This window comes from Marinomonas posidonica, from assembly GCF_043643765.1.
GTDB lineage: Bacteria > Pseudomonadota > Gammaproteobacteria > Pseudomonadales > Marinomonadaceae > Marinomonas > Marinomonas posidonica_A.
Window position 1 is genome coordinate 115,344 of sequence record NZ_JBHZSP010000003.1, and the last position, 57,671, is coordinate 173,014.

Genomic DNA, 57,671 nt, shown 5'->3' on the forward strand with positions numbered 1-57,671 from the left:
GGAGCTAGATGTGCTGGTAAATGCGGCTGGTATTCTGCGCATGGCCAGTGTGGAAGAGACAAGCTGGCAAGACTTTTCTGACTGCATAAATGTCAATGCGGGTGGGGCATTTTTAATGATTAAGCACACCATGGCACGTTTTAAGCAGCAAAAACACGGCGCTATTGTCACAGTCAGTTCAAATGCAGCAAAAGTGCCAAGAGTAAATATGATGGCGTATTGTGCTTCAAAGGCCGCTTTGAGTTCGCTGAGTCACACGGCTGGGTTAGAATTGGCGCCTTATGGTGTGCGTTGTAACTTGGTGTGCCCAGGCTCAACGGATACGCCGATGCAACGTCAGCTTTGGCAGGATGATCAAGCTGAAGCCAATACTATTAAGGGGTTTCCTGAGCAGTTTAAGTTAGGCATTCCGTTGGGGAAAATCGCGGCTCCAAGTGATATTGCTCAAGTGGTTGTGTTCTTTGCATCGCCAATGGCAAACCATATAACCATGCAAGATTTGGTGGTTGACGGTGGCGCAACCTTGAATGCTTAATCGGTTTCTTCAGAAACAGATTGAAATGCCCAATATATTTGTTATGTTGGGCATTTTTATTGGCTGTAACTAAGTGAAAAATAATAATCGAACTCGTATTCATTTCAAAGGACTGGGTGATGTTCTCGTTCATCATGTGTGTTTTAAGCAAGGTGATCTCATTGCCAATGAGCATACTTTTAACATCAAAAAGCCCAATGAATATGCTCGCTGGCGGTCAAAGCGAAAAGAAACCTATCTAGCCGGTCGACTTGCTGTTCAACTTGCTCAATCCTCACAAAATTTTCCGTTATTTGATGTTATTCGTGGCAATGATGGTGCGCCAATTTGGCCGACAAATTACATCGGGAGTATCTCTCATACGGATAATGAAGCGGTGGCAATTGTTGTTGAACCTGCTGAGTTGGCGATCAAGGGGATTGGGGTCGATATAGAGAGAGTGCAGAGTGCCGCTCAGTTACAAGATAGAGCGTTGATAGGAGAGCCCAAAGAATATGATCTACTAAGGAAAGCCGGTTTTGATGAGAGTATGGCCATTTTAATCTTGTTCTCTTTAAAGGAAAGTGTCTACAAAGCACTCTATCCATACGTTAAGCGATATTTTGATTTCCTAGACGCTGAATTGGTTGAGCTTGAAGAGCATCATTGTTGTATTCGAACAAAAGCGACGTTAAGTGATTCAGTGCCTGCAGGATTTTTGGTAAAGGCAAGGTATCAAATACAGAATGCCAACTTATTGTCTGTCGCCTATTGGTAGGGCATAGGGAATGATTGGACGTTGATGATTGAACACTACAAATGTCCTGTTGATGGCGGTGGTGTCTAACAATAAAAGGAAGTATAAAAAGACGAATCATGAGTGATTCGTCTTTTTATTTGAGCTAATACCGCTAAGCGAATTACATGCGGTAAGTTGCGCTTAGACCGATCGTGCGAGTTTGGCCAACTGATGCGCGTGTTCCTCGGTTAATCAGGTAAACAACGTCTTCATTGGTCAGATTTTTAATGTAACCATCTATCATGAAGTCACCGATTTCGTATTTAACTCTAGCGTTTGTAATGACATAGTCACCCGCTTTATAGTCTTCGGTATTATCCAAATCTGAGTAATACTCTCCAACGTACGTAGCGTCAGCTCCAAATGACCAGTTATCACCGATATACTGAGTAAAACCCAGTCCTAAATTTAAGTCAGGAGAATAGGTGATTTCGTTGCCATCCCATGAAGATGTGTCTGCATCGGTAGAGTCAACTTTCGTTTGAAGTGTACCGATAGAGCCTCGTATTTCTAAATCTTCATTAATAAATGCGACAGCCTCAAGTTCAGCGCCGTAAGTGTGTGCAGACTTTACATTTACTAAGCGATTTGAAGTATAAGCTTGGTAGTCAGCGTAATCGTTGTAAAAAACGCTTGCATTTAGGGTGATGCTATCAAAATGACTTTTGCTGCTGAACTCGTAGGCAGTCACTTCTTCTTTATCGAATGTATAATAGCTATTGTCACTCCAATCCAGTGCACCACCACCAGAGTTGTAACCTTGACGAATAGAGGCGCCTATTGTTGTTTGACCTGTTAGATCATAAGTCGTACTCAGCTTAGGTAAAAGGATAGTCTCAGTCTGATCTTGATTAAGGTTATGTTCCGTAACGCTTGGCCATGTTGTTGAACGAAGAAGGCTTCTATCTTGGTTGACACTTTCAATACGTCCACCAACTGTGATAACCAGTTTTTCTGTTGCGTTATAGGTTGTCTCACCATATAGCGATAGCGTTGTTTTGGAGCTATCAGCAATAAATGAGTTATCGGGTTGAACATCTAGGGTTCCGTCAGACTTAGAGGCATAAAGACCAATGAGGCCAGAAAACTGGGAGTCTGATGGTGTGATAATGATACGGTTTTCTAAGGAAATAGTTTCTTCTGTTTTTGTGAATAGAGTGCTACCTGGATATTCATCAAAATAGGCTTTTTGGTCGTTATAACTGATTTGTAGTGCGTTCTTTATCCCATCTGTAATTTGGTACTCAATGTCGACTGATAGGGTGTCGACAGTGGAGTCTTGTAGGCGTGTGTTGTTACCATTATTTGAATCGAGTGTGAGTGTTTGAGTCGAAAAGTTATTGTCTTTATCATTTGCCCAAGAAAGGTATTCGCCTTTGTTTTTTCTATGGGTAACACCTAGTTTGACAGTTAACCCATCGATGTTAGAAGGAGCCCAAAGCAGTTTGCCGCGTAAGTTAGTTGATTCTGAATCGTCAATATCAGGTCCATCGTCTAGCTCTGAATTAGCCTGTTTGTAGTTCATCCAGCCTTCGCCTTTTGTTCCATCAAATGCGATACGGTACGCTAGCTCGTCTTCTAATAACGGGCCAGAGTTCATAACAGCAATATTTTTTTGAAGGTTGCCATTATCGTAACGTTCTAGGCCAAGGCGAATAGCACTTTCAGAATCGAAAGAAGGGTCATTAGTCTGAATCACGACAGCCCCGCCAATGGCATTGGTTCCTTGGCTAGTTGACTGTGGCCCACGTAAAACTTCAACTTGCTGCGTGTCCCATAGTTGAGATGGGGTGAAGTTGTATCCGCCCCATGCTTCCGCAACACCATCAACTGTTGTTGATATACGTGGGCTCCCTCCCGTCATAAAGGCGTTACTACCAGTTGATGCTCCAGCTCCATTGACGCCACGGATATTAATCGTTCCAAAACCCGCAGAAGTCACATTAGGAGCAACGGTGACTATGTCATTCACTTCTTTTGATTCACCGCTGTCATACGTTTCTTCGGTAATCACTGTAACGGCCGTCGTCGTCTCCTTAATGTCCTTATCAATTTTTTCCCCTGTCACCACTAATGTTTCTAGTTGAGTCGAGTTTTCAGCAAATGTATTGGCTGAAATTAAAGCTGCATTAATGCTGATAACAGCGATGGCTACAGTAGATAAATGACTTGGAGTGCGAGTGGATGAGTTCTTAGAGAGATACATGATATTCCTTAAAATGTAAAAATCCCAATTGTAGGAATGTAAATTCTATTGATAATGAAAACGATTCGCAATAAGATTTGTGCGTTTTTAATGGATCAATAGAAATTGATTGGAGTGAAATAAATTTATGTTTGCTAAGAAAAAGTTAATTGTCAGTATGTTAGCCACTGCCCCGATGATGACATTTGCAGCAAGTGATCACGCAGGTAATATGTTAGTTGAAGAGGAATCTAATCAACTTGATACATTAGTAGTCACTGCCACTATGGCGGCTAAAAAGATCGAAGACATACCTGCTTTTGCGACCGTTGTAACGAAAGACGATATTGCTCAATCAACTGTTAGCAGTGTATCGGATTTACTTCGTGAAACGGTTGGTGTGAATAATCTTAGTGATTCAACCGGTCGAGATGAAATTCAAATTCGTGGTTTAGATGGTGAATATACCGTTTTATTAGTGAACGGAAAGCGAGTTTCTGCAGGCGGTGCTTTTGACAAAGGTAGTGATACTGATTTGAACAGTGTTCCACTAAATTCCATTGAGCGAATTGAAATTATTCGTGGTCCAATGTCTGTTCTTTATGGTGCAGATGCTATCGGTGGTGTGGTTAATATTATCACTAAAAAACCACAAGAAGGGGCTGGTTGGACAGGAACGGCTAATGCCGAAGTTCGTAAGATAGAGTCAGGTGAGGGTGGTGATCAGTATCGTTTAGGTGTTTCCGGTATGGGGGCTATCAATAACAAGCTTGCATTATCTGTCAGTGTTGAGGATTTAAGCCAAAAAGCTTGGTATGCGGATGATGAATCTGTTGGTCCACTTCGTGAAAAGAAAAATGCTCAGAATTTGTCTTCTACTTTGACTTGGCAAGCTGCTGAAAACCAAGAAGTAGAAGTTGATTTTGGTTATAACCATGATGAGCGTCCATATCAAGCTTATAGTGACACTGCATACCGAGAACAGGAAATAACAAGAACGGATTTAGCTATTACTCACAAAGGTCAATGGGACTGGGCAAACACCACGGCTTCTATTAAACGCGAAGAAAGTGATGTTTATGATTACAACTCGCAATATGATGATCCACAAGCTCATGATGGTCTTGAGGCGAACAATACTTACGTGAAAGGTTATGCGAATAAGTCGATTGGTATCCATACTATGATGGCTGGTGTGGACTATCAAAATGAGCAATTAAAAAACAACTATGTACTTTTAGACACGGGTGAATACAACGTAGATCAGTATGGTATTTTTGCTCAGGATGAAATGTCATTAACAGATAAGCTTGTATTTACCTTGGGTGGGCGTGTAGATAATCACGATATTTATGGTAATAATTTTTCTCCTAAAGCTTACCTTGTCTACAATGCAAGCAATAATTTAACTTTGAAAGGTGGTGTAACTAAAGCCTTTAAAGCTCCTGATGTTAGTAAGCTTAGTGAAGAATATCGAACTGTAAGCTGTGGTGGCGCTTGTACATTAGCCGGTAATCCCGATTTGGAAGCGGAAACCAGTGTTAGTTATGAGTTTGGTGTTGACTATCATGCTAAAGGCCTAAATGCGACAGCGACAGTCTTTCGTAATGATATTGATAACTTGATAGAGCGTGAAGTTGGTTATGATACAAATGAAAATCCAATTTCTGCTAAGTGGATTAATGTTGCGACAGCGATGACTCAAGGTCTTGAATTAAGTGCATCGACTTCATTAACGGAAGATCTTCTATTAAAGGCAAATTATACTTATTTAGATACAGAAGCAGAAGATTCAAATGGTGTGAAAACTGTTCTAACTGGTCGTCCAGAGCATCAAGCTAGTGTGTCTTTTGATTACCAAGCTACTGATATTATCTCTACCTTCTTAAGTGTTAATTACTTATCAGGCATGCAGTATTCTTCTTGGGTTTCAGGTGTAGGTGATGTTTATTCTGAATTGCCATCATACTACCGTACTGATATTGGTCTGACAGCTGACGTGACTGACAATCTGGTTTTACGGGCAGGTATCAAGAATATTGGTGATGTGCGTCTAGATGAAGAAGATACGGGGTATACAACGTACGAATTGGGTCGTAACTATTATGTGAGTGCAGCCTATAATTTCTAATTAGAACTAGGCAAAAGCACGCATGTCCCTTTACATGCGTGCTTTTTATTACTGTATCCCTATCATTATTCTCCTGCTAATCTCTCTAGAATCTATATCGATACTCCCTTTTTAAATCGGCTTACTGAAAGATCAGTTTTACTTGATCACTTCAGTTTATGCTCTCTTTTTATGATTTAGCGACAATGGGAAAGAAATGCTTTCACATTTTTCCTATGTCGTTTTATCAGGCATAGTTTCGATCCTTACCTTTAGACTAATAATTTGATTTGACATGCTTTTTAGGTAAGAAAAAGCCGCCATATAGGAGGCTATTATCAATTGAGTGACTCGTTCTAAAATTTATTAGGAAGTGTAATGGCTTATTCTTCTGCGACTAATTTAGGGTCATTTAGGGGACTATTTCTTAATGTTCTTAAACAAGCTAATAGGGTTAGTCCTATGCTCATGGCAATGGCACCAAAAACAAAGATACTTGCCAAAGAAGAAAGTAGTTTGCCTAGAAGGCCTATTGAAAGTGTTCCTAGCGAATCTCCTGAAGCATCTTGCGCTGTCCATATGCCGTTAATACGCCCCAAATAATGGTCAGGGGTATGGCCTTGTACGAAGCTGTATTGAAGCAATGACGCGATAGAAACAAGGTAACCAAATCCTACTAGAAGAATAAGAGCCATTGGGAAAATAGTTGTTGATCCAATCCCCATTAAACAGAGAAATGCCGCAAGGCTAGTTAACATCATCACCAAGCCAGGCTTTTCAACATGATTTGCCCAACCGCTAATGATCGCTCCCAATGTCGCTCCTAAAGGGACAGCGGAGTACATCAGTCCCACTACCCAAGCTCCTCCACCATATGCTGTATCAGCAAGAGCAGGAAATAAGACACGGATGGCTGTCGTTAAGGTGACTAAGGTACCCATAATGACAACACTTGCTACAATTTTATTAGTGAAAATATACGTAAATCCATCCCATAGTGAGGATAGAGGGTTATGGACTTTTGCTTCTTTCGGTCGCATGGTTGGCAAAGAGAGCAAAGCAAGCAAGGTGATGCCAGTTCCAACGGCTGCAATTAAGTAATTCCAAGCGACATCGGAGGCGGCAATAATAATACCTCCGATGGCAGGTGAGATGACAGTTGCTAAGCGCACACTTACCATACTGATTGCTCGGGCTTGCATGAGATTTTCCCGGCCAACTAGAAAGGGCATACAAGCCATTAAGGCTGTTACACCAAGGGCGCCAAAAAAACCATCCCAGATGGATAGTAAATAGATAGCCCATAAAGAGGGATCAGGTAGCCAAGCGTTAATCGCCATGGCCAGAAAACCTAGCCCGCAGGTGGATCGAGCAAAGAGAATAATGCGCTTTCGCTCGTACATATCCGCTAGAACACCTCCTAGCAGAAGGCCAATAAATAGGCCTATCCCTTCTAATGCCATGACAATACCAACTTGTAAGCTATCGTTGGTTAAAGCATAGACCTGAACCGGTATCGATACAGATAGCATTCCTAGACCAAGTATTGATATGGTGCGCGCAATAAAGATATTGCGAAAATTTTTGTGTGTTGCTAATAAGCTGAAATCCACAAATATGGATTTTTTCTTGGTATTGCTCACGTTTTACTCTCTTTTTATCTGTAAAGGGTTAGACCATTTCTGACGGAATATTTGATTCTTTTCTAGAATTCGACTCTTGTGATGCCTCATCAATAAGCCGATCTAATAAAGGCCCTAATGTTTTTAAGTTATCCGTTGATAGAATGTCTTCATGACTGCAATGATCCAGAGAATGGAAATGAGCTTTACTAGCATATGGCAGCCATTGCTTAGTTGGACTGATGTAGTCTGGTAAAGACTGTTGGGCAATAAAAACATGAATTTTTGCGTTGTAAGTGGGAGTTGAGGCTTTTTTCAGTAGGCGAACAGCATCTTTATAGTTAGCAAAGATTTGTTCTAGCATTTTATCCTGTTCTTGTTTTACTAACAGAGCGACGTCATCTGAATCATTGTCTTTGTCTGAAATCGCATTGGTTAGCAGTTGTGTCTGCTCACGTTCTGCTCCCATTGCAGCTTCTTCTCCCTGAGGGTCATTCCAATCATGTACCTCAGCAGGGTAGGTGTCTAACAGGCCAAGAAAGTTAACAGTTTCCCTCATTTCTCTTAATTTCGCAGCAACGCCATAGGCGACGGTTCCGCCAAGCGAGTATCCTAATAGATAGTAAGGGCCTTGTGGCTGTTCCCGAAGAATGACCTCAAGCTGTTTACTGACTAGTTCTTCAAGTGTATCGCTGCTGGCGATCAGTCCACTTGGTCTAGGTGATTGAAGGCCAATAATAGGGTGTTGTCCTTTTAAGTAACGAGATAGCACGCTGTATTGCCACGCAAAGCCTGATCCTGGATAGAAACAAAACAAAGGGGTACCTTGTCCTTCACGTAAGTAAATCAAATCATCAAAACCGCTATTTGTTTTTTTATCTGTCAATTGGTCATTACTCAGCATCGCTGCCAATTTCTCTCGGCCATGTTGTTCAGTATCTTTATTAAGTAACTGAGCAAGTTTGGCAATGGTTGAGGTCACCATTATTTGGCCAACGGTAATGGGTTGTTTTATCTCTTTACGAATATCGGCCGCTAGTCTCATAGCAAGTAACGAGTGACCACCTAAAGCAAAGAAATCATCCTCGGCCTTAATCTCTTCGATTCCTAGAATGTTACTAAAGAGACTAGCCAGTTGGCTCTCTAGTCCAATTGCGGGCGATCTGGATGTGTTATTGCTCTGATCGTGTTTTACCAGATTTGGCTTTGGTAGTGCGTTTCGGTCTAACTTTCCGTTCGCGCTAAGGGGTAAACTATCTAATACCACATAAGCTATTGGCAGCATGTGGTTGGGGAGCTCTTTACTCAGTTCAAGTCGGATCTTGGATTCCTCATATTCACCAAGTTTGGATGTGTCTAATGTAAGATATGCGACTAGTTGACGGTTATCTTGTCCTGTTTGATCGACTTGCGTATTTAGTGTTTGAGCCACGACAACAGCCTGTTCAACACTGTTTTGTTTTAGCAGAGCGGTTTCTATTTCTCCTAATTCAATACGTTGACCACGAATTTTTATTTGATTATCTGCTCTGCCTAAGTATTCAACATCGCCATTTTCCAACCAACGCACAATATCGCCTGTGCGATACATTCTGTCGCCCGGCATTCCATAAGGGTCGGCAATAAAGCGAACGCAGTTTAGTTCGGGGCGATCTAGGTATCCTATGGCTAATTGAGTTCCACAAAGATATAGCTCTCCGGTGACACCAATTGGTACTGGACGCAGATACTGATCTAGAACACGCAGTTCTGTATTCCAAACCGGTTTTCCTATTGCAATGCCTTGACCTTTGGATAATAGATCATCAAAAGCGGGTTTATAAGTGACGTCGACTGCGGCTTCTGTCGGACCATAAAGGTTATGAAGTTGTGCATTTGAACAGTTTTTAAAGGCCTGTGCCTGCGCCTTTAATAAGGCTTCGCCACTGCAAAAGATTTGTTTTAACGAAGTGCAAGTTGAATGATGAATCACTTTAATTTGCAAGGTCGCAGTGAAAATCGCCAGCATAGATGGAACAAAATGCAGGGCCGTTACGTTAAATTGATCTATGGTCTGCATCAGTAATTCTGGGTCACGATGAGCATCGGGTTCAGCCATGACTAATGAAGCGCCGACCATAGGAGCCCAAAAAAACTCCCAAACTGAAACATCGAAACTGCTTGGTGTTTTTTGCAGTACAACATCCTCGGGAGTAAGTTGATACTCGTGTTGCATCCATAAAATACGGTTGACGATTGCCTTGTGAGAAACTAATACACCTTTCGGGCGCCCCGTCGTACCTGAGGTGTATATTAAATACGCAGGATGGTCTCCCGTGATGTCAGGGTGATGAATTGTTTTGACTGCATTCTCAATAAAGGTATGGTCATAAAAATGATCAAACGGTAGCTGTTTTACATCTGCATGTATTTCACTAAAGCGATTTTGTTGAGCGCTTTGAGTGATGAGCAGAACAGGTTTTGCATCCTCTAACATGTAGCCAAGACGGTCATCAGGATAACTAAGATCAAGTGGGAGGTAAGCAGCGCCAACTTCAATAATGGCCCAAATAGCCAGACTTAAGTAGCTGCTTCTTGGAATGGCAACAGCAACAATATCACCTGAGTTGACGCCCTGAATGCGAAGAAAATGCGCGAGAGCTTGAACTTGTTGGCGTGCTTCATGGTAGTTTAATCGATGCTGCGAGTCAGAAAGACACAAAGCATTAGGGGTTAGCTGCGCTTGTTTGGTCAGAGCTGACTGCAGTGTTAAATTTTCTACCGATTGCTTAGTACTGTTAATGCTAGCGATAAAATCGGTTTCTTGACGGCTCGTACTTTGGTACTGACAAAGAGGGCGTTCGGGTGAGCTTAGGCTGGTTTTAATTGTTTGTTCTATTCTTTGAGACAGTGCCTCTACTTCTCTTATCGTCATCGCCCCACGATTTTCGATCAAAAAGGTGATTTCGTCACCAGGAATGATCAATAATGCAAGTGGGTAGTGGCTGTAACCCCGATTTTGTATATCTCTTATGGTTAAAATGTTGCCATTCTTCCCTTTCAATTCTACATCTAGATAGTCATTATCAGGGTAATTTTCCACAACCAGTAAGGTATCGAATAGAGGCTGGTTGCCGACCGATTTATGGATGTCCGTTAAGCCAATAGCATCATGTTCAAGCAAAGAAATATGGCGCTCTTGTAATGCGGGTAATTGATCCCAGAGAGATTTTGTTGGTTCTAGTTTAATGCGAATGGGTAGAGTGTTTAGGAATAAACCAACCTGATCTTCAATGCCAATAATATGGCTGCTTCGGCCTGAAACTGGTGAGCCAAAAACAATGTCCTCCTTGCCTGACAGTAGGTTTAACATCTGAGCCCATAGTGCTTGCATAAAGACGTTCAGTGTTATTCCTTGTTCTTTTAGCAGAGAAGTGAGTTGGAGACTTAAATTTTGTTCTAACTTGAAACAATGCTCACTTACTTGTTCATGATGTTGTTCAAATAGTTGGCAGGGTTGTGCTTGATGCATGACTTCTTGCCATTTATTAATACTGGCTTGTTGGTCACGACTGTAAAGCTGCTTAATGACGTTTGTGTAGCTGCTCGCAAGAGGCTTGAGTGGACGTTGCTGATACGCACTGAGTAAGTCTCGAATCAGAAGTGGGGTCGACCAACCATCAATAACAAGATGATGAACGATCAAGATGAGAGCGGATTGTTGTAACCCAGATATTTTGTCTTGGCCTATGTTGACATAGGCGGCGTGAATCATACCAGTGAAAGATCCGACTTGATGAGGTGTTTCTAGTAGTTTTTGTTCGAGCTTTGCCAGTGCTGCGTCTTTTTGAGCATCAGCGTACATGCTGATGTTATGGCTGCTTAATGGCCACTGCCATGCTTTTTCCTTGGTATTGGGGATCACTAGAACAGGTTCTTCTAAACTCTCGCTGTCAAAGGCTCCTGCTAACTGAGGGTAGTGCTTTAATAATGTATTCAGCGCATCTTGTAACCGAGAGAGGTTCAGTTCTCCAGTGAAGTTAAGTCGAGTATAAGCATTGTAATTGCCTGATGCGGAATCTATTATGGTTTCAAAAAGCATGCCTTTTTGAAGTGGTAACAACGGCGCGACATCGGCAATCGGATGATATCGAGTAGACAGAATGTCCCATTGATTTTGCTTAAGTTCCCACTGATTGATGTTTTCCGATAATGTGCCCTGAGAAATAGAGCGAATTTCTTTTGCTAACGCCTGTGGTGAGCGCAGTTTAAATACCTGACTAGGGCGTAAGGCATAACCTTTTTTTCGTAATTCAGTGCATAACATAATGGCACTGATGCTATCACCGCCTAAAGCAAAGAAATCATCAGTGGCGCTGATCGAATCTAATTTTAGGACGGTTGAGAAGCAAAGGCATAAGCGTTCTTCATCTTCATTTATAGGTTGAATAAAGGAAGAAGATGAACTTTCGAGCGCGATTTCGGGTAAAGATTTTTTATCTATTTTACCACTGACATTACGGGGTAGAGAGGACATGACGCAAATAGCAGACGGCACCATATAGTCTGGTAAATGTTGTTTTAATAGTGTCATTAAAGTATGACCATATGGCTTGTGCTTTTCTTCGGGTAAGTTTGGTACGGCGCAATAGCCTAGCAGGCGATGGCTGCCATTTATCTCTTCAGTAATTACTACGGCGCTCTCAACATTTTCAAGTTGTGATAGCGCATTTTCGACTTCTCCTATTTCGACACGATAGCCTCGAACTTTTACCTGATCATCACCTCTGCCGACAAATTCGACAACACCCTCTGCGTTCCATCGTACGATATCGCCAGTACGGTACATTCTCTCCCCCACTTTGGGGCTGAAAGGGTCTGCAATAAAACGACTAGCACTTAGCTCGGCACGAGCTAAGTAACCCTGCGCTAAGCCAGATCCTGAAATATAAAGTTCTCCTAATACGCCAATGGGGACGGGGTGTAGTTGAGTATCCAGAATATAAATCTGTGTGTTCGCGATAGGTTGACCGATCACAGGTAATTCATATTTTGCTAGGTTTGCGCGAAGCGTGTCTACTGTGTATTCAGTTGGACCATAAAGGTTATGAGATATTAGTTTAGGGAAACTTCTTAATTGTTGCCATAGTGCTGAAGGGCAGGCTTCTCCACCAATGAGGATAAGGCTCGGTTGATGATTAGAGTGACTGCGTTCATCCATTAATCCATTGTTCAGCAGTTGTGCAAGCAGAGAAGGGGGAAGGTCCATAGCATCGATTTTAATATTATGAACTTCCTCGACAATGGCGAAAGCATCGCGTCGAGTTTCTTCATCAAATACATACAGCTCTTCTCCTTGAATAAGCCAAAAAAATTGTAACCAAGAAGAATCAAATGAAAAGGAATGTGTGTGTGCTGCTCTAAGCGCGCGGTTTGGGTAGCGGTCTTGAATGACTTTTTTAGCTGGTCGGTAAATAGAATCTTGATGAGAAAGTAATAAGTTTAACATCGCACTATGGGTATTCATCACACCTTTAGGTCGACCAGTGCTTCCGGAAGTAAAAATAACATAAGCAATATCGCTGCCACTTGGTGTTGATCTTTCTGACTCAGTTAATTTCGTGTTTGAGAATGTTGCTAAGGAAGCAGTGATGGCATCATCATCAAGATTTAAGGTAGGTATATCGAGTCCCACTGAAACACTTGAGTGACTTAATAGCAGAGTGGGAGAGGTGTCCTCACACATCATTTCCATGCGTTCTTTAGGATAATCCATGTCTAATGGTAAGAATGTTGCGCCAGTGTTAAGGATCGACATCATAGCGATGATGGATTGAGCACTTCGAGGCATAGCACAGGCAATTACCGCATTATCCGTTACATCGTTCACCGCGAGCTCGTTCAGTAAATAACGACTCAACTGATTGACTTGATTACCGAGCTCATAAAAAGTGTAACGTGTTTCCTGTTCTTCATTTGGAATACGACATACTAGGGCTGTTGCTTCTGGCTTTTGCTCTACTTGCTGCCAGAATACATCCAATATGTTGTTTAAATCATGCGGTTCAAATGTTCGTCCTGTTCCCCATTTCATAACAGTTTTGTATTCTTCCACTGGAAGAATGGAAAGTTGATTTAATGGGGTGGCTTCATTAAGCAACCAGTTTTTGAGCATGGTCGTAATTCTGTTGCCATGTGCTTTTAACGCTTCGTTATTATGTTTTTGAGAATTGGCTCTTAACTCGAAGTAGGTTCTGTCCTTTTCTACAATAATGCTAACTTCTAAATCATCAACTGGACCCGTTGCTAAATGGTGTGTTATGCCAGCAATATCTGAAAAATTCAGATCATAATCAAATTGTTTGAAGTTTATAAGGGTGCTGTAAAGTGTAGAAGAGTTAACTGTTTTTAAGTCTCGTTGAATTTGCTCTGCACTATAATGTTGATGTCTACGAATGGTTTTTAAGGCACCTTTAAAATGTTTTGCGACATGTGCCCAAGTCATATTGCCGTCAAGGTCTACTTTCATTGGTAAGACATTGACCATAGGGGCAACTGAGGTTACTGAGATAGATCCTAGGCGTCTCATGAATGGTACACCGATCACTTGATTTGCTTGTCCGCTCATACGGAAAAGGTAAGCACAAATAAGGCTCATCAATAATTCAGCACGGTTACTTTTAATCGATTTTGAGACGGTTTCTAGTGCTATTAAATGATGATCTGAAATAGTGACGGAATGTTTAATTAAGTCAGATGTACTTTGGCTAATTGTTGTAGCTGAATTTGAAAGACTGATGGCTGGGGGGAGATCGGCACAATAGTCACGCCAAAAAACTTGATCGGACAAATAACGCTCTGATGTTTTATAAGAGAGTTCCTCTTCAATTACCTGGGCGACTGAGGTGAAGGGTGACGTTGTAACAGGGCGCTGATTATTTAGGCTGGTGTATATGTCGGCGACACGTTTTGTAAGGGCGGTGAAACTGAATCCATCCAACATGATATGATGATAGCGTTGATACCAGAGCCAAATGACATGACCATTCTCTTCAATTAAGAAAAGTATTTGTTTTTGCAACGCTGTTAGTCGCTGATTTGTTAGAGGTAGGTCTTTATTTGTATCTTCTTGCATAATGGCAAATGCATTTTTTCTACCATTCTCCAATTTCCGATAGTCAACCGTTTCAACTTGAAAATCATCCATGGAGTTGTCTATGAAATGTTGTTTTCCATTTTCATACTGAGCAATGACTGTATCGGCTTCTCCTAATGCTAGTCTTATTGCTTGCTGTAACTGTTGGCCCTGAATATTGCCTTTTAGTTCGACACAATGAGAGATGGTGTAAAGATTTTTATCATCTGATACCTGATCGGCTAGCCATATGCCTTCTTGGGTACGGGTAAGGGGAAGTGTCTTTAGTTCCATAAAAAACTCCTTATTAGCACTCGGTTACAGTCTTAGTGAAAGGGTTAATCTCTTTCCAATGGTGTTCCACATAAGATAAACACTCGCTTCTGGAAGCAGGGCCAAGAACTTGTCGCCAGCCTTGTGGGCAGGTAGCAAATTCAGGCCATAAACTGTATTGACCTTGATCGTTTTTAAGTACTAAAAAGCTATGTGATTCATTATCAAATGGATTTAAATATTGAGAGTTATCCATGCCATATGGTCCTTATATTGTCTAAGATAGAGTAAATTCAGTATTAAATGCTTTGATCAGGCTTCGAATAAGACTTTGTTGCCAGCACAACCAATCATGCCCCCCTCTAAATTCATTGAATTGAATTTGATGTCCGTTGGCTTGTAGTGTTCTGGCCATGATTTGACTCACTTCCAGCATGTCTTTTTCATAGCAGCCTGCTTCCATTACAAGATTTAATGGTGTTGAAGTAGTAGGAGCATGTTTTATGTTTTGAATGAATTTACTTTCACCTGGAGCTGACTCCACATCAGGCCACCAAAAAGAGCCGGATAAACTGATGGCGGTCGCAAAATATTCAGGCCAGTTTAAGGCACTATAAATGGCACTAAGGCCACCTAAGCTTTGCCCAGCCACAATGTTTTGATAAGGAGGCGTCAGAGCATATTGTTCTCGAATTCTAGGGATTAACTCTTGTTGTATGGCATTCCAAAAATCAGGATTGCAGGCGAGCTCAGTATTGCGATGTGAGGCATCGATGGAGTCAATAAAAACGTATAGGGCTTCAGGCAAATGCCCTGCTAACGTTAGTTCATCTAATTGATGGTAAATAGGAAGATTGTTTGCCCAATGCTGTCCATCCAATAACAAGACAATCGGTTGTATTTTGGTGGTGTTTTTTCCTGTCTGATACAGCCAAATAGAACGTTTATTATTCAGTTTTTCACTAAGCCATGTTGTGGTTTGTAATTGCCCTTGTTGGTGTGTATTTTGATCTTTGAATATAAAAAGGTTGCTTCCATCAAGGCACACTCGGGACAGTTTGATGCCGCTGCCATTATTGTGTGGGGCAACGGGGTTGAGTGGGTCATGTTGCGCATTGCTTTGCATCAGTTGGATCCACCAGCGACGCATGGCAGCTCGATCGTTTTGAACGGGTGGCTGTTGTTTATTTGTTGCAGGCATCAGAAAGTAACTACCAAGCCAATCATTAGGTAATTCCGTCTCCCAGAACCAAACGTCAGTGTTATCAATGCAGGTTAATTGGGTGAGTTTCTGTGTTGGATGAGGTGTTTTGGAATACAGGTCAATATAAACTGTTTCTATATCTGCACTTGCTTTTTTTTCATCTTGCCATATAAAGCTAACGAGAGTGTTATCCGCACCAAGATCCATTGTTAGAGGAGTGCCTATGGTTTTAATCTGCTCCCACCAAGCACTGGAGCCGACATTCTGCCGACATAATTCAGGATGAATTGGAGCTACTTTTGTCATGTTATTTCCCAAATAAATTTTTCGTTACTATTTTGGTTGTTTTAAGACTTAGTTGTTTGTACTCATCTTAAATGCGTTGAACCATGTATTTGGCTTAGATTAATTCATTGGTTACTGCTTAGTTTGTGGGAGATGGTTTCTTGAATAGGTTTTCAAGCCTTTTGATCATGTTGCTAGAGCTAAAGTAATCGAGTCGAAATGTGTCATTCCCAACACTATAGATGGAGTTGTTTACTACTGCTGGTATGGCGGATAGATATGAATTTGCTTTTACTGCTTCTTCTTGCGGCGATTCTGTTGCAAATAAGAGCAGAGTATTTCCTGTTAATGCATCTGGGAAACGTTCTCCGCTGGCGATGACAATGTCATTGCGCTTCCCCATACTTAAGTCGCCGCGAACTGAATCTGGGATATGGGATAGCGTAAAACCAAGTTGGGTGAGTAGTTGTCCTTGCGCTGATTCAGCTGTCCAGATATTACCGCCAGTGCCGTCTTGATAATAGACCAAGGCTGTCGTTGGTTGCGGAGGGAGTATGGTGGTATTTTTGAATTCAGTTATTTGCTGATTGAATGAGTCAATTAGATTGGCGGCATTGTTTTCTAAACCAAGAAATTCTCCTAAGACCTGAGCAAGTTGCATCCAGCTTTTGTTGCTGTAATTAATCACAACTGTGGGAGCAATATCTTTTAATTGGTCGTATAGCTTAAGAGCAGAGTCACCGCCAGTTTGAGATATGATAATTAGGTCTGGGCTGGCTTTAACAACCGCTTCTGCATTGTGTTCTGTCTGATACAAAACTTTGAGTTTCTTTTCCGTTGCGAGTTCGCTCCATTGGGTGAAAAAACCACGGTCATCTGAAATGTTGGTGTTCGGGATCGTGGCGCCAGAACCGATAATTGGAGCGTCTATGGCCAGCAAGGTGCCTGTTATTGTGATGCTGGTTGAGACAATGCGTTTTGGGGGGTGGGTTAGTGTCACCTCGCCATAACTGGTCATAATGGTTCTTGGCCAACCGGAGTTGTCTTTTAGTACCTGATCTATTTTAAGGTCAGAGGAAGTATGCTCGGAAGTGTCTTGGCAGGCGGTTATGAGTAAACATAATATGCTTGATAAAACGAATTGAGAGATTAATTTTGCCTTTACCATTACGTCGTACTTCCATTTAATTTCAAATTATATAGAAACAATAACACATATGATAATCATTATCATATGTGTTATTGTTAAATTTACATCTGATTTACATTGTTAATTTGGATGGTGTTTTAGTTGTATTGGACTGAGTGTGAGCTAAGGAAACGGGTTTGATTAGTGTAATGGATTTGAATGTTAGGCTGGTTTTTTTGAGGGGGGGTGAAGGTGTTGGTACTGATCATTGGTGGGAGCGCCTTAAAACAGAAGGAAGTCCTTTTTTAAAAACTCAGGACAGAGTTCAGTTTCTATGGCGAGACCCTCAAGGCGATGAGCATTCATCTGATACTGTCTGTGTAATATTGGACGTCAACTCGATAACGGATCACCATACTTGGACTCCTAAGTGCTTACAGCGAGTAGCCGGCACAGATGTTTGGTTTGCAGAGTTAGACATCAATCCGCAATGGCGAGGCAGTTATTCCTTTATCCCACTAAAAGCACATCAGTTACCTGAGGTTGTTAAGCAACAAGGTGATGATTCCGTGCAAGCGCAGAGAGATTGGTGGGTTTCTGTTGCAGCTCAGCAAATTTTCGATCCTTTAAATTCTCTTCCTGTACTGCGTTCTGGCTGGGGAGTATCGTCAGCTTTGCATATGCCTAATGCCCCGAAAGAAGTTGGGTGGGAGGCATGGGATAAAGGGGATTTGCCTAGAGTTTCACGCGATGCCATCAAGACATTTCACTGGGTGTCGGAAAGCCTGATCAATCATCGAGATTGTCAGTTGTTTTCAACAGCAAAGGGTAAGGCGCCTTTAGTTATTTTGCTCGATGGGCAGAAGTGGGGGGCAGGAAGTGGTTGTTTGTCTGTGTTGGATTTTTTGACTGATCAAAAACAATTACCACCTGCTCATTACCTTTTAGTGCCATCTATTGATTCGAAAACCCGTTGGCAAGAATTGAGTTGTTATCGTCCTTTTTGGGACGCAATACACAGTGAATTATTGCCAGACGTGGCACAGTATCTTAATCATACGGCTTGCTCTACATCAGAGTATCTTGTTGCCGGACAAAGTTTGGGTGGTCTGTCCTCTTTGTATGCTGGTTTAACTTTTCCAAAGCGATATCGCAAAGTCATTAGCTTATCTGGCTCATATTGGTGGCCTGAAGTAAATCGTATGCATGCTTCTCATCTTGAAGAGGCGTTGTCTAATAGCCCTCCCAAAGGGGGCTTAGCGGAAAGGTTAGAAAGCAAAACATTGGATGCCGCACACCTATCCGTTTATCAAACTGTTGGATCCGGCGAAGCTGACATGTGTTTTTATAATGACCAAATGCTGAATGCTTTAAACAATAGTGGAGCGGATGTGTGTTATCACGTTTTTTGTGGTGGGCATGATTGGTTATCATGGCGGTCAGGTTTGGTGGAGGGGTTAAGGTATTTGTTGTCAAATGAAGTCGATTAGCTGGGAAAAATGATGTTTAAGTCTTCAGTATTGTTGGACTTTAGCTTGCTTAAAACCAACGCCAATTTTCGCGCTATTTTCATTGCTCGTTTGATGTCTGTATTGGGCATTGGCATGTTAAATGTTGCGGTGCCAGTGCAAATATACGAATTAACTGGGTCCAGTTTACAAGTTGGTTTTGCTGTGGCGTTAGATGGCATAGGTATGTTTATTGGTCTGATGTTGGGTGGGGTGTTAGCCGATAGAATGGATCGTAAGTGGTTAATATTGTTTTCCCGTTCCATTTGTGGGGTGGGCTTTGTTCTGCTTGCGGCGAATGCCTATTTGTCTGAACCAAGTCTTTGGGCGGTGTATGCGATTTCCCTTTGGGATGGCTTTTTCAGTGCGATCGGTATGACGGCATTAATGGCGTCGATACCGCATTTGGTCGGACGAGAAAATCTGCCCACCGCAGGCGCCCTGAGTATGTTAATTGTGCGTATCGGTTCGGTGATTTCACCTGCGCTGGCCGGTATTGTGATTGTGTCGTTTGGGGTGACATGGAACTACACCTTAGCGGCCATTGGGACCTTATGTACCTTGATTACTCTGGTTACTTTGCCAAACATGAAGCCGCAACAAGGCAGCCCTCAAGAGCATCCGATGAGGTCCTTAGTGGATGGTTTTCGGTTTGTATTTACGCACAAAATCATTCGCGCTGTGGTGGCATTAGGCACATTGGAAGCGGTCACGAAATCCATTCGCATCTTATTTCCTGCTTTGGCGGCCACGGCATTTGGTGGTGGTGCGTTTGAAGTGGGTCTTATGTATGCGGCGGTGCCCGTCGGATCGACATTAGGTGCGCTGACCAGTGGTTGGGTTCGTCATACAGCACGACCGGGAGTGGTGATGCTGGTCACGGCATTCTTATCATTTCTCTGTGTTGCTGCCTTGGGCTTTATGGGTCATCTGATGTGGATGTTGTTGGCGTTAGCGGTATTCGGTTACCTCGGTTCGATCGGAGGCTTATTGCAATATACAATTGTCCAAGGCCATACCCCAGATCATATGCTAGGTCGCATTGGCAGTTTCTGGACGGCACAAGATGTGGTGGGTGATTCCGCTGGTGCACTCGGCATTGGTGTTATGGTAAAAGTACTCTCGCCCGTCATGGGGTTGGTGGCGCTTGGCTTTGGGTGCGCGGCGGCAACCCTATTGCTAGGGGCTGGTGTGCGCTCGTTGCGGGACACCAAGTTGATTGATGCAAACTTATTTCCTGCAGAAGAGGATCCAAGTGCGGACTCGGCAAAGGGCGTGACAGCCTAATCCGTATTGGATCAAGGTAGACGTAGAAATGGCGAGGTCTTGTGACCGCGTCATTTCTATTCAAGTGTTAACACTGGCGGCTTTTCGGTATGACCAAGGGGGTACCAGAAATAGGGTCTTCTATAATCAGACAAGGTAAACCAAATACCGATTCAATTAAGTCCTCAGTGACGATCTCGTTTGGCTTGCCCGTGGCGACAATATGGCCATCCTTCATGGCTATGAGATTATCGGCATAGCGACAGGCGTGGTTCAGATCATGTAATACAGCTACCATGGTATGGCCATTCTTTTGGTTTAAATCTTGAAATAAATCCAGTAATTCAATTTGGTGAGCAATGTCTAAGTAGGTGGTCGGCTCGTCTAACAAAAGTACAGGCGTCTGCTGCGCTAAAGCCATGGCCACCCATACCCGTTGTCTCTGTCCGCCAGAAAGCTGATCTACATGATGTTGAGCAAAGTCGGTAATGTGTGTCGCCGCCATGGCCGCGTCGACGGCGTTTTGGTCTTCTTCACGCCAAGGTTGGAACCATTTTTGATGAGGGAAGCGGCCCCGTGAAACCAAATCCATTACCTTAATACCGTCTGGGGCAATGGCGCTTTGCGGCAACAGTCCTAGCTGTTTGGCGACGTCTTTTGTGGTCTGTTCGTGGATGTTGCGACCATTCAGCAGTACCTTGCCAGATTCTGGAACTAATAAGCGACTCATGGCGCGCAATAAGGTCGATTTACCACAGCCATTTGGGCCGACAATCACGCTGAATTTGCCTTCCGGAATCTGTACGGATAAATCTTTTGCAATAATGGTTTGATCGTAGCTAAGAGTGACGGACTCAGCCGCTAATAAAGTGGATGAATTCGGGCTCATAGTCTTCCTTCTCGTACAATTAAATAAACCAAATAGAGGCCGCCTAAACTGATGGTGACGAGACCAACAGGAAGGGTGATGCCTTGCCAAGCATGTTGCGCTAAGAAGTCTGCAGCCAGTAATAGCATGGCACCAACCAATGCGGATGCGGTAAGTGAAATGGATGCGTTATTCTCCAAACGACGAGCGATTTGAGGTGCGGCCAGAGAGATAAAAGCAATGGGGCCGGTAATGGCGGTCGCCACAGCGGTCAGTGATACACCGACAAACATGAGTGCTAAGCGACTCTTGTTCACGGAAACCCCAAGAGCGGCGGCGGTGTCGTCTCCCATTTCCAGTAATTTCATACGGCTGTTCATCGCCAGAGCAACAGACATCAGCAATATCAATAATATGGCGGCGGGTAAAATCCTAGACCAGGTCATACCGTTCAGCGAGCCCGCACTCCAAAGTGCGGCGGTCATGGCGGTTTCAAGGGACACGGATAAGGATAACCACTGATTAAAAGCGGTTAGAGTCGCGCTGATAGCAATACCAACAATAATCAGACGAAAGCCGGAATGACCGTCTCGATAAGCAAACAAATAGACTAAAAGGGCGGCGCAGAGTCCCCCCAAAATGGCTCCTAAAACGCTCATCCAATAGACATTACCAAACCAAGCAATAGAGAGTAGAACGCCAGTAAAGGCACCGACATTAAAGCCCGTAATGTCAGGGCTACCTAATGGATTGCGAACCAAGGATTGGAAGACCGCGCCACTGACGCCCAAGCCTGCCCCAATAATTAAAGCCCCTAAGGCCCGAGACGCTCGCCATTGCCAGACGACAATGGATTGGTATGGGCTGGCTTCTCCGGTGAGCAATTGCCAGATGCCTGTCATACCTTGAGCGACTTGTTGGCCTGCAAACAGGGTCGCCACTAGAACCACCAGTGTCAAAATAAATGCGACAGGGACGAGAGAAGGCTTGTACTGACGTGACATCATAATGAAGATGCTCCCTTTCGTCTGACAAGATAGATGATAATCGGCGCGCCAATAAAGGCGGTGACAATGGAAACCCTGAGTTCACCGACAATCAAGACTCGTCCAACAATGTCGGCGAAGAGCAGTAAGCAAGGAGTCAAAATGATACAGAATGGCATGACCCAGCGTTGATCGGGGCCCACCATCCAGCGGGCAATGTGAGGAATCATTAGACTGACAAAGCCAATGGGTCCGGCCGCCGCCGTTGCCGCCCCGCATAATAAGGTAATGGCAATGAGAGCGAGAATTTGTGCGCGGGCTGGCTGACTACCAAGCGCGGTGGCGAGTGAATCCCCTAATCCAAATGCATTCAGGGCTGGGGTAATGGCCAAAGCAATAAGGCAGCCAATGATCACCACAGGCGCAATGAAGAAGGGGATGGCAAGATTGCGAATGTCTAAACTGCCAACCGACCAAAAGCGAATTTGATCAAAGGCGCTAGGATTAAACAGTGTGAGTGCAGAACTTAAACCGCCAAATACGGCACCAATGGCCACACCAGCAAGGGTGAGTTTTAATGGGTCAACGCGACCACCACCTAAGCGGCCGACATAGTAAACCAGTAAACTGGCTAGCAAAGCGCCAATGGCGGCATAGATAAAAAACTCACTGAGTTGTGTCGCACCGAGAAAGACAATGCTGATGGCGATGGCCAAACTGGCGCCTAGATTGACGCCCAAAATACCAGGATCGGCTAACGGATTGCGGGTAATGGCTTGGATCAAGGCACCAGAAGTGCCTAACGCCATCCCCACAAACAAACCATTGAGCGTTCTAGGCAGTCGTCCTTCAAAAATGATGGTTTTTGCTAGGCCAGTGTCATCACCAGAGGCGATGTTCCAAAGTTGCTGAAGCGGTATAGCTTTGGCACCAAAACACAGACTAGCAAGCATAATAATGCACAGACAAATCAAGGCGAAGATTAGCCAAATGAGTCTTTGTTTAGTTTGCATGCTTGGACTGTCCAAAAAGCGTTTGTAGGCGGTGTAATAGGTTGGTGGCGCTGTAGTAATCTAGCCGAAACGTGTCATTGCCCACGGCATAAACCTGATGGTTTTTGACCGCTTGAGTGGCTTGTAGATAAGGGGTGTGAATGAAACCCTTTACTCTTTCTTTGGCGGCCGCAAAAAGCAACACACTTTGGCCCGTAATGGCATCTGGAAAGCGCTCTCCTGTGGCAATGATGATGTCATTGCGTTGTCCCATACTGTTGTCGCCTTTAACGGAGTCTGGGACTTCAGCGAGTTGAAAGCCTAACTCCGTCAGCAGTTGACCTTGGGCCGATTCATGTGTCCAGATATTGCCGCCGGTATTGTCTTGGTAATACACCATTGCAGTCGTCGGTTGTGGTGGTAGTTGAATCATGTCTTTGGTTTTTTGAACGTCTTGTTCAAACTGGCTAATAACAGTTTGGGCTTGTTTTTCTAGTCCAAGGAATTGGCCAAAAATACTTGCCAATTGCATCCAGCTTTTATCGTCGTAGCCAATAATCAGGGTGGGGGCGATGTCTTTTAATTGCGCATACAATTTTCGCGCGGAATCACCGCCAGTCGCAGAGATAATAATAAGATCTGGTCTGGCTTCAACAATGGCTTCGGCGTTGGCTTCGGTCTGGTACAGAGGGATAAGTTTTCGCTGTTTGGCAACGCTTTCCCATTGGCGCATAAAGCCGTATTCACCGGCGACGTCAGTATTTGCCATGGTGCCACCGGTGGCGATAACTGGCGCATTAATGGCGAGAAGGGTGCCGGTCAGCGTGACGCTGGTGGAAACGATTCGCTTAGGAGGTTGTGTTAATGTCAGTCGGCCTTGTTCGGTCTGAATGCTTCGTGGCCAGCCAGTTTCAGCTTGAGAGACTTGCCAAAGAGCGAGGTCTGATTCAGCGTCATGTTCTTGTTCACAGCCTATTAAGACAACCAAGCAGACAACAGACAACAGCATATAACGAACCACCCCAGTCATGCCGACCATGATACACCTCTTCCATTAAGATAAAGGCGGCATTATAGCGAGGTAGATTGAAATTTTACAGTATTGATAATTGTTTTTATTTGCATTTGTGATTTATACCGTAAAACACCAAAAATTAATGCTGTGTGGACTGATCAGGTTGAGCTTGGATAGTTTGGGAAAATCACTGAGCTTCACCTTACCGTTGCGGAATTTGGGTCGTATGCCATTGATGCGAACTTTTTTGGCGGTTAAGGAATCGGCTGTAATTTCAAAGCGTTTCTTTTTCAAGCCAAAGTGGTGGCAGTGAATCATTCGAAATTGTGATGTCATATTGATGATGAGGAGTGTGCATTTGCCCGCTTTTTTGGCGTTATGGCAATACACTAAAATAGACGAATCACTGCTTTGTACTTGATAGACTTCATTGCCCATAAGTTTTTCCCATAACCAGCTGACCCAGAAATCTGGATTGGGTTTGAGCGTTTGTCGGTTAATCAGAGCGTAATCGCCCCCAATCAGACTCTGTCTAATCATCACTTGTTGACCAAGCTTTGCGCCTCGCCCTAGTTGGTCGGCCCACCAAAAAGAGGAAATGAAGCGATCAGACAGTTTGGCTTGACCACCACATTGTGCTGAGCCGCTTTCACCTGTCCACACTTGCGCTTGGGTCTGGTATTGGCGGCGATAGTCATCCAGTTTTATAGCGTATTTTTCAAAGCTATCCAGTGCGTTTAATGACAGTAAGTTACGAGGTGTGGCGGCACGGGTTTTGACTGGTGAACGGCTGCTCTGGAACGGGTAATAGTGCCAGTCGACTATATCTAATGGCTCCGTTAAATTCTCTAAAAATGGCACAGTAATGTTGCTAAAGGGTTTAACCGCTTCACCTATCCTTGGCCAAAAGGCGCTGCCTGGCCCGGCAACTAAACTGGTTGGACTGTGTTGTCTGACGCAGCGAGTGAATTGGTCATAATCTTTAGCCAATTTTTTGGCACTGGGCTGAGCCGTTATGCCATGAAAGGCCCAGTAAGCATTGAGTTCATTGCCCAGTTCACAAACGGCGATGTTTTGATTGTTTTGTTGGCTGTAGGTGAGTAAGTCGACGACTTCGTTTGCTTGCCATTGACCTTGTAGACGGCGTTCAAATAAGCCGTATTTAAAGGTGAACATAAGCCATAGATCATTGCGTTGGCAAAAATTATGTAGCTGGTGCCAGATGACTTGAGTTAATGGCAGTGCGTCTTGGTTGGGAGCCTTGTGGCTAGTGAAATAGTGGAGTTTATCCGCTTCTGATCCGCCCACGCGGACATAGGAAGGCCCAAGAGATTGGACCAGTTTGTCGAGTTTCTCTTGTTGTAAATCCAGAGGCGGTGTCTTTTCTGTGCCTAAGCCTTGTTGAGTGCCTTTGCTGCCTTCCCACCAAAATCCCCCCGCGAGAACGGAGATATCAATTGAAAAGGATAAATACCTAGGGCTGATGGAATGCATGGGGGTTGGTGAGGTGAGGCTGATCGACACCTGTTTGTTGAGTCGCTTGTTATTCGTATGGCGGCTCATTGAGCGCTTTAAATTGATGGCAAGCAAGGCTTTGTTCCGATCTTTGGTTACCTATAGATTGCCGGATAAATATGACAGTTTCGTGATCCGGCCAAACTTGTGAATCTAAAGGAAAGAGCAGGTTTGGGTTTGTTTTAACGCTTCGTTATGACAGACGGCCGAATAAGCCTCGGGATTTTGAATAAACGTATAGTGCTGATTGGAATTACGGCAACGCATTTGGAAGCGAGCGAGCTTTTGTTCATAGTCATCGCGAATCAGTTCATAGGAATAAAGACTGACACTTTCTTCTTCATTGATTAAGGCTTGTTTGGTTTCTCGGATCAGTTGGTTTAATTGTTGATGTTGGTCTCGTACCTTATGGCAGTATGAAGTGTTTTTACTAGTCTGTTGGCATTCTTCTAGGCTGGTTTCGAGTCTGGCCTGCTGTGTTTCATAGTGTTGAATTTGCTGTTTAATACCTTGGCTCACTTGCTGAGCTTGTTGATGGTTTTGCTGACGTTGGTTAACTTGCATGGCCACTTCGTTTAATTGTTGTTCTGCGATTAAGCAGCGTTTGCCAAATTCAATCAGAGGATTACCAAAGGTGTGCGTTGACCACATAATTGTAAGGGCGGCACCCATTATTTTTCGTTTTATTGACCACATAGTTCCATTCTTTCTGTTTTTTTAAAACGTGCTAGAAGATTTGTTGATCTAGAGCATGGCTTCCAAATTCACTTTGGTTGAATCCACAAACTGAGTATACACTCAGATCCATCAAATGGATAAAAGGATGAATTTGATATGTCTAAGGATTACAAAATGGGATTTTCTGTACCACTTTATCGTGGACCTTTCCAAAACAATGGAGCGTCTCCTTGGTTCGCTCGAGTTGGCCTTGGCACGCCTGCGCAATCTCTGAAGATCTGTTTTGATACAGGCAGTGACTTTAATTGGGTGACTTCCAGTTTGTGTGCCAGCGACACCTGTCATCATTATGGTGGTGAGCAATTTAACTTTCAGGCATCAAGTACGTTTCGTTGGTTAAGTCAGGAACCACAGTCGGTTAGCTTTGGACCTTGGGGCACCATGGAAGTAGAAGCCGGGCAAGATATCGTTAGGTTGCAGCCTTTGTTACCTGCCTCAGAGATTGATCTCATCAGCGATCTCTATTTGGCTCAATCGTACAGCAGTCGGCATTTTGCTGAGCTTGATTGGGATGGTGGCATCGGCTTGCCCAGCGTGGTGCCTTATTCCGCAGAAGTGGGGGACTCGACAGATCAAGCCGCATCCTTTCACTTTTTTGAAAGTCTTATTCAACAAGGCAAAGTGAATCCAGATTCACCTTTTGTCGGTTTTTTGTCAGACATTCCAGAACGACAAGGACGATTAGAGTTTGGTTTGCTTAATCAAGCTTATCGTGACAGTCTCGAATATTTGTTTTTGCCTTGGCAAGAATATCAAGCTAATTATCTTTGGACTACGCCATTGCGGTCTCTCTCAATGGGGGGGAAGCACTTATTAGAGGCCAAAGACGGTTTCTTTTTTGCTCTCGACTCTGGTTCTTCTCAGTTTAAAGGCGATGAAAATTTGATGAATTCATTGCTGTCGTTGGCAATGGATAAAGAGATTTTGTCGATTCAAATTGGGGAAACGGATAAGGGTGAGCCGGGAGAAATAACCGTAGATTCGACGCTATACGATGTGCTCATCGAAGAAGGGCAAGATAAGGGGCAAGTGATTAGTCAATTTGATCCTATGGAAGGCGCTGATGACATTGCTTTAGTTGGTTCCATCATCATGGATCACCTCTATACCCTTTATCAATATAAAGCTGAGCTGGTGGATAAAGTTTGGCAATTAAAGCCCCTTGGCGTGTGGATTTTTAACAAACCGGATGGGCCAAAAATTATTACCAGCCGACAAAGTAAACGGGCAAGTCTGTTTGATGCATAAGCTTTACAGAAGTGCTTTATCTTAAGGAGTAAAGAATGGCGTTCATTTTACATGGTGTTTGGCAAAACGAGTACGGTTCTAGAATGACCTTAGATGTCAGTGAAACGGGACAAATTGTCGGTGAATATCAGTCCACCACAGGCGCGTCGGGTACCTATTTTCTCGTTGGACATTGCCGTCCACAAGATCCTGACCCTCAACAAGGTCAGCCGTTGGTCTTATCCATTTTCTGGCGACCATTTGATGTTGAAGCTGAGGACGATGGTATTCATTGGGTGTCGACTTATTGCGGGCAATTAAACGCGAATGGGGAGATGACGGTGATCAATACTTTGCTAACAACCACGCCTTATCAAGCCTTTGAACCAGGGGATTACATTGATAACTTGGTCTTTAAAAAGTCAGACAGTGTCACTGTTTTAGCAGATTCGACGGCGTGGCGAGAAACCTCTCAACAGAATGACAACCCCATTAATGGTGTTTGGTCGTCCGATGATAAGACCATCCAGTTAGCGCTGGCGGTGCAGAATCAAAAGTATGGTGTGTTGGCTGGGGAATTGTCTTATCAAGGTGAAAAAATTCAGCTCATTGGTTTTACTGACACCTATGCCAATAACAATATATTACAGAGTCTAACGCTAAGTGGATATATGCTGACGTCATTACAACCTATTTCGTTAGTTGGTAGGATGAATTCGACTAGAGATGGTTTATTTTTGTCTCGATGGCTGGCCAATGGGACAAATAAAAATAATGCTTATTTTCAAGCGAATTCAATGAACTGGCAATTTGTGAAGTAATCAATTGATTGACGTGATGGACTGTGAGGGATAACACATGAAGTTGAGCCATACCTATGATAAACATGAGCACGATCAAACCATCTTAGATTGTTTTCGACAACTTTGGCGTTATTCTGCAGATTTAATGTTCATTATGTCGGTTGAAGCGGACGGTGAGTTTGCTCTTTATGATAATAATCCGGCTTCCAAAAAAGTCATGGGGCTGGAGCAAGATTCAACCATTCATCGATTAAATTTGCGTGAGCAGTTTGGTGATGAAATGGCTGAGCAAGTGTATGCCACATATCATGAAGTGATTGCGGCAGGCACCCCTATTTCTGTCGAGCAAAATGGTGTGCGAGGGGATGGCTCTAAGATTTATTTTGATACCCTTTTTGTGCCCATCTATGATGCTTCTAATGCGCCTATTTTTGTGTGCGGTGTGAGTCGTGATATTACCAAAATCAAAGACGCTGAAAAAGTTGCCCTTCAAGCCAATGAAAAGCTGACTGAGTACAGCCTTGCTTTAGAGTCGGTTAATCATGATCTAGATCAGAAAGTACGAGAACGAACAGCGGAACTTGAACGTGCTAAGTTGATCGCTGAAGAAGCTTTAGAAGCTAAGTCCTCTTTTGTGGCACGGATGAGTCATGAAATTCGAACCCCAATCAATGCGGTGATTGGACTCAGTTATTTATGTCTAAAAACGCCTTTAAATAAAGAGCAAACCGACTCTCTTTCAAAAATACTATCGGCTGGTGAATCTCTACTGGGAATCGTTAATGATGTCTTGGATTTTTCGAAAGCAGAAGCGGGTAAAATGACCCTTGAAGAGAGTCCTTTCCATATTCATAGTCTGCTAGAGCATGCCATTAATATTAATGCGGTTCAGGCAAAAGCAAAGCAAATCAGCCTCAGTAGTGATGTATCGCCCTATATTCCAGCGAGTCTATTGGGTGATCCGTTAAAAATTCAGCAACTATTGGTGAATTTGATCACCAATGCCGTCAAGTTTACTGAGCGTGGTGGCATTACGGTTCGCCTGTCCTGTTCACCCATATCAGAACAAGAAATCCTGTTAACCGGAGAAGTAATTGATACCGGCATTGGTATTTCAGTAACGGATCAAGCCCGCTTATTTCAGTCTTTTCAGCAAGCCGATGACAGTATTACGAGAGTGTTTGGTGGCACTGGATTAGGGTTGGCTATCTGCCAACAAATATGTCATTTAATGAATGGTTCCATCTCAGTTGAAAGTGATATAGGTAAAGGCGCGACATTTCGCTTTAATATACCGTTGAAAATACATCAAGAAACCTTGGCTCAATCGAAACAGTCAATGAAAACGAGTGTCATGATTCCAAATTGTCAGGATTGTAAAATACTTTTGGTGGAAGATAACCTAATTAATCAAAAGGTCATGTTGGGTTATTTAAATGAAACGAAAGCACATGTAATGATTGCGAATAATGGGCAAGAAGCGATCGATAAAGTATTGCACGAACATTTTGATTTGATCTTGATGGATATTCAAATGCCTGTGATGGACGGGTTAACGGCTACTCAGAAACTACGAGAGTTGGAGGCCAGTAAACATATTCCTATTTTTGCTATGACAGCCCATGTTTCCGATGATGCAAAATATAAATCCGCTCAGGCTGGCATGAATGGACATCTGGATAAACCGATTGACAAGAATGAATTGTACAAAATTTTACAAATTCACTTGCAAAAGGTTAAGCAATATAAATCATTGGAATGTAAGAAAAAAATATTATCCGATCAGTTTTCTCATGAGCAGGAAGTATTGTCTAATATTTCGGCTATCGATACATTAGATGTTTGGCACGCTATTGAAAAACTTGATGGTAAATACGAACTTTATTTAGATTTACTTGTATCATTTTATGAAAGGTATAAGCACTTTTCATTTAGTGGTGTGTCTCAATCTGACACCTTACTTAATATTCATTCACTTAAATCCAGTTTGGCCTATATTGGAGAGATTAAGCTTTCTAATGATTGTGCTGAGTTAGAACAAAGTGCAGCGACGAAGAGCATTTCTTCTCAACAGTTAGAAAAAATTGAGTCCAGTATTAATGCCTTAATTACGGCATTAAGTGAAAAATTATCGCCACTTTTAAAAGATGGAGAATTGAGCGTTAACTTTGATCAACAGCAAATAGTGATTGAGAAGCTTGAGTACATTCACAGCTTATTAATACAGTCCGATTTCGCTGTAGAAGATCAGTTGCAAGATATCCAGAAAATGTTAGTGGGGACCAAATACGCTTTATCAATCGAAAATATACTTTACTCTGTTTCAAACATTGAATTTGAGTATGCTGCCTCTCAAGTGGCCGAACTCATGTTTGATTTGCAAGGTGATAAATAATGGCAATGACAAGTCAACAACGTGTTTTAGTCATTGATGACGAAAAAATTAATTTGAAAGTTATCAGCGATATTTTAAGAGAAGATGTAGAGATTATTCTTGCTATTAATGGTGAACAAGGCATCCGTAAAGCGATTGAGTTTCAGCCAGATCTTATTTTGCTCGATGTGCTTATGCCTGGTATGGATGGTTATGACACTATGACACGTCTTCGTCACGATGTTAGAACCAGTGCCATTCCGGTGATTTTTATCACCGCCTTGAATGATTCGAGTCATGAAGAAAAAGCCCTCTTGATGGGCGCTTGTGACTACATACAAAAACCGCTTTATACCAATATTGTCCAAGCTCGAGTGCGTTTGCATTTACAGCTGACCAAGCAGAGAAAAATGTTAGAAGAGTTGGCTAACATTGATCCGTTAACGTCGTTGGCCAATCGTCGTAAATACGAAGACGTTATTTCATCTGAATGGCAGTCGGCGATAGAGCATCAAGAGTGCTTGTCTTTATTGGTGATTGATATTGATAACTTCAAACACTACAACGATTGTTATGGTCATGCGACCGGAGATAAAGTACTGAAACAGGTGGCGTCTGTTCTGGCTATGCAGGTTGGTCCAGGTGAAGGCTTAGTCGCACGTTATGGTGGCGAAGAATTTGTCGTGTTACTGCCGCGCTTTTCTCAGCAAGAGGCAACGAAGGTGGCGCACCAATGTATGTTGGAAATTGAGCGTCTTAATCTCAGTTATCATCATGGTGGTGAAACGGGTCAAGTGACTGTTAGTGTCGGGGGAGCGACTTGCTATCCGCAAAGTTCGGATTTACTCTGCGAATTTTTTGATCGTGCTGATAATAAGCTTGTTCAGGCAAAAAATACCGGAAAGAACAAGATATTATGGGATGTGTCTGATAAATTAGACGTCCCAATGAAGTGATAGACTTCGTTACACTTGCCACGATTAAATGATTAATTAGTCAACATGAATTTGAATAATACTAGCCAGTTACACGGTTTAGACGTGCACCCGTTGCGGGACTCTCTCTATGACGAGTTGCACTCTCGACCTTTTCAGGTGATTTCCAGCCCAGCTCGCATCAGTTATTTGGCGATTATGCTCGACAGTCAGCAAAAGCAGACGGAGTTTGAGCATTTTTGTCTACTGCACCAAACCTTCGACCTTACACCACCACAGCATGACAGTGCTTGTATTGAAGTGGACTTTGGTCCCTTCAAGATTCGCCGCGATAAGCACCTTGAATTTACCTCTTACATGATTAGCACACACCAGATAACAGAAGCGTTTGGGGTCTTTGATCAGGATGCCTTGTCCAGCTTGCCGAGTGCTTGGTTGTCTGAATTACCTGGTAAGGTGATGGTCGCATTTCATGTGGCGGTTGAAGATGCAATCACCAAGGCTGAACCTGATCTAGTCGAGGTGAAACGTCATTTTGAAGGCATGCGAATGGTGGGTAGTCGACCGCAAAATGGCGATGTTCAAGTCTGGACCAGTTTTAAATTGCACAGTGATGGTTGTGGTCGCTTTCTGATTTATAATAAAAAAATGAGTGACAGCCAGCTAGGTCGCTTAGTACAGAGATTAGTCGAGATTGAAACCTATCGCTTGATGGCGTTATTGGCCTTGCCTATGGCTCGTCAATACAATGCTGAGTTGGTGAATATGGATAATCAGTTAGCGCAAACCACAGCTAGATTATCGGATGACAATGCGCAACTGGATGAAACCTCTTTGCTGGCTGAGCTGATTGATATGGCAGCATGGGTAGAGGCGACCAGAGCCAAAGTGGCGTTTCGCTTTAGTGCAGCAAAAGCCTACCATGAGCTGGTGTTAAACCGTCTAGAAGAGTTAAAAGAAGATGAGGTGTCGGGTCATTTGACCATCACCGAGTTTATGACTCGACGTTTAACCCCAGCAGTAAGAACGTGTGTGACCACCAGTGATCATTTAGAAAGTTTGTCTACGCGAATAGATCGGGTCTCAGATATGATGCGAACCCGAGTGGATATGTCGATTCAGTCGCAAAACCAAGAGTTACTTTCCTCAATGGATCGACGTTCAAAAATACAATTGGCGATGCAGCACACAGTAGAAGGTTTGTCTGTGGCCGCCATTAGCTACTACAGTGTGGGCTTGCTGAAATTTTTAATAGAAGCAGCGTACGAAAAAGGCTTTCAATTTGATAAAAGCCTTGTAATAGGCTTGACTGTGCCGCTTGTTGTGGCTGGAGTTTGGTTAGCAACACGAAAAATTCATAAGCGCTTTTTGCGGTTAGCGAAAGAGGAATAAGGCTTTTAGGCTTATTTCCCCTGAGTCATCACTGCTCCTCAGCTCGTAATGTGAGGACTTCATAACCTGTCTTGGTGACGAGAACGGTGTGTTCCCATTGTGCAGACAGTTTCTTGTCAGCGGTGACCACCGTCCAGCCGTCTTTGCGAGTCTTGGTTTTTGCTTTGCCTTGGTTGATCATGGGCTCAATGGTGAAGGTCATTCCTTCTTTTAATACCAAGCCTGTACCAGGTTTGCCGTAATGAAGGACATTGGGTTCTTCGTGCATTTCCCTTCCAATACCGTGACCACAATATTCTTTTACAATAGAGTAGCCTTTGCTTTCGGCTAGCCTTTGAATAGCGAAACCAATGTCGCCTAAGGTAGCGCCTGGTTTGACGGTTTTAATACCGGCCCACATAGCATCATAGGTCGTTTTAACAAGTCGTTTGGCCATTAAACTGGCATTGCTCATTACATACATTTTACTGGAGTCTGCAATAAAGCCGTTCTTTTCAAGGGTAATATCGAAATTAACAATGTCACTGCCTTTGAGGATTTTATTGGCATTGGGGACGCCGTGACACACCACCTCATTCATGGAAGAATTCAATACAAACTGATAGCCGTATTGACCTAAGCTGGCCGGTCTAGCATTGAGTTCATCACGAATATAATGTTCGACCTTATCATTGATCTCTAACGTCGAAATGCCTTCTTTGACAATGCCATCTAGCATTGTAAATACTTTGGCTAATAAAGCACCTGATTCGCGCATAAACGCAATTTCTTCTGCGTTCTTAATCTTTACTTGCATGTCATTTCACGCCTATGTAGGGGATATCTTGATCTATCGTGCTGGCAAGCTCCTGAGCAATGAGCTCAGCAAACGTGAAGGTTGGATTGAGCTCTGCCAAGCGGCCCATTTTTATCCAGAATTCGGCTTGCGCGTTAATAGATCGCGACATCACTTGACTGCTTTTGCGAATGTCATCGTGAAGTTGATCAGAGATTTTAATAATACCCATAATATATGATCCGTATATGATTTATATATGGATCGTATATTATGAGAGAGGGATTTACAAGAGAGGTTGTTGGTAAGAGGAACGGAGCAACTAATGAAATAATTCCTTGATTAGTTCGATGCCCGCTTTTTGACCGCCTTGGTTGTAGGCATCGAGCAGTGCCGAACCTAATATCGCGATGTCCGCTTTACCGATTAGTTGCTCTATTTGCGAACGTTTACGCAAGCCAAAACCAACCCCAATGGGAGCACTGGCGTGTTGTTTGATTAGAGCTAAATAATCATTCAAAGAGGTGTCTTTCGCCTTACTTTCGTGACTGGAGTGACCGGTTACCCCAGACCTTGCGACACAGTATAAGAAACCACTGGCTTGACTGGCTAACATAGTCAGTCGTTCAGTTGGTGTCACTGGTGTCACCAACCAAACCGGATCAATGTTATATTGATGGCAAGCTTGTTGGTATTGTGAGGCGGCTTCAATCGGTAAGTCTGGTAAAATTAGGCCTTGAATATTTTCTTCAGAGGCACGTTTAGCAAGCTTTTCCAAGCCGAAGCGATACATTGGATTAAGGTAGCTCATGAGGACGATACGGCTTTCTGGGAAATCCCGTGCCAGCTCTCCTAACTGAGATAAGCAGGTGTCAACGTCCAGTGTTTGTTCCAGTGCTTTATGACAAGCGGCGACAATACTCGGGCCGTCCGCAACCGGGTCTGAGAACGGGAATTGTACTTCAATGAAGTCAACGCCTTCTTCTAATAATCGTCTCATCCAAGATAAGCTTTCCGTGACGCTTGGGTAACCATATACCACATGGGTCATGGCCAAAATGGGTTTACGGATGAGTTTTTGCTGGGTAAATTCGGCTAATTGGCTCATCAGTTTTGCTCCTGGTTATCAAGGTGACGAGTAGGGTAAGACGCAAGGTAATCGTTTAAGAACTCAGGAAAGGTTTCATCTTGTACGGCTTTTGCAACATTAAAAATATCTTTGTCACCACGGCCCGATAAGTTAATGACAATCTTTGAATCTTTCGGCAAATTTGGTGCGTCTTTAAAGGCACCCGCGAGGGCATGAGAGGACTCAAGCGCAGGAATGATGCCTTCTTTTTTCAACAACAGAGTACAAGCGGCAATGACTTCATCGTCCATAGCATAGGTCATTTTCACACGACCGGTTTCCGCCAAATGGGCGATAATAGGTGAAACCCCAACATAATCTAGACCCGCCGCGATGGAGTGCGTTTCTTGCAGTTGTCCGGCATTATCTTGTAAAAACATGGTGGCAAAACCTTGCGCGATACCAGGTTGGCCAAGGTTGTGAGATAAGCGAATCGAGTGTTCGCCTAATGCTAAGCCTTTTCCGCCCGCTTCAACGCCAACCATTTCTACTTCTTTGTCGTCAAGGAAAGGTAGGAACAAGCCACATGCATTGGATCCACCACCAACACAAGCGTAAAGGCGGTCTGGGAATTGGTCGAATTGGGCGACACTTTGCTGACGTACTTCATTGCCTATGACGGATTGGAAAAAAGCCACCATTTCAGGGAAGGGCGCACAACCACAGGACGTACCGATTAGATAATGGCTGTCTTCATGGCTGGAAGACCAATCCCGTAATGCTTCATCTAGCGCATCGCGCAGAGTTTGTGCGCCAGTGGTAACAGGCACTACTTCGGCACCGAGTTGTTTCATCCAAAATACATTTGGGTACTGGCGCTCGATGTCTTTTGCGCCCATATAAATGGTGCACTCTAGGCCCAAACGAGCCGCAACCAGTGCCGTCGCAATGCCATGTTGACCCGCTCCAGTTTCGGCGATAACACGTCTTTTGCCCATGCGTTTAACCAGCAAACCTTGGCCAATAACGTTATTCATTTTGTGCGCACCACTGTGATTTAAATCTTCACGCTTAAGATAGATCTGCGCACCACCAAAATGCTCGGTGAGATTGGCGCAAAACGTGAGCGGTGTCGGACGGCCTGAGAATTGTTGCCATTGTTTATTCAATTCTGCTAGGAAGCTTTCATCCTGCTTCGCTTCTTCAAATGCGGTTAAGATTTGCTGCTGACTGGCAAACAGAATTTCTGGAATATAGCTGCCGCCATATTGGCCGTAGAAACCATTTTCGCTTTGCATGGCTTGCTCCTAATAATTTATTAACTAAACGGTATGGTAAATAAATTAATTCATGCGAAGACCAAGGTCAAGCCATTAACGTTAATAATATGGTTTTTTGACGGCGCATTAATTGGGTGGGAATAGGTTTAAATTACCACATCGTGACGTGAATCGTTTTGAAACAGGAACTTAGCTTAGGGAAGGTTGAGCATTGCTCAGATAAGATAGATGTTCAGAAGAGGTATTAGTATTCCCTAGATACGCAGATGTGTCTAAAGGGTAAGCAAAATGAATAGAAAACGAATGGAAAAAAGAAAAGCCGAAGTTCGTAACGGACTTGGCTTTATCGTCTTTTAAAAGAAATCGATGATTTTTCTAGACTGCATCGCTGCTAATCAAGGTCACTTTTTCATCTAGGTCTAGTGCTTCTTGTTGGGCGACGTTCTTTTCTGCAGGATTAGTAATACCGGTAAATTTACCACCAGGTTCGATGCTTAAATTGTCGCTATAAACGGTGCCGCTCACACGTCCGCAACTTAAAATTTCGATATAAGTTGCATAACAAATGCCTTCAAAGTGTCCGTTTATGATCAATTTCTCTGTGTTGATTTCACCCAACACCTTGCCTGATTCGCTAATTTTTATCTGTTTAATTGCGTCAATTTGCCCTTCAACGTGACCATCGATTTGCAACTGGCTCGCTACTTGGATGTGTCCATTAATAGTGCAACCTTCTGCGATGAGAGTTGTAGCTGACGACTGACTCTTAACTGTACTTGACCCACCAAAGATTCCCATCCTATACCTCTTACACTTTCAAATATTGTATCGAAATTATCCACATTCCAACTTATAAAGGGTTTCGGGTTTAGAGCTCGGCCGACAAATCTAACTTCATAGTGAAGATGGGGGCCAGAAGATAAACCACTGTTTCCTGAGTAGGCGATCAAATCCCCTTTTTTCACAAAGTCACCACGTTTGACGGCAAATTTGCTCAAATGAGAGTAGGAACTCGAAAAACCATAAGCATGAAATATTCTTAAATAGTTACCAGAGCCTTTGTTACTTGGGCGTATTACTTCGACCGCACCATCTGCTGGAGCATAGATTGGTGTTCCAGTATTAACCGCAAAATCTTGGCCCCGATGGAACTTTACAATTCCAGTGACCGGATGTTTTCGCTTGCCATATCCTGATGATGTTCGAGCATTGATGACCGGCGGACCGCTAGGTATTTGCGTTAACATCATGACGCGCATTGATGTGGTTATAGTAGCGGTATCCAAGCGAGATTCCAACTCGGCCCCATTTTGGTCACTCATACCGAGCACGTTTTCTAAATCATTCAGCCTGTCTGAGACGAGTTGCATGCGTTCTTCACGTTCTGACAAATCGTGCTCAAGAGTAGACTTTAACGCCGTTAGGGCTGTGAGTTCACGATTAACCGATGAATATTTTGTTTCCAGTTCTTTCTGTTTGAGTTTAGCAAACTCGGCCTCATGGACGAGATAATAAATAACAATGCCTGTGACGATCACACCAACAAACAGTATGTAACTCAACACTTTCATTGTGTGTCGAAACTTCTTTCCAAAGCTAAAATGCTTACTTCCATGAATAGAAGAGACTGATATTGTTACATTATCTTTCATTGCTTATTTGTATCCCAACAACATGACCGCTTAACCGAAAGAAGATTTGAATAGCAAGCATACGATTTACATCATATTGTTAATCTTTGTATACGGCTTCCTTGTTTTAGGCAGTTTTCATACCTAAAGTACCTTTTCTTTCTTACATAAATGTTTCATTTTGTAAGTGAGGTTTTTGATTGTAACAACTCGAAGCTAAGTCGGATAGTGTTTGCGTTCATAATTGTCTACCTTCAACAGAGACATGTTAGCAATGTGATCTAGATATCAGGGGGGGAATACGTCGTCGTTTCAGCTTGTTATTCATGAGCTATCTTGTCCGTTTTGTTATGTTAAAAGTGGGGTTGCCCTTTGGTTTGAATGATTCCAGAGAGCGTAATAGATGGCGTAAGTTATTGATCAAATGGTTAAGTTTTTGTTCTATTGAATTGCTCGGTAATACATACTATCCAATATAATTCATATCTACATTGCTGAGCCAAACATTGTCGATTAATTGGTTTTGAGCTTTTGACTTCTTTATAAAGCATTATTTATTGCTTTTAGTTTGACGGTTGCAAGGGGTATTCTATCGTTTGTCGTGTATGAAGTGATGGTTAAACCCTTGACCAATATCTGGTTTTTATGAATTGGCTGCGACCTAGAGGCCGTGGTTTAAAGGAGTGGCTTATGAGTAATGCAAAATATCCCATTCGTGGTGCGTGTCAGTGTGGCGGCGTTCAATATCAACTGTTATCAGCGCCTACAATGATCGTGGCGTGCCATTGTAAAGAGTGTCAAAAGCTTTCTACCAGTGCGTTTAGTATTACCGCTATGGTGGATAAAGAGCAGCTGCTAATTGAAGGTGAGATGGCTGATTGGCGACGAGGTTCGGACAGTGGCAATGTTTCTGCGGCTAAATTCTGTGTGACATGCGGTAATCGGATTTATCATTTTGATCCGGCTAAACCTGATTTGCTTAAGTTAAAACCCAGTACCTTAGAGGACACATCCATTATCCAACCAACCGCTCACATTTGGGTGTCGGAAAAGCAAGACTGGTATGACATCCCAGAAGGCATGACGGTTTTTCAAGGGCAGCCATAGTATTTTTACTTGGGTGTCATTATCTTGGATGAAGGCATATTTGACGGCTTATTAACATCAATGAGTTAGAATGAGGCATTAAACGCTTCGACTAAGGTTAGAGGAAATATGGCTAGGGGAAGACCCAGTAAAAAAGCACATATCGTGTCGGCAGCGTGTGAGTTGTTTACCATGCAAGGCTATCAAGGCACGAGTATTGATCAAGTAGTAAATGCCGCCGCCGTTTCTAAACCAACGGTTTACAGTAACTTTCCGACGAAATTGGTTCTGTGGGAGCAGGTGCTAGAAAGCGTATCTGAGGCCGCAGAGCAAAGCTTGTCGGCCACCTTCGAAGTGTGTCAGCAATCCACATCAAAAGAGCCTTTGACAGCTTGGTTGAGCCTCTGGAATACGTGGGTTTCGAAACCTGAGTGGTTGGCTGTGTATCGTATTTTTATTGGTGAACAGCACAAAATGTCGGCCACCTCAATGGCGCTTTTCGCGAAATTTGAAGAGCGACTTGAAAATGTACTGCTGCGCTGGAAAGACCTTTATCAAGTGTCAGATGACACCTATCGCTTGTTGGATGCTGTCACGCGGCGATCTTTGCTGTTGCCCGTCCTACTAAAGCAGCCGGCTATTTCGAAAGCGGATTTGCTGTCCGAGTTACAGCCGATTATTGGCCGCCACTAATGAGAGCAAAAAAACAAAAAGCTCGCAACGATTGCCTATTCATCGTGCGAGCTTTTTGGCTTCATGAGGCACTTCGCGAAGTGCTAGGCCGAGGCGTTTCCGACTTCCGGTAGGTCTTCGATACGACCTTTTTCGGCCCAAAACATAATGACGAGGGCAAGAGAGCCCATTATTACAAAGCCTGCTGAAATAGGAATCAGCGTATTGTCATATAATTGGCCTATCACGGTGCCAATCGACATGGACATGATAGAAGAAACAGAGCCAATGATGGCTGAGGCGATTCCAGCCACGTGTCCCATGGGCTCCATGGCCAGCGCATTGACGTTACCAAACAACAAACCAAAGCAGAAAAATAAGAGGCTTGCGTAGAGCATAAACATCCACAGATTGATGTCCACAAAGGCATGTAAGCTTAAGAAAATCGCTGACGCCACCACGACTAAGAAAATGGCTCGAAAGGCAATGTGTCGTGCGCCAAACTTTTCAACTACTCTAGCGTTGATTAGGGAGGATACACCAAGGACTAAAGCCAGTAAGCCAAAGTAGACTGAAAACATATTACCCGTTTCAAATTGCACCTGAAAAATTTGCTGAGACGAGTTCAAATAGCCAATAAAGCTACCAAAAAATAATCCCATACAAATCGTATAGCTTGCGGTGATTCGGTTGGTGACCACTTCTTTAAAGCCGTCATAAAAGCCTTTTGTTGAAAACGCGATGCGGTGCTCTTTAGGTAGGGTTTCTTTTAAACGAAAGAAGATCCACAGCATCAAAATGATGGCGTAAACGAGATACAGCTCGAAAATACCGCGCCAGTCAGAAATCAGCATAATGCCTTGACCAAGTGTTGGCGCAATGGCCGGTACCAGTACAAAGATCATCATTACTAATGACATGATGCGTGCCATTTGTGCACCGTGAAATAAATCACGAACAAGTGATATCGCGGAAATATACGGTCCAGCAACGCCTAAGCCTTGTATAAAACGTCCGATCATTAGCATTTCGAGGTTATCGGCTTGATAGCAAATTAAAGTGCCAATAAGGTAAAGGGTGAAGCCTGAAAATAAGACTGGACGGCGGCCTAGGGCATCTGAAAGCGGGCCGCAAATCAGTTGTCCTAATGCCATACCTAAAAACAACATGCTGATTAACAACTGTGGTTGGTTAGCCGTGACGGCACCAAGGTCATTGCCGATAATGCCCAAAGCCGGTAAGAGAGCATCAATTGAGATAGCAACAATCGACATAAGAAGGGCAACCAGGGTAGTGAATTCCTTTGCCTGCATGCCAGAAGCCTGAGTATTGTTATGGGCGTTTTCCATAGAGATTCCATTGGAGTGGTTTAAGCTGGTGAACTCACTGGAAATGAGTTCAAATAATTTAATATTATACTTAGGATTTATGAAGTTCCGTTTGCGTTTATGTGTACAAAATAAGGAAGTGTGCAATCGCTTCATGTCGTATTTAGGAGGCGTCAATGCAAGACAGTGAGAGAGAGAAAATCGAGCTAGAGCATCAAGCCGCCAAACTCTTTATGCGTTGTTATGAAAAAAACACCGGCAAGCCGATTCGTCACATATGGCACAATGACCCCATGCGCCCAGATGTGTCGTGTGTATTTGAAGGGGAGCGGCTTGATTTAGAAATTGCGCATTTATATGGTTCCGAAGAAGAGGCGATGGAAATTCTTGGACGGCATTTGACACCTCAGACTCATCAGGTACTCGCGCAATTAAAGCAAGAACCAGTGGAAGAGCGGTTATTGAAAGCCCTGAATAAGATTTTAGAAAATAAAGCAGGCAAACGTTATCGGACTGATCGAGTGTGGTTGGTCATACGTAATGCGCACCCGGCTTGGCGGCAGGAAGACATTAAAGCGGTAGAGCATTTGATCTGTATTCCAGAACCTCATGTGTTTGAAAAAGTTTGGATATTGGGGGACTTCGAAGGCAAAACAGGTATTGTGCGGCTGTATCCTTAATGACAAGGTCATCTGCGTTTCTTTATGACCTAATGATTTTTCTGATTATCTGAACTTGCTGCTGTTGGTGTCTTTTTGTTGATATTTTGCTGGCGCATTTTTTTCACTATCACCAAGCAAATGGTTAACGCAATGCCAACAAAAAAAATGGCAAAAGCGCCCAGGGCAATGACAGCTTGAGAGTGCATACTAGCTTGTCTCCTTCATTATATTGAGAGAAAAAGTCGTCATGAATAACACCTTTTGTTTCATCCTATTCATGACGTCTGTGGCATGCTGTTAAGTTCGACGGTGAACGCATTGGCCAGCTGAGAAGGTGGCTTGAATGGCTCTATCATCCCCTATGGTCATGAAGACAAACAAACTTTCTTCTATGTTCTTTGACAAGGCCAAGCGTGAATGAAGCAAAGGCGTAGCTTGTTTGTCTAATAGGATAAAGTCCGCTTCACTTCCCACTGCAAGGTTACCAATTTTATCTTCCAACCTCAGTGCTTTAGCGCCACCTAAAGTGGATAAGTACAATGATTTGATCGGGTTTAAGTTTTCATTCTGCAATTGAATGACTTTGTAGGCTTCGTTCATCGTTTGCAGCATTGAGAAGCTGGTGCCACCGCCCACGTCCGTTCCTAAGCCCACATTGACGTTATGCTGCTCGGCTTTGCTGAGTTTGAATAAACCACTGCCAATAAACAAATTGGAGGTTGGGCAGAAGGCGATGGCCGAGCCGGTTTCGTTCAATCGTTGGTATTCGTGATCACACAAATGAATACCATGAGCAAACACGGAGCGTTCACTGAGCAGTTGATTTTGATCGTAGACATCAAGATAGTGCTGACTGTTTGGAAAGAGTTCTTGTACCCAAGCACACTCGTCTTTGTTCTCAGATAAGTGCGTATGCAGGTAAACATCATCGTATTCGCTGAGTAGTTTGCCAGCTAATGCCAGCTGCTGATCTGAGCTGGTTGGCGCAAACCTAGGCGTGATGGCATAGTGTAAGCGGCCGTTATTATGCCATTTTTCAATCAGTTGTTTGCTTTCTTGATAACTCGTTTCAGGTGTATCGGTCAGGTAATCAGGGGCGTTACGATCCATCATGACCTTGCCACAAATCATACGCAAGTTATGTACTTGGCTGGCTTCAAAAAAAGCATCCACAGACACCTTGTGAACGGTCCCAAAGACTAAAGCCGTGGTGGTGCCATTACGTAATAACTCAGCTAAAAAGCGGTCTGCGACATCACGAGCATGATCTTTATCACTGAATTTGGATTCTTCTGGGAAGGTATAGGTATTGAGCCAAGTCAGCAATTGTTCGCCATAAGAGCCAATCATATCGGTTTGCGGATAGTGAATATGAGTGTCAATAAACCCTGGTGTTATGATGGCGTTCGGATGATGCTCAATATCGAGAGAGTCTGGTAACGTAGACAATAAAGTACTGGCATCACCCAAAGCATGAATCTTATCGCCATCGACCACCAATATGCCATCTTCAAAATACTCGTAAGCCGCTTCTGTAACCACGTCTTTTGGGTCTGCAATACAGTGGACTATGGCCGCGCGCCAAGCTTTTAATTGCGTCATCTTATCTCTCTCTAAAATATTTGACCGAACGGTTATACTTTATCAGTTCTTGTCTTGGCTTTCACTAAGTTGGCGGATTTTGGCGCGATAGAATAGGGTGGCTCGGAAGATGACAGTCAGACACACTCCCAGAGCATCGGCATAGAAATCTAACCATTCGCCGTATCGATTGACACTGGGTTGAATCAATTCAATGGCCCCGCCCCATAGAATAATGAACACAGACAGGTAGAAAAAACGTTTAAAAGGACCAAATGCACACATCAAGGCCCAGCCCCCAAAACCAATGACATGATGCAACTTGTCTGAGCCTGGGACGGCAGGCAATTGTTCCATTGGTGTTAAGGTGGCAAGACTGATGACAATAAAACCGACCAAAAAGCCAACGAGTTGCAACCAAGGGGCTTGAATAATAGCGTACATCCTTGTCATAGTGATTACCTTAAAATACGCGCACGAATATTACGGCCTTTAATCTTTTTGTTTTCTAGTGCCTTCACGACTTTTTTCGCCACTTGGTTATCAACGGCCACGTAAGCATGGAAATCAAAAATATCGATTTTGCCCACTTGCTGTTTGTCTAACCCCAAACCTGCGGTTAACGCCCCTAGAATATCACCTGGACGAAGTTTATTTTTGCGTCCAGCATCAAAGGCGATGGTGGTTTTTTCCGGTACTAAACGATACGTCGGATCCGCTTCCTCTAATTCAATAAAGTTGGCTTTAGTGTCAAAACGACTCTCAATGTCACGCACTTTATAGTCGTCTTTTGAGGTAATCAAATTGACCGCAATACCTGCGGCACCCGCACGGCCAGTTCGCCCAATACGGTGAGTATGAACGTCAGTGTCTCGGGTGGTGTCATAGTTAACGACCAGATCAATCTCTTTCACATCGATGCCACGGGCTGCTACATCGGTTGCCACTAAAATACAGCTGCTTTGGTTACTGAAGCGCACTAACACTTGGTCTCGCTGCTTTTGCTCCAAATCACCGTGAATGGCTTGTGCAGCGACTTTGTGATCATCTAACCAGTCCGCCACGACTTGTGATTCGGCTTTGGTATTACAAAACACAATGGCTTGTCGCGGGGCAAAATGTTGCAAACAACTTAATAGGGTAGTGGTCTTGTTCGCGTTTTCGCTGCGTACGAAGAATTGTTCTATGTTGGGTTTTAAGTCTTCCTGTACTTCGACCTTGATATTGATTGGCTGGCGTTGAAATTCAGCACTGAGTGCTTCAATGTTGTCACCATAGGTGGCAGAGAAGAGTAGGGTTTGCTTTTCTTTTGGGGTGAGCTCGACGACTTCACGAATGCTGTCAACAAAGCCCATGTCTAACATGCGATCCGCTTCGTCTAATACTAAGGTGTTTAATGCGTTTAAACGCAATGTGCCTTTACGCAAATGCTCCATTAAACGGCCGGGCGTGCCGACGACAATGTGAGCGCCATGCTCTAACGAGTTAATTTGCGGGCCGAATGGCATGCCGCCACACAGACTTAATACCTTGATGTTTTCTTGAAAACGGGCCACTTTGCGGATTTCTTTTGATACTTGATCGGCCAGTTCGCGAGTTGGGCACATGACCAAAGCTTGAACGCCAAAAAAACGTGGATTGATTTTAAGCAACACACCGATAGCGAAAGCAAGTGTTTTACCACTGCCTGTTTGAGCCTGAGCCAGAATGTCTTTGCCATCCATAATTGGGGGCAAACTTTGCTCTTGAATTGGCGTGAATCGGGTAAACCCCATGTCTGAAAGCAGACTGGTTAGTTTAGTGGGTAATTGTTGCTTAAGAGTATCTTGGAATTGGGTCACAAAAGGCCTGTCTAATCGAATAAAATTTTGCCAGAGAATAGCAGAAAAATAGTATAAATACCCTTTTCAATGAGATATTCCGTGTTCGGGTTAGGGTTTTTAGGTAGAGTTAATGGAATTTAAGGGAAAGTATTAAGAATGGCATACATAACGGCGGTGGAATGAATAAGGTTGTGAGTAACAAGTCTCCATTTTTTATGTTTGGGTTAGTGTGTTTCTTTGGTTTACTGACGAGCCTGATCATTTATTTTGCGGAAACTCGTCATATCGAGCTGCTTAATTATGTCTTAACGACAACGGCTCATGCATTGCCCCTAGAAAATCAATTAGCAGGCGTAAATTGGTTGTTTGTCATCGCTCCCAGTTTGATCTTTACCTTGTTGGGCATCCTTCTTGGTATCTTTGCTCATCGCTTAAATCGAAATCATCGACAGGCATTGGCTCTTGCTAATAAAGACTTTGAAATTGACCCAATGACAGGTTTATTAAGTCGTTATAAGGTGCAGCAGTTATTAACTGAGCGACTTGTGGTGTGTCAGCAAGAATCAAAATGGCTGGCGACCTTTGTATTGGATCTGGATCATTTTAAAACCATCAATGAAGCGTTTGGTCATGAAGTGGGTGACAAGTTATTAGCCAAAGTCGGTCAGCGTCTTACGTCTGTGTTTCCTGATCAGGCTGTACTTGGCTATTTTGGCGGCGATGCTTTTCTAGTGGCGTTGGAAGCCCAGCGGGATCAGCCAATTTCTCATTTAGAGTCGCTTTCAAAAGACGTCATTCAACAGGTCAGTCAGACGTATTTTATTGACGGCCTGACGTTAAACATTGGTTGTTCAATCGGTGTGGCCTGGTACCCAGATTTTGGCACAGATGCCATGACCTTGATTAAAAATGCTGATTTGGCCGTCTATGAGGCTAAGCGTTCTGGCCGCGGCACATATTATTTCTACGATGGTGAGATGGGGCGTCGTTTTGCGCGTAACGTGCGTATTGAAACCCGTTTGCGTCGTGCCATTGAAAATGAACAGTTAGAGATGCATTTTCAACCTAAAGTGGACCTCGTGACACAACAATGTGTTGGCTTGGAAGCGCTACTGCGTTGGAGTGACGAGGAGTTAGGCAGCGTATCGCCAGCGGAGTTTGTCCCCATCGCAGAGCAATCAGGTATTATTTTACCCTTGGGGGAATGGGTGTTTGAACAAACCTTTCGTCATATTCTTGAATGGCAAAAGCAGGGCTTGAAAGTTCCTCCTATTGCCGTAAATTGTTCGGCCGCTCAACTAAAACGAGCCGATTTCCTGCCTAATTTGCTGACCTTATTAGAGCGTTATCAGGTCAATCCGAAATCCCTTGAAATTGAAGTGACAGAGTCGATTCTAATAGAGGATGCCGTCGGCTGTGCTGAGTTGTTACGAAAAATGAGCCAGCTTGGTTTTAGCCTAGCCATTGATGACTTTGGTACGGGGTACTCAAGTCTCAGTTATTTGAAAGATTTGCCTTTTCATTCGATTAAAATAGATCAGGTCTTTATTCGCGATATTATTGAAGACCAAAGTCATGCGGCGTTGACGAATGCCATTATCAGTCTGAGTCATAAGTTAGGGTTAAAGGTAATTGCAGAAGGGATTACCAATGAAGATCAACTTAACTTATTGTGTCAGTTTGGCTGCGATGTTGGTCAAGGTTACTTATTCAGTAAGGCGTTCGGCGCCAGTTCCATGGGCAGTGACCCGATGATTCTGGCATTAAACGAATCCAACGATGCTTAATCTAATAAGCCATCACGTGCAATGCGTTGTTTCAATGCTTCCCAGAACTGGGTTAAATTCGGGTTTTGATTGAACTTAGAGCGATACAAACGTATCTCTAATGGTATGTGCCAATGTTCTTCTCCAGCCAGTGCGACCTTGCCATAATTCAATGTATCCATCATCAATCGGCGTGGAATCCAACCAATACCATAGCCTTCTTTTACCATGGCTTTGATACTCACTGAGTGATAATTCTCGGACAGAGTTTGCAGCTGGGGTATGTCTCGCTGACGCTGTAGGTGATGGTGTATCACCGGCTGTAAGAATGAATTTTCATAATAGCCAATATAAGGCAAAGGCTTTCTTTTCGCGCCTGGTAAGGTGAATTTGGGTTCACCTGTTGGTTCCGTTGCGCTGCAAGGAATCAGCGTTTCTTTGGCAATGACGAGGTGTTCGTATTGTTCGTCATCAAGGGTGCGAATGAAGTTGATGGCGGGGTGCCAATAGCACATCATGATGTCAGATTGTTGGTTTACCAAAGAATTGACAAAGTCGTTGCCCAGCCAAGAACTGGATTTCATATTAATGTCTAAATCTAAGTCGATGTTCTGACAAAATGGCTCAATGACTTCTTTATAGAAGCTTAAGAATAGGGTCTGAGTGGTCACAAATCGAACCTGTGATTCCTCTTGTTTGCGGATTTCTTGGCAGCGCTCTTTGGTGTCTCGTATTTGACGCGTGATTAATTCTGCCGTCTGTAAGAATACTTCGCCTGCTGGGGTAAGAGACAAGGGTAAGGTGTTGCGATCAATGAGTGTAACGCGCATTTCTTCTTCTAGCAGTTTGATGCGACGACTAAAGGTCGGTTGCGTCACATTTTGTTCGTCCGCTGCCCGAGAAAAATGACGCGTTTTGGCCAGTGCAATAAAGTCTTCAAGCCATCTTATTTCCATAACATGACTCTCCGATTGGCTGCGAGGCGAGGCGACATCATAAACGACCTTCCTCAATAGCATGGCAAGCGACGCTGCTGCCGTCACTTTGTAATGTCATCTCTGGTGACTCACTGTAACAACGCGGATTGGCGTAGGGGCAGCGGGCTTGGAAAACACAGCCGATGGTTTTTTCGGTTGGCGTTGGCACCTCACCAATCAAGCGAATAGGATCGGCGGCCGTACTGTCTAATCGTGGAATAGCCGATAACAAGGCTTGGGTGTAAGGGTGTTTGGGGGCGCTAAATAAAGTGCTGGTATTGGCTAACTCACAGATGCGGCCAAGGTACATTACAGCGACTCGGTTGGCAAAGTGTTCTACTACCGCTAGGTCATGAGTAATAAAAAGGTAGCTTAGGTTGTATTCTTCCTGCTTGTCCATCATTAGGTTCAGCACTTGAGCCTGAACTGAAACGTCTAATGCCGAGAGAGGTTCGTCCGCGACGATAAATTCTGGCTCAACTGACAAGGCACGCGCCAAACTGATTCGCTGACGCTGCCCCCCAGAGAACTCATGAGGGTAACGGTCGGAACTATTGGCGCTGATGCCAACAGACTCAAGCAAGGTTTCCACCTGTTCGTCAACGTCCAGACGAGACAGCTGTGGATTATGAAAGGCAATGGGCTCACTCAATGTTTGATACACCGTCATACGTGGGTTTAGCGATGCATAGGGGTTTTGAAACACCATTTGCATGCGCCGACGGAACAGCATTCTTTGACGATTGTTAAGGTGGTCAATGCGCTGATCTAAGTAATGTATTTCGCCAGCGCTTGGCTCATCTAACCCCATGATAGACCGAGCTAAAGTGGATTTCCCGCAACCAGTTTCGCCAACCACACAAAGGGTTTCGCCCTGATAAATGGTGAGGTTAACGCCATTCAGTGCGAAGATTTGATCAGTTTTACCGCGACCTTTACGGCCAGGCAGTCGCCATTTTCCGAACCAGCCAGTGTCCGATGAGAAGGTTTTTTCTAGGCCGCTGATTTGAATGAGTGGATGCGTCATAGTGATCTCTCATCCTCTTGGCTAAATTCATTGAGCATATCTTCTACCATGAAACAGGCAACACGGGAGACACCGCTGTATATGAATTCAGGCTGTTGAGTATGACATTTATCGGTGGCGTACGGGCAACGTGGATGAAAAGCACAACCACTTGGGCGTTCTGCCAAAGAAGGCATACTGCCTTTGATCTGGTTTAATCTTTGTCCAGGTAAGGCCATTTGCGGAAGTGCATTTAATAAGCCTTGGGTGTAAGGGTGTTGTGGATCATTGATAATCTCTAAGGTGGGCCCTTCTTCAACAATTTGACCTGCGTACATCACCAAGGTGCGCTCTGCGACTTTTGATACCACGCCGAGATCGTGGCTAATCAAAATCAAGGCCACGCCGTTGTCTCGGCAGATGGCCAGCAGTAATTGCAGTATTTCCGCTTGAATGGTGACGTCCAAAGCGGTAGTGGGTTCGTCGGCAATGATAATGTCTGGGTTTAGCAGTAACACAGACGCAATGATAACACGTTGGCGCATACCGCCGGATAACTCATGCGGGTACTGATCAAAGCGCCTTTCAGGCGAGGCAATTTGAACATTTCTCAGCTTTTCAATGGCAATGTTTTTTGCATCTTTATAATTGATTTTAGTATGACTGCGAATGGTTTCGACTAATTGATCACCAATTGTAATGACGGGGTTTAACGTCATCATTGGGTCTTGGAAAATCATCGCAATGCGTTTGCCTCGAATCTCTTGTAGCTGGCGCAAGTTCATCTTGGTGATGTCTTTATTTTCCAACTTAATGGCGCCCGAGTGAATGTAACCTGGCTTACCAATCAAATTAACGATGGAGAAGCCTAAAATGGATTTCCCCGCCCCAGATTCGCCGACAATGGCAATACGTTCGCCCCGTTTTAAATTAAAGCTAACATCAATCAGCGCAGAGAGTTCCCGCTTCTTAAAATGAAAATTGATGTTCAAATGTTCGACACTTAACAAATTCATAATCAGTCTTTGTAAGCCCTTGGGTTGAGGTGGTCATGTAACCAATCACCCAGTAAGTTCATAGCCAGTATTAAAATGATCAGGGTGATACTCGGAATCACACAGATCCACCAAGAGCCCGCAAACATGTAAGAGACGCCTTCTGAAATAAGAGAGCCTAAAGAGGGTTCGGTTGAAGGCATGCCCAACCCTAAGAAAGACAAAGCGGCTTCGGCCACAATGGCATTGGCAATTTGAACAGTAAAAATGGCCAAGACAGGAGACAGAGTATTAGGCAAAATATGACGAAACATGATGCGCTTCTGACTGATACCCATCACTCGCGCGGCATCCACATATTCTTTTTGTTTTTCAGCCAGTACTGAGGCACGAATGGTTCGGGCAAACAATGGCCATTCGGTGAGACCTATGACCAAAATTAGCACCAGCATGGCCAGTTGTTGATACATGGCGACGCCGAAAATGGACTGAAAAACCGCTAAGAAAACAATGGCCACCATCATATTGGAGAAAGACAGCTGGATGTCGGCACAGCGCATCAAGAAGTTATCGACTCGTCCCCCTAAATAGCCTGCCATCAAACCAATGCATATGCCGATACCGGCTTGCAAAATAACCGCGCAAATACCAATGGTAAGTGACAGTCTGGTGCCATATAAGATGATCGATAAGAGGTCTCGACCTTGGCCATCTGTACCCAGTAAAAAGCGATAGTCGTGAGTGGTCCAGCTTGGCGCAATTTCAGCATTCAATAGATCCATAAAAGCAGGATCATCAACATCAAACGGTGCAACCAAAGGGGCCAATAAAGCCACTAGACAGTAAAATAAAAAGATAAATAAGGCCAGCATGGCCAGCTTATCGCCAGCAAAACCACTGAGCATATGACGCCAGCGACTGCCAGGAATGGGGGGCGTTAAATCGGCTTTAATGTGTTTCATAAGCCATGACTCGCTAAGCGAACCGTTGGGTTAACCAAACCATAGATCAGATCTACGAAGGTATTCATGACCACAAACATACCGCCGACCACCATCAAGTAGGCTGAAATTAAGGGGGTGTCGACTCGGCTTACGGCATCCATAAACAGAAACCCCATGCCGGGCCATTGGAAGATGGTTTCGGTCAGAATGGTGTAAGCCACTAAAGTACCTGCTTGAATACCGCCAATGGTAATAATCGGCAGCATGGTGTTTTTCAGGGCATGAAAAAAATAAATGCGCGGTGCCGATAGGCCTTTCGACCAAGCAAAGCGAATGTACTCGGATTGCAGTACTTCGCTCATTTCAGAGCGAATCAACCGGACAAAAATCGGAATCAAGGCAATCGCTAAAGACAGACTGGGTAACAGTAAATGACTGAGACCATCCTTAGTAAATAAGCCACTTTTCCAAACCCCAAATAAGAGGGTCGTTTCTCCGCGGCCAAAGCTTGGAGCAAGATTCCACTGAATGGAAAAGACATACACCATAAAGATGGCAATGATAAAAATTGGGATGGACAGACCAATTGAACTGACCAACATAATCAAACGCGAAACAAGGTGTTTAGGATGGATTGCGGTGATGATACCAAAGGGCGTTGCGATGCATATCACCAGTAAAATAGCACAAAAAGCCAGCTCGAATGTGGCAGGTAATTTATTCAGAATGACATCAATAGTAGGTTCTTTATAGTAGTAGGAAGTACCGAAATCCCCAGTTAATGCATTTTTAGCAAACCGGGTGTACTGGGTAATAAAGCCGTCATTGAGCCCCAACTCGTCTCTTAGTTGCTCACGTACCTCAGTGGTCGTTGTCATACCGACCATTTGTCTAACCGGATCGCCTAATTTGTCTTGGATGGCAAAGCTAATCAAGCTAATGACAATCAAGACAAAACAGGCTTGTATTAAACGGCGTAGTAAAAACGCTAACATGGATTAGATGAATTCTCCGCAGATGACTGTGCCGTTGGGCAATACAAAATAGTGCAAGACGAAATAGCGCAAGACGAAATAGCGCATGCAGTATGAGAACATATTATTCTTCAATGATCAGGTCTCCAATATAAGGGTAGTTTCGGTCATTAATGACATCGAGTATTTTGACCTTATCTTTTGCTGCCCACGTTAAAAATTGCCAATAAAGAGGGACGACGGCGGCCTCTTGATAAAGTGTTTTTTCAATGCCCTGTAATAAGCGTAAACGTCTTTCGGGATTGAGCTCTTGATTGGCTTGGCGAATATCGTCTGTGATACTTGGGTTGCAATACGCACTGGCATTATAAGCGCCAAGGCCTGTTTTGGCATCCGTACATGCAATAATAAACTCAAATAAATTGTTGGAGTCCATGGTGTCAGACTGCCAACCCAGCATCATCATGTCGGCACTTCGGTCATCGAACTCTTTAAAATACTGGGCTTTTGGAAGGGTTTTTAAATCGGCTTTGATGTTGATTTTAGCCAGCATGGCGGTGACGGCTTGAGCGACTTTTTCATCATTAGTATAGCGGTTGTTCGGTGCCATCATACTGATTCGAAAGCCTTGTTCGTAACCGGCCTCTTTCATTAGCTGGCGTGCTTTTTGAAGATCGTATTCTGGCTGTAGGTCTGCGACATGGCCAAGAAAGCGGTTAGGACTGAGCTGGCCTGCTGGGGTGGCATAACCGCGTAAAATCTTATCGACGATTAATGATTGATTAATCGCAAGGTTAATGGCTTTACGCACTCGCACATCCCTAAATTCTTTGCGCCTTGTCTGATTCATATGCAACAGCAAGATGCGAGTGCTGGGCATGGTGACCAGTTGAATGCCCGTTGTCTGTTGGGTACGCTGGATGTCGATGGGGGAGATGGGGAAGATGAAATCCACATCGCCAGACAATAAGGCTGCCAAGCGCGTTGCATCGGTATGAATGGGCGTGGAAATCAATGTGTCGACATTACCAGGTGATGCTGTGTCCCAATAATGTGGGTTGCGCGTAAATTCCATTCGCGACCCTAACTCACGCTTTTTTAAAATGAAGGGACCAGTACCCGATACATGACGTGAAGCAAAGGTTTCGCCGTACTTTACAATTTCATCTTTGCCCTGATAAAAGGCTTTATCCATTGGAAACACGTAGGTCATGATGTTGAGTATGAGCGGATTGGGTTTGGCGCTAGTGACATCAAACGTATAGTCATCAATGATTTTGGTGGATTGAATGGTGTCAAACATGGCTCGAAAATCAGCCGAATGCTTTAGTCGGTTAATGGTGTAGACCACGTCGGCCGAAGTAAATGGGTTGCCAGAATGGAAGTTTACCCCTTGGCGTAAGAAAAAACGCGTCGTTGAGGGCGTCATGGTCTGCCAATGCGTTGCTAATCTTGCTTCAAAGGTGCCGTTTTGTTGCCATCTTAACAGTGGGTCAAATGCTAAATGGGAGAACTGCAATGTCCCTTCAGATAATTGTTCATGTGGGTCGAGGGAAATAGGGTCGGCGTCAAACGCCATTCTAAGAGTGGCAGATAAGGTGTGACTACTGAAGAGAATGCTTAAGCAAGCAACTATAATAACCGTTGGTTTCATTCTTATATGGTCTCTTTTGTGATGCCTTTGAAAGCGATGCTTCCTCCTTCTATTGACGTATGTTGTCTCGTGAAGGTGTCTGTTTGGTCTGAATGTTGGCGTTTAATTATTAGAATTTGACCATATAGACAAGAGAGTATTCTGACAAAAATGACGAAAAAAAGACAGGACGAGATCGACTTATGACGCATTTAGACAAGTTTACTTGTCTGCCAACTGGGAGAAAAGTGATATGAATTACTTTGCTCACCTGCATATCGCCAGTCTGACGAACACGTCATGGGCCGGCAATTTGTTGGGGGATTTCCCTGTGGTTGCTTCTCAACTAGATGAAGACTTATATCGAGGTTGGCGTTTGCATCAAATGGTGGACGTGATGGTCGATGAGCATTCTGCTAGTTTGGCCTTTCGAGTCATGCCTCGGCTGGGCAGACGACGTTTTGCAGGCATAGTGCAAGACATCGCAATGGATTATTGGTTGATACAGTACTGGTCAACCTTTAGTGATGAGCCGTTACCCTCATTTTGTCAGCGAGCGGTTAACGGCTTGGTGGAAGATAAATCCAGAACGCCAGAGCGTTTAACGCGCATGATTGAGTCCCTGGAGCAACATAATTGGTTAGCGAATTTAGGTCAGCTTGATGGGGTTGAGAAGGCGATTCATTCCATCATGAGACGTTGGCGACATGGTCATCACTTGCAAGGGTTTGTGGATGAGTTACCGCAAGTGATTGAACAGGCTGAACAGCCGTTTCTTGAGTTGTATCCGGATTTACTGGATTTTGTTGCCCAGCAAATGAAAAAAGCCGAGGTTACACACACATAACCTCGGCAGAATGAGCCTTAAATGGCTCGATCGAGAGAACAGCCATCAAAATACAATGCGTCAGGTGCAGAAGCCGTAACGCTCATTTAGATGACGTTTGCAGTATAGGCGTAATTGTTGATTAAGGGTGTTGACCTAGGTCAGGCTCTTGCTCATTGAGGCGGTAATCAGATTATTGAGGAATGTGTCATTCTTAGTGTGAACTTGTGCTAGAATCCGCAGCCAGCAAGAAACAGACAAAGAAAGGGGAATCAGGTTGGGCGTTCAGTGGTATCCAGGACACATGAACAAGGCGCGTCGAGAAATCGAAGAGGTGATGACGCAAGTTGACATAGTGATCGAAGTATTGGATGCGCGCATCCCAGACTCCAGTCAAAATCCTATGCTTAATACCCTTCGTGGCGATGTGCCTGTACTGCGTTTATTGAATAAAAAAGATTTAGCGGATAAAGCCCGTTTAGATTTATGGCTGGCTCATTGGCGCGGTAGTGAAACGATTTTAGCGCACCCATTTTCCACATTAGACAAAAGTGATGTGGCTAAAATTAGTCAATGGGTTAAGCAAATGGTGCCTCATCGAGGTTCCGCGGAAAAGCCCATTCGAGCCATGATTGCCGGTATTCCTAATGTGGGTAAATCCAGTTTAATGAATGCTTTGTTAGGGCGTCGTGTAGCGAAAGTGGGTGATGAGCCTGCGGTGACGAAAGCCCAACAAAAGTTAAAAGTAACAGAAGGCTTTCAGCTGTTAGACACCCCAGGCATCTTGTGGCCTAAAATTGAAAACCCAGATGCCAGCTATCGTTTGGCGGTCACAGGCGCGGTGCGAGACACAGCGATTGATTATGAAGATGTGGCCTTGGCCGGGTTGAAATTTTTTATTGCCGATTATCTGGATGCGTTGACAACCCGTTACAAGCTTAAAGACGTCCCAAGCGACGCCTATGAAACCTTAAAAGTGATTGGTTCAAAGCGAGGGGCTTTGCGTTCAGGTGGCAAGGTAGACATGCATAAGGCCGCGGAAGTGTTTCTGAACGACGTACGTACTGGGGCAATCGGCCCATACGTAATGGAAACCCCCGAAATGATCGCCCATGAAGAACGTTTAGTGGAAGAAGCGAAAGCAAAAAAAGAAGCAGAGCGTTTAGCGCGTTTAGCGGCCGCTGTGCCACAGCGTCAGCAAGCGAATAATCAAGAATACAGAAGACAGCAGCAACAACATGAAGACAAAGAGTGAGGTTCAAGGCCATGGATTATGAAATAGCCTTTGATCAAGAAGAAAGCAATTACCGTATTTTTACAGGTTATGAATTCGCTGCGATCGGTGAATGGGTAAGCGAATATGTGCGTGAACTGGAGATGATTCAGCGTGTGCTTATGGCGGCTCGCTTAGCCGAGACAGAAAAGGAAACCACTGAATTTTCTCATGGTCCGTTTCGTGTTGTGATCAGTGAAGAAGGCGTTAATGTGGCCAGACAGGTGGATCTAAACGCGGCGGAAGAAGAGATCAAAGCCATGTTTGATTCGCAAGACAGCTTCTATCAAACCTCAACCGATGGTATTCAGGCCGAATGCGGTTTGGAAGACTTGGTAGAAATGATAGAAAACTGGCATGACGTGCTGCAATAGTTGTTCCACGCGCTGGCTAGGTTTACACTAATAGGTGTTTGAATTTTACGTATTTTTAGGGAGCCGATATGCTCATTGAGTTGGAAAAAGCCCGTACTCGAAAAAATGTAGTGCGCATTTTTCGTGAAGAACTGGATGGCCCAGACAGCTGGTCAGACGGTTTTGTCGTGGATGCCAATGAAGAAATGGTTTTGCTCCAGCTAGTAGATGACAGTGTGCGTCTCAATGGTTATCAAATTCTGTTTTTAGAAGACATAAGTGACTTCGCTCATCCGGCTCCTTTTAACGATTTTCAAAAACGTGTCTTAGCCCTTCGTGAAGAAGAGGTAGTGGATCCTGAAGTGGATTTAGACGACTTGGCGGTATTGCTGATGGACATCAGCGAAGAATATGGCCTGGTTACCTTACACCGTGAAGAAGTTGAACCGGACAGTTGTGAGATTGGCCGCGTCATTCGTGCCGATGCGGTGACTTATGAATTGGAAGAAATCGGTTCCGATGCCCGTTGGTTTGATGACAGCTTTGAATACGATTTATATGACATCACTCGTATTGAATTTGGTGGTGCTTACGAAGAAGCTTTGCTCATGGCCAACGAAGACATGGGGGAAGATTCTTATGAATTATCAGATGACTACCCTGATGATAATCGAACTGAAGATGAGCAATAAATAATAGATTGACCATAAAAAAACGCCAGAAATGGCGTTTTTTTTATGAGGTGTTATTAAGAACCTCAAACTCTGTTTAGAAGACCAAGTAAAGAAAGGAATTAAGGATTATGTCTCGATGGCTGATGGTGTTGCTGAGTTTAATTGTTGTGACAGGCTGTGCGGCGTATGCAACGCAACAATTGGATTCCGTGTTTGGTTCCGCCACGCCAGAGAATCGAGCGCAAACTGTTTCCAGTCAAGAAGCCGAATTTTACCAGCAGCAAGTGAAACCCATTTTAGATTCACGCTGTGTTTCCTGCCATGCTTGTTATGATGCCCCTTGCCAACTTAAGTTAACGGCCTCCGAAGGTATTGAGCGTGGTGGATCAAAAGATTTGGTCTATGATGGTACGCGTTTACTTGCCGCCACGCCGTCACGCTTATTCATTGATGGTAAAACCACAGATGAATGGCGTCAGAAAGGCTTTCACCCCGTACTCAACGAACGAGGTCAATCGCCAGCGGCGAATTTAGAAGGCAGTTTGTTGTATCGGGCCATTGCTTTGCGTAAGCAGCAAGGCGACTTTACCCAGCCAGTATTAGATGAGGATTATGACTTTAGTCTTGCACGTGATCAGCAATGTGTGAGTATCGAGGAATACGACCAGTTTGAGCAGGATTACCCGAAGTGGGGAATGCCTTATGGCTTACCGCAATTAACGGATGCGGAATACGATGTACTAAGTCGTTGGTTGGCAAGCGGTGGCAAAATGCCAGCGCCCACGCCGATTACGCAAGCATTACAGCAGCAGGTTGATCTTTGGGAAGGTCGTCTAAATGGCGATAGCCTAAAAGACCAGCTGGTGGCGCGATATATTTATGAACATTTGTACCTTTACTCAATGTATTTGGACGATGGCGAGGCGTTTCGTTTTCGTCTAGTGCGTTCTAGTACCCCGCCAGGTGAGCCGATAGATCGCATTGCTACCCGTCGTCCATACGATGATCCGGGGGTGAAACGAGTTTACTATCGTTTCTGGTCAGACCCAGAAGTGAAGGTGCAAAAAAACCACATCCCGATGCGTTTAGACGAAGCACGTTATGCCCGTTGGCAATCCTTCTTCTATAGTATGGATTATCAAGTTACCGCCTTACCTAGCTATGAGCCCGAAGTGGCCACCAACCCTTTTAAGGCGTTTCGAGACATTCCACCTTACGCTCGCTATCGTTTCTTGCTGGATCATGCCCAGAAAACCATCATGGCCTTTATCAAAGGGCCAGTGTGTCGTGGTCAGGTGGCGGTAAATGTCATCAACGAACAGTTCTGGGTGTATTTCCTTGACCCTGAAATCGCCTACAACAAAAGCTCAGCTGACTTCTTAGAAAACCAAGTGGAAGACTTAGACATGCCTGCGGTGGAATCCAGTAATACTTTATCCATTGGCTCTTGGGTAATGTTTTCCGAACAGCAAAAATCCTATTTGTCAGC

Annotated in this window: 48 protein-coding genes (2 of these 48 cut by a window edge); 19 read left to right on the forward strand and 29 right to left on the reverse strand. The window is 43.9% G+C overall.

The genetic code is table 11. The features are described from left to right. Both dhbA and ACHUFM_RS04500 read left to right on the forward strand, forming a co-directional pair. On the forward strand, positions 1–535 hold the 3' portion of the coding sequence (dhbA, locus tag ACHUFM_RS04495) for a 2,3-dihydro-2,3-dihydroxybenzoate dehydrogenase (RefSeq protein ID WP_394179978.1). It extends 221 nt beyond the left edge of the window; only the last 535 of its 756 coding nucleotides appear in the window; the start codon falls outside the window, past its left edge; the stop codon is at positions 533–535. A 73-nt stretch (positions 536–608) separates the two neighbouring features. Then, complete coding sequence (locus ACHUFM_RS04500) at positions 609–1,292, forward strand: 4'-phosphopantetheinyl transferase family protein (protein ID WP_394179980.1); 684 nt, start codon at positions 609–611, stop codon at positions 1,290–1,292. 142 nt (positions 1,293–1,434) lie between these two features. On the opposite strand, the gene ACHUFM_RS04505 is transcribed toward ACHUFM_RS04500, so the two are convergent. Continuing rightward, on the reverse strand, positions 1,435–3,519 hold the full coding sequence (locus ACHUFM_RS04505) for a TonB-dependent receptor (protein WP_394179982.1): 2,085 nt from the start codon (positions 3,517–3,519) through the stop codon (positions 1,435–1,437). Positions 3,520–3,646: 127 nt separating this feature from the next. Here ACHUFM_RS04505 and ACHUFM_RS04510 point away from each other — a divergent pair, with 127 nt between their 5' ends. After that, a complete protein-coding gene (locus ACHUFM_RS04510; protein ID WP_394179984.1) occupies positions 3,647–5,629 on the forward strand; it encodes a TonB-dependent receptor plug domain-containing protein in 1,983 nt (660 codons plus the stop codon). A 362-nt stretch (positions 5,630–5,991) separates the two neighbouring features. Here ACHUFM_RS04510 and entS (ACHUFM_RS04515) read toward each other — a convergent pair whose 3' ends face one another. The 5 genes from entS (ACHUFM_RS04515) to fepB (ACHUFM_RS04535) form a co-directional block, all read right to left on the reverse strand. Then, a complete protein-coding gene (gene entS / locus ACHUFM_RS04515) occupies positions 5,992–7,251 on the reverse strand; it encodes an enterobactin transporter EntS (protein ID WP_394179986.1) in 1,260 nt (419 codons plus the stop codon). 28 nt (positions 7,252–7,279) lie between these two features. Continuing rightward, positions 7,280–14,638 (reverse strand): amino acid adenylation domain-containing protein, encoded by a 7,359-nt coding sequence (locus ACHUFM_RS04520; protein WP_394179988.1) that lies wholly within the window; start codon positions 14,636–14,638, stop codon positions 7,280–7,282. A 13-nt stretch (positions 14,639–14,651) separates the two neighbouring features. Continuing rightward, a complete protein-coding gene (locus ACHUFM_RS04525) occupies positions 14,652–14,873 on the reverse strand; it encodes an MbtH family protein (protein WP_394179990.1) in 222 nt (73 codons plus the stop codon). A 21-nt stretch (positions 14,874–14,894) separates the two neighbouring features. Further along, the gene (fes, locus tag ACHUFM_RS04530; protein WP_394179992.1) at positions 14,895–16,127 is read right to left on the reverse strand and encodes an enterochelin esterase; all 1,233 of its coding nucleotides are present in this window, start codon (positions 16,125–16,127) and stop codon (positions 14,895–14,897) included. A gap of 118 nt (positions 16,128–16,245) precedes the next feature. Next, positions 16,246–17,274: a Fe2+-enterobactin ABC transporter substrate-binding protein gene (gene fepB, locus ACHUFM_RS04535; RefSeq protein ID WP_394179994.1), complete on the reverse strand. Its 1,029-nt coding sequence runs from the start codon at positions 17,272–17,274 to the stop codon at positions 16,246–16,248. Between the two features lie 158 nt (positions 17,275–17,432). On the opposite strand from fepB (ACHUFM_RS04535), the gene fes (ACHUFM_RS04540) reads away from it, so the two are divergent. Both fes (ACHUFM_RS04540) and entS (ACHUFM_RS04545) read left to right on the forward strand, forming a co-directional pair. After that, entirely contained in the window at positions 17,433–18,725 is a 1,293-nt protein-coding gene (fes, locus tag ACHUFM_RS04540) for an enterochelin esterase (RefSeq protein WP_394179996.1), read from the forward strand. 9 nt (positions 18,726–18,734) lie between these two features. Then, the gene (entS, locus tag ACHUFM_RS04545; RefSeq protein ID WP_394179998.1) at positions 18,735–20,030 is read left to right on the forward strand and encodes an enterobactin transporter EntS; all 1,296 of its coding nucleotides are present in this window, start codon (positions 18,735–18,737) and stop codon (positions 20,028–20,030) included. A gap of 67 nt (positions 20,031–20,097) precedes the next feature. Here entS (ACHUFM_RS04545) and ACHUFM_RS04550 read toward each other — a convergent pair whose 3' ends face one another. The 6 genes from ACHUFM_RS04550 to ACHUFM_RS04575 all read right to left on the reverse strand — a co-directional run bounded on the left by ACHUFM_RS04550 (position 20,098) and on the right by ACHUFM_RS04575 (position 26,036). Beyond that, positions 20,098–20,898: an ABC transporter ATP-binding protein gene (locus ACHUFM_RS04550; protein ID WP_394180000.1), complete on the reverse strand. Its 801-nt coding sequence runs from the start codon at positions 20,896–20,898 to the stop codon at positions 20,098–20,100. Further along, a complete protein-coding gene (locus ACHUFM_RS04555) occupies positions 20,895–21,884 on the reverse strand; it encodes a FecCD family ABC transporter permease (RefSeq protein WP_394180002.1) in 990 nt (329 codons plus the stop codon). The genes ACHUFM_RS04550 and ACHUFM_RS04555 overlap by 4 nt, the downstream gene beginning before the upstream one ends. Next, the gene (fepD, locus tag ACHUFM_RS04560; RefSeq protein ID WP_394180004.1) at positions 21,881–22,876 is read right to left on the reverse strand and encodes a Fe(3+)-siderophore ABC transporter permease; all 996 of its coding nucleotides are present in this window, start codon (positions 22,874–22,876) and stop codon (positions 21,881–21,883) included. Before fepD ends, ACHUFM_RS04555 begins: the two co-directional genes overlap by 4 nt. Next, the gene (fepB, locus tag ACHUFM_RS04565) at positions 22,866–23,894 is read right to left on the reverse strand and encodes a Fe2+-enterobactin ABC transporter substrate-binding protein (protein ID WP_394180006.1); all 1,029 of its coding nucleotides are present in this window, start codon (positions 23,892–23,894) and stop codon (positions 22,866–22,868) included. The genes fepD and fepB (ACHUFM_RS04565) overlap by 11 nt, the downstream gene beginning before the upstream one ends. 93 nt (positions 23,895–23,987) lie before the next feature. Further along, on the reverse strand, positions 23,988–25,433 hold the full coding sequence (locus ACHUFM_RS04570; RefSeq protein WP_394180008.1) for a glycosyl hydrolase family 79 N-terminal domain-containing protein: 1,446 nt from the start codon (positions 25,431–25,433) through the stop codon (positions 23,988–23,990). 105 nt (positions 25,434–25,538) lie between these two features. Continuing rightward, complete coding sequence (locus ACHUFM_RS04575; protein WP_394180010.1) at positions 25,539–26,036, reverse strand: hypothetical protein; 498 nt, start codon at positions 26,034–26,036, stop codon at positions 25,539–25,541. Positions 26,037–26,219: 183 nt separating this feature from the next. Here ACHUFM_RS04575 and ACHUFM_RS04580 point away from each other — a divergent pair, with 183 nt between their 5' ends. From ACHUFM_RS04580 to ACHUFM_RS04600, 5 genes are read left to right on the forward strand one after another with little or no spacing between them, the layout of a single operon-like run. Next, positions 26,220–27,371, forward strand: a complete 1,152-nt coding sequence (locus ACHUFM_RS04580; RefSeq protein WP_394180012.1) for a pepsin-like aspartic protease — start codon at positions 26,220–26,222, stop codon at positions 27,369–27,371. A 35-nt stretch (positions 27,372–27,406) separates the two neighbouring features. After that, positions 27,407–28,171, forward strand: a complete 765-nt coding sequence (locus ACHUFM_RS04585) for an avidin/streptavidin family protein (protein ID WP_394180014.1) — start codon at positions 27,407–27,409, stop codon at positions 28,169–28,171. A 37-nt stretch (positions 28,172–28,208) separates the two neighbouring features. Then, entirely contained in the window at positions 28,209–30,548 is a 2,340-nt protein-coding gene (locus tag ACHUFM_RS04590; protein WP_394180016.1) for an ATP-binding protein, read from the forward strand. Further along, positions 30,548–31,483 (forward strand): GGDEF domain-containing protein, encoded by a 936-nt coding sequence (locus ACHUFM_RS04595; RefSeq protein WP_394180018.1) that lies wholly within the window; start codon positions 30,548–30,550, stop codon positions 31,481–31,483. Before ACHUFM_RS04590 ends, ACHUFM_RS04595 begins: the two co-directional genes overlap by 1 nt. Before the next feature lie 45 nt (positions 31,484–31,528). After that, positions 31,529–32,854: a DUF3422 family protein gene (locus ACHUFM_RS04600; RefSeq protein ID WP_394180020.1), complete on the forward strand. Its 1,326-nt coding sequence runs from the start codon at positions 31,529–31,531 to the stop codon at positions 32,852–32,854. 28 nt (positions 32,855–32,882) lie between these two features. On the opposite strand, the gene map is transcribed toward ACHUFM_RS04600, so the two are convergent. The 6 genes from map to ACHUFM_RS04630 all read right to left on the reverse strand — a co-directional run bounded on the left by map (position 32,883) and on the right by ACHUFM_RS04630 (position 37,630). Further along, a complete protein-coding gene (map, locus tag ACHUFM_RS04605) occupies positions 32,883–33,650 on the reverse strand; it encodes a type I methionyl aminopeptidase (protein WP_394180022.1) in 768 nt (255 codons plus the stop codon). Between the two features lies 1 nt (position 33,651). After that, a complete protein-coding gene (locus ACHUFM_RS04610; protein WP_394180024.1) occupies positions 33,652–33,861 on the reverse strand; it encodes a ParD-like family protein in 210 nt (69 codons plus the stop codon). Positions 33,862–33,951: 90 nt separating this feature from the next. Next, positions 33,952–34,737 (reverse strand): tryptophan synthase subunit alpha, encoded by a 786-nt coding sequence (trpA, locus tag ACHUFM_RS04615; RefSeq protein ID WP_394180026.1) that lies wholly within the window; start codon positions 34,735–34,737, stop codon positions 33,952–33,954. Continuing rightward, a complete protein-coding gene (trpB, locus tag ACHUFM_RS04620; protein ID WP_394180028.1) occupies positions 34,737–35,996 on the reverse strand; it encodes a tryptophan synthase subunit beta in 1,260 nt (419 codons plus the stop codon). The genes trpA and trpB overlap by 1 nt, the downstream gene beginning before the upstream one ends. 357 nt (positions 35,997–36,353) lie before the next feature. Next, complete coding sequence (locus tag ACHUFM_RS04625; protein ID WP_063333116.1) at positions 36,354–36,671, reverse strand: bactofilin family protein; 318 nt, start codon at positions 36,669–36,671, stop codon at positions 36,354–36,356. Positions 36,672–36,679: 8 nt separating this feature from the next. Then, complete coding sequence (locus ACHUFM_RS04630) at positions 36,680–37,630, reverse strand: M23 family metallopeptidase (RefSeq protein WP_113873838.1); 951 nt, start codon at positions 37,628–37,630, stop codon at positions 36,680–36,682. 669 nt (positions 37,631–38,299) lie between these two features. Here ACHUFM_RS04630 and ACHUFM_RS04635 point away from each other — a divergent pair. Continuing rightward, the gene (locus ACHUFM_RS04635; RefSeq protein ID WP_394180031.1) at positions 38,300–38,716 is read left to right on the forward strand and encodes a GFA family protein; all 417 of its coding nucleotides are present in this window, start codon (positions 38,300–38,302) and stop codon (positions 38,714–38,716) included. A gap of 108 nt (positions 38,717–38,824) precedes the next feature. Beyond that, positions 38,825–39,388, forward strand: a complete 564-nt coding sequence (locus ACHUFM_RS04640; RefSeq protein WP_394180033.1) for a TetR/AcrR family transcriptional regulator — start codon at positions 38,825–38,827, stop codon at positions 39,386–39,388. An 83-nt stretch (positions 39,389–39,471) separates the two neighbouring features. Here the strand turns inward: ACHUFM_RS04640 and ACHUFM_RS04645 are convergent, their stop codons facing one another. Continuing rightward, positions 39,472–40,716, reverse strand: coding sequence for a multidrug effflux MFS transporter (locus ACHUFM_RS04645; protein WP_394180035.1), 1,245 nt, complete (start codon positions 40,714–40,716; stop codon positions 39,472–39,474). A 155-nt stretch (positions 40,717–40,871) separates the two neighbouring features. Here ACHUFM_RS04645 and ACHUFM_RS04650 point away from each other — a divergent pair, with 155 nt between their 5' ends. Further along, positions 40,872–41,375, forward strand: coding sequence for a hypothetical protein (locus ACHUFM_RS04650; RefSeq protein ID WP_394180037.1), 504 nt, complete (start codon positions 40,872–40,874; stop codon positions 41,373–41,375). A gap of 29 nt (positions 41,376–41,404) precedes the next feature. On the opposite strand, the gene ACHUFM_RS04655 is transcribed toward ACHUFM_RS04650, so the two are convergent. The 4 genes from ACHUFM_RS04655 to dbpA all read right to left on the reverse strand — a co-directional run bounded on the left by ACHUFM_RS04655 (position 41,405) and on the right by dbpA (position 44,779). Then, complete coding sequence (locus ACHUFM_RS04655) at positions 41,405–41,563, reverse strand: hypothetical protein (RefSeq protein WP_394180039.1); 159 nt, start codon at positions 41,561–41,563, stop codon at positions 41,405–41,407. Positions 41,564–41,654: 91 nt separating this feature from the next. Beyond that, a complete protein-coding gene (gene guaD / locus ACHUFM_RS04660; protein WP_394180041.1) occupies positions 41,655–42,959 on the reverse strand; it encodes a guanine deaminase in 1,305 nt (434 codons plus the stop codon). A gap of 42 nt (positions 42,960–43,001) precedes the next feature. Next, on the reverse strand, positions 43,002–43,391 hold the full coding sequence (locus ACHUFM_RS04665; RefSeq protein ID WP_394180043.1) for a VanZ family protein: 390 nt from the start codon (positions 43,389–43,391) through the stop codon (positions 43,002–43,004). Positions 43,392–43,396: 5 nt separating this feature from the next. Next, the gene (gene dbpA / locus ACHUFM_RS04670) at positions 43,397–44,779 is read right to left on the reverse strand and encodes an ATP-dependent RNA helicase DbpA (RefSeq protein ID WP_394180045.1); all 1,383 of its coding nucleotides are present in this window, start codon (positions 44,777–44,779) and stop codon (positions 43,397–43,399) included. 173 nt (positions 44,780–44,952) lie between these two features. Between dbpA and ACHUFM_RS04675 the strand changes: the two genes are divergently transcribed. Continuing rightward, positions 44,953–46,548: a putative bifunctional diguanylate cyclase/phosphodiesterase gene (locus tag ACHUFM_RS04675; protein WP_394180047.1), complete on the forward strand. Its 1,596-nt coding sequence runs from the start codon at positions 44,953–44,955 to the stop codon at positions 46,546–46,548. Here the strand turns inward: ACHUFM_RS04675 and ACHUFM_RS04680 are convergent. The 6 genes from ACHUFM_RS04680 to ACHUFM_RS04705 all read right to left on the reverse strand — a co-directional run bounded on the left by ACHUFM_RS04680 (position 46,545) and on the right by ACHUFM_RS04705 (position 53,077). Beyond that, positions 46,545–47,483 carry a LysR family transcriptional regulator gene (locus ACHUFM_RS04680; protein ID WP_113873828.1) on the reverse strand — a complete coding sequence of 313 codons (939 nt, stop codon included), beginning with the start codon at positions 47,481–47,483 and terminating at the stop codon, positions 46,545–46,547. The genes ACHUFM_RS04675 and ACHUFM_RS04680 overlap by 4 nt on opposite strands. A 37-nt stretch (positions 47,484–47,520) precedes the next feature. Continuing rightward, entirely contained in the window at positions 47,521–48,531 is a 1,011-nt protein-coding gene (locus tag ACHUFM_RS04685) for an ABC transporter ATP-binding protein (RefSeq protein ID WP_394180049.1), read from the reverse strand. After that, positions 48,528–49,526, reverse strand: coding sequence for an ABC transporter ATP-binding protein (locus ACHUFM_RS04690; protein WP_394180051.1), 999 nt, complete (start codon positions 49,524–49,526; stop codon positions 48,528–48,530). Before ACHUFM_RS04690 ends, ACHUFM_RS04685 begins: the two co-directional genes overlap by 4 nt. 2 nt (positions 49,527–49,528) lie before the next feature. Beyond that, positions 49,529–50,467, reverse strand: a complete 939-nt coding sequence (locus ACHUFM_RS04695; RefSeq protein WP_394180053.1) for an ABC transporter permease — start codon at positions 50,465–50,467, stop codon at positions 49,529–49,531. Next, positions 50,464–51,444, reverse strand: coding sequence for an ABC transporter permease (locus ACHUFM_RS04700; protein WP_394180055.1), 981 nt, complete (start codon positions 51,442–51,444; stop codon positions 50,464–50,466). Before ACHUFM_RS04700 ends, ACHUFM_RS04695 begins: the two co-directional genes overlap by 4 nt. 103 nt (positions 51,445–51,547) lie before the next feature. Next, a complete protein-coding gene (locus ACHUFM_RS04705) occupies positions 51,548–53,077 on the reverse strand; it encodes an ABC transporter substrate-binding protein (RefSeq protein WP_394180057.1) in 1,530 nt (509 codons plus the stop codon). A gap of 232 nt (positions 53,078–53,309) precedes the next feature. On the opposite strand from ACHUFM_RS04705, the gene ACHUFM_RS04710 reads away from it, so the two are divergent. From ACHUFM_RS04710 to ACHUFM_RS04730, 5 genes are all read left to right on the forward strand, one after another. Then, positions 53,310–53,903 (forward strand): acyl carrier protein phosphodiesterase, encoded by a 594-nt coding sequence (locus tag ACHUFM_RS04710; RefSeq protein WP_394180059.1) that lies wholly within the window; start codon positions 53,310–53,312, stop codon positions 53,901–53,903. Between the two features lie 256 nt (positions 53,904–54,159). Next, positions 54,160–55,137 carry a ribosome biogenesis GTPase YlqF gene (gene ylqF, locus ACHUFM_RS04715; RefSeq protein WP_394180061.1) on the forward strand — a complete coding sequence of 326 codons (978 nt, stop codon included), beginning with the start codon at positions 54,160–54,162 and terminating at the stop codon, positions 55,135–55,137. Between the two features lie 11 nt (positions 55,138–55,148). Next, complete coding sequence (locus ACHUFM_RS04720) at positions 55,149–55,529, forward strand: YacL family protein (RefSeq protein ID WP_394180063.1); 381 nt, start codon at positions 55,149–55,151, stop codon at positions 55,527–55,529. 68 nt (positions 55,530–55,597) lie between these two features. After that, on the forward strand, positions 55,598–56,200 hold the full coding sequence (locus ACHUFM_RS04725; RefSeq protein ID WP_394180065.1) for a hypothetical protein: 603 nt from the start codon (positions 55,598–55,600) through the stop codon (positions 56,198–56,200). 110 nt (positions 56,201–56,310) lie between these two features. Beyond that, positions 56,311–57,671: the 5' portion of a fatty acid cis/trans isomerase gene (locus ACHUFM_RS04730; RefSeq protein ID WP_394180067.1), read on the forward strand. 988 nt of this gene lie beyond the right edge of the window; only the first 1,361 of its 2,349 coding nucleotides appear in the window; the start codon lies at positions 56,311–56,313; its stop codon lies beyond the right edge, outside the window.

Excerpts from the sequence above, each read along its gene's own strand:
- ACHUFM_RS04525 (WP_394179990.1), bottom strand. The coding sequence starts at position 14,873 with ATGGATAACTCTCAATATTTAAATCCATTTGATAATGAATCACATAGC.
- ACHUFM_RS04655 (WP_394180039.1), bottom strand. The coding sequence starts at position 41,563 with ATGCACTCTCAAGCTGTCATTGCCCTGGGCGCTTTTGCCATTTTTTTT.
- ACHUFM_RS04700 (WP_394180055.1), bottom strand. The coding sequence starts at position 51,444 with ATGTTAGCGTTTTTACTACGCCGTTTAATACAAGCCTGTTTTGTCTTG.
- entS (WP_394179998.1), top strand. The coding sequence starts at position 18,735 with ATGATGTTTAAGTCTTCAGTATTGTTGGACTTTAGCTTGCTTAAAACC.
- guaD (WP_394180041.1), bottom strand. The coding sequence starts at position 42,959 with ATGACGCAATTAAAAGCTTGGCGCGCGGCCATAGTCCACTGTATTGCA.
- fes (WP_394179992.1), bottom strand. The coding sequence starts at position 16,127 with ATGACAAAAGTAGCTCCAATTCATCCTGAATTATGTCGGCAGAATGTC.
- ACHUFM_RS04665 (WP_394180043.1), bottom strand. The coding sequence starts at position 43,391 with ATGACAAGGATGTACGCTATTATTCAAGCCCCTTGGTTGCAACTCGTT.
- ACHUFM_RS04690 (WP_394180051.1), bottom strand. The coding sequence starts at position 49,526 with ATGAATTTGTTAAGTGTCGAACATTTGAACATCAATTTTCATTTTAAG.
- ACHUFM_RS04590 (WP_394180016.1), top strand. The coding sequence starts at position 28,209 with ATGAAGTTGAGCCATACCTATGATAAACATGAGCACGATCAAACCATC.
- ACHUFM_RS04685 (WP_394180049.1), bottom strand. The coding sequence starts at position 48,531 with ATGACGCATCCACTCATTCAAATCAGCGGCCTAGAAAAAACCTTCTCA.
- ACHUFM_RS04725 (WP_394180065.1), top strand. The coding sequence starts at position 55,598 with ATGCTCATTGAGTTGGAAAAAGCCCGTACTCGAAAAAATGTAGTGCGC.
- trpB (WP_394180028.1), bottom strand. The coding sequence starts at position 35,996 with ATGCAAAGCGAAAATGGTTTCTACGGCCAATATGGCGGCAGCTATATT.
- fepB (WP_394179994.1), bottom strand. The coding sequence starts at position 17,274 with ATGGTAAAGGCAAAATTAATCTCTCAATTCGTTTTATCAAGCATATTA.
- ACHUFM_RS04610 (WP_394180024.1), bottom strand. The coding sequence starts at position 33,861 with ATGGGTATTATTAAAATCTCTGATCAACTTCACGATGACATTCGCAAA.
- fepB (WP_394180006.1), bottom strand. The coding sequence starts at position 23,894 with ATGGTCGGCATGACTGGGGTGGTTCGTTATATGCTGTTGTCTGTTGTC.
- ACHUFM_RS04520 (WP_394179988.1), bottom strand. The coding sequence starts at position 14,638 with ATGGAACTAAAGACACTTCCCCTTACCCGTACCCAAGAAGGCATATGG.
- ACHUFM_RS04720 (WP_394180063.1), top strand. The coding sequence starts at position 55,149 with ATGGATTATGAAATAGCCTTTGATCAAGAAGAAAGCAATTACCGTATT.
- ACHUFM_RS04555 (WP_394180002.1), bottom strand. The coding sequence starts at position 21,884 with ATGATGTCACGTCAGTACAAGCCTTCTCTCGTCCCTGTCGCATTTATT.
- ACHUFM_RS04645 (WP_394180035.1), bottom strand. The coding sequence starts at position 40,716 with ATGGAAAACGCCCATAACAATACTCAGGCTTCTGGCATGCAGGCAAAG.
- ACHUFM_RS04570 (WP_394180008.1), bottom strand. The coding sequence starts at position 25,433 with ATGAGCCGCCATACGAATAACAAGCGACTCAACAAACAGGTGTCGATC.
- ACHUFM_RS04510 (WP_394179984.1), top strand. The coding sequence starts at position 3,647 with ATGTTTGCTAAGAAAAAGTTAATTGTCAGTATGTTAGCCACTGCCCCG.
- ACHUFM_RS04595 (WP_394180018.1), top strand. The coding sequence starts at position 30,548 with ATGGCAATGACAAGTCAACAACGTGTTTTAGTCATTGATGACGAAAAA.
- ACHUFM_RS04505 (WP_394179982.1), bottom strand. The coding sequence starts at position 3,519 with ATGTATCTCTCTAAGAACTCATCCACTCGCACTCCAAGTCATTTATCT.
- ACHUFM_RS04680 (WP_113873828.1), bottom strand. The coding sequence starts at position 47,483 with ATGGAAATAAGATGGCTTGAAGACTTTATTGCACTGGCCAAAACGCGT.
- ACHUFM_RS04550 (WP_394180000.1), bottom strand. The coding sequence starts at position 20,898 with ATGAGCCCGAATTCATCCACTTTATTAGCGGCTGAGTCCGTCACTCTT.
- ACHUFM_RS04705 (WP_394180057.1), bottom strand. The coding sequence starts at position 53,077 with ATGAAACCAACGGTTATTATAGTTGCTTGCTTAAGCATTCTCTTCAGT.
- ACHUFM_RS04580 (WP_394180012.1), top strand. The coding sequence starts at position 26,220 with ATGTCTAAGGATTACAAAATGGGATTTTCTGTACCACTTTATCGTGGA.
- map (WP_394180022.1), bottom strand. The coding sequence starts at position 33,650 with ATGCAAGTAAAGATTAAGAACGCAGAAGAAATTGCGTTTATGCGCGAA.
- ACHUFM_RS04695 (WP_394180053.1), bottom strand. The coding sequence starts at position 50,467 with ATGAAACACATTAAAGCCGATTTAACGCCCCCCATTCCTGGCAGTCGC.
- ACHUFM_RS04630 (WP_113873838.1), bottom strand. The coding sequence starts at position 37,630 with ATGAAAGATAATGTAACAATATCAGTCTCTTCTATTCATGGAAGTAAG.
- ACHUFM_RS04650 (WP_394180037.1), top strand. The coding sequence starts at position 40,872 with ATGCAAGACAGTGAGAGAGAGAAAATCGAGCTAGAGCATCAAGCCGCC.
- ACHUFM_RS04600 (WP_394180020.1), top strand. The coding sequence starts at position 31,529 with ATGAATTTGAATAATACTAGCCAGTTACACGGTTTAGACGTGCACCCG.
- ACHUFM_RS04710 (WP_394180059.1), top strand. The coding sequence starts at position 53,310 with ATGAATTACTTTGCTCACCTGCATATCGCCAGTCTGACGAACACGTCA.
- trpA (WP_394180026.1), bottom strand. The coding sequence starts at position 34,737 with ATGAGCCAATTAGCCGAATTTACCCAGCAAAAACTCATCCGTAAACCC.
- ACHUFM_RS04575 (WP_394180010.1), bottom strand. The coding sequence starts at position 26,036 with ATGTGGTCAACGCACACCTTTGGTAATCCTCTGATTGAATTTGGCAAA.
- ACHUFM_RS04635 (WP_394180031.1), top strand. The coding sequence starts at position 38,300 with ATGAGTAATGCAAAATATCCCATTCGTGGTGCGTGTCAGTGTGGCGGC.
- ACHUFM_RS04585 (WP_394180014.1), top strand. The coding sequence starts at position 27,407 with ATGGCGTTCATTTTACATGGTGTTTGGCAAAACGAGTACGGTTCTAGA.
- fepD (WP_394180004.1), bottom strand. The coding sequence starts at position 22,876 with ATGCAAACTAAACAAAGACTCATTTGGCTAATCTTCGCCTTGATTTGT.
- ACHUFM_RS04640 (WP_394180033.1), top strand. The coding sequence starts at position 38,825 with ATGGCTAGGGGAAGACCCAGTAAAAAAGCACATATCGTGTCGGCAGCG.